Source organism: Gloeobacter kilaueensis JS1 (assembly GCF_000484535.1).
GTDB lineage: Bacteria > Cyanobacteriota > Cyanobacteriia > Gloeobacterales > Gloeobacteraceae > Gloeobacter > Gloeobacter kilaueensis.
The window spans coordinates 3002672-3060342 of sequence record NC_022600.1; the positions used below are offsets into that span (position 1 = coordinate 3002672).

The following is a 57671-nucleotide window of genomic DNA, read 5'->3' on the forward strand; positions in this document are numbered from 1 at the left end:
AAGAAGACCAGAGTAGCGACCAGCCTGCCTGTTCAATTTAGAGCGGATGCGCTTGCCCCGCTGGAGAAAGAGGTTCACCCGCGAACTTGCCTTGCTATCATCATGGACGAGCATTCCACAGAGCAACGATGGTCCAGTCGCGCCTGCCCACGGCTCACTAACTGCCTGACCAGCCACTGAGCGACGATCGAGGTGATAAGACTTGTTGTACTGGACGCATCAGCGGGGGATGGAACCGTCCTGCATGGCGGCGATCACCTGGGCAACCACAGCGGACCAGTCGCCGGGAGTCGGTTGGCGAAACAGGCGCGCCGCAGGGTACCAGGGGCTGTCGCTGCGGGCAGCAAGCCAGCGCCAGTCCGCCAGGTGGGGCAGCAAAATCCAGACGGGTTTACTCAGCGCCCCGGCCAGGTGGGCTACCGCTGTATCGACAGTGATCACCAGATCGAGTTTGTCAATCGCCCAGGCGGTGTCGCCGAAATCCTGAAAGTGCGAACCCAGATCCACGATGCGTTCGCGATAAGGTTCCAGTTCGCCCAGGCGCTCACCCTTGTAGAGCGAGAAGAACTGAATATTTGCCAGCGCCAGCAACGGCTCGAAGTGCTTGAGGGCGCAGTAGCGCTCGCTATTGTTGAGGGCGTTACCCAGTTCGCTGAAGTGCCGGGGAGTAAAGAGCTTGGGCGACCAGACCAGGCCCACCTTGAGGGCACCGCGTTTGGCAGTAAGTTGCTGCTGCAGTTGGGCGCTCAGCCCACAGGTTGCCGGAACCTCCAGGTACGGCCCTGGGGCTGGTATGGTCTTAAGCTCGGTTCGACATAAATAAGGTAAGCTCATCAGCGGCGCGTGCAGATCAAAAAGCGGCAGCGGACCCTGCGGATCGATCAAAGAAGCGATCTCCGGGCGACCCGCGAGCAGCGGATAGAGGGCAATCGGACCCCGAAACAGTACCCGCGCTCCCCTGGCCCTGAGCAGAGCGGCGTAGCGGATGAACTGGATCGTATCGCCCAGCCCCTGCTCCGCCCAGAGCAAGATCGTCCTGCCGCTCGGATCGCTGCCGTCCCAGCGCGGCTGAGCGAATCCTGGATCGACGCCGGCAAAACTTGCCAGACGCCAGCGCCATTCGTACTCTATCCAGCCGGGCTTGAACTGCCCCAACTGCAGGAGCACCAGGGCCAGATTGTAGTGGGCCTCAGCAAAATTCGGCTGCAGCGCCAGCGCCTGCCGGTAGTGGGCGGCGGCCTCCCACGCTTTTCCCCACCGCCGGTAGACCGCACCGAGGTTGTTATGGGCGGCAGGGAGATCGGGCCGGAGGAGCACCGCCTGCAGGCAACTGGCTTCCGCCTCCGCCAGTTTGCCCTCTTCCATCAGCAGATTGCCCAGATAACTGTGGGCCTCGGCATAAGCGGGAGCCCGCTGTATTGCCTGCCGGTAATGGGTAGCAGCCTCTTCCAGCTGCAGTTCGCCCGCCAGCAGATTCGCGAGGTTGCAATGGGCCTGGATCAGGGCGGGGTCGAGTTGCAAGGCCCGGCGGTAGCTCGCCATCGCCGCCTGGGTCTGGCCCCTTCCGGCAAGCAGGGCTCCCAGGTTGGAGTGGATAGCGGCATTGTCCGGCTGGATGAGCGCTGCCCGGCCCACAAGTTGCAGTGCCCCCTCGCTGTTGCCCGACTGGTGCAGGATGAGGCCCAGGGCGTGCAGCGCCTCCGGCTGATCGGGCCAGCGCTGGAGAATCTGCTGGTAAAGGTGAGCGGCAGGCTGAAACTGACTCTGCTGGGCCAGGGCGGCAGCCTGTTGCAACAGGGCGGCAAGGCCCGGTACGGGCTGGGACGACGGTCGCTTGTTGGAGGGGTGCCTGGATTTTTTGGCCATTGCCCTTTTTGCTCCGCCGTAGCCGCCAGCGAATTGTCTCCTCCGCAGGCGGCAACTGTCAAACCGGCTGATGTATCGCAGCCGTCTGGCGCGCTGGGAGCCCATAGGCTAGACTGCCTGAGCTTTTTGGGGCTGAAGCGGACAAGATGGGTGGAGCCAGGGGATTTGGTAAGCGGCCTGGTGAGAAGACCGGCAAGTACCCGGCCCCGGTGCGCCAGGCGCTTGCAGCGGCGGCCCGCGAACTGGCTGCCGGGCGATGGCTCGAAGCGGGCGATCACTATCACCGGATTCTGGAGTCGCTGCAACCGGATTGTCCGGAGGCGCTGGCGGGTCTGGGGGGCGTGCTGTTGCAACTAGAAAAATACGCGGCAGCGGCGCACCTGCTGGAGCGGGCTGTGGCGCTGCAACCCGGCGACGGTGAGACCCATCGCCAGTTGGGCACGGCGCTCATCAAACTGTCCCGACCGCAGGAGGCGGCTACGCACTTTGAGCAGGCGATCGCTCTTTCTCCCACTTCCGCTCCCGCCCACAACGGCCTCGCCCTGGCGCTGCAGGCTCTGGGCAACAGCGAGCAGGCGGCGGTGCATTTTCGAGAGGCCATGGCCCTCAACCCCGACTGGATCGAGCCGCCCTACCACCTGGGCTGGATCTTGCTCAACCAGGGACAGCTCGAAGCGGCGGGCCGCTGCTATGAAACGGTTCTCGCTGCCAGGCCGGATCTGGCCGGTGCCCATACCTGCCTGGGCATCGTCCGCCAGAACCAGGGAGAAGCAGAGTCGGCCCTGGTCCACTACCGCCGCGCCCTCGAACTGGCTCCCGACGCCGCCACCCACACCTGCCTGCTCCTCTCGCTGCAGTACCGGGACGATCTTGCCCCGGAGCAGTGGTGCGCTGCCCTCGCCGATTTTGCCCACTTCTGCCGGACGATCGAGCGGGAGGAAGCGCCTCCGAATGTGCCCGATCCCGATAGACGCCTGCGCATCGGCTATCTTGGCCCCGACTTTCGCACCCACTCCTGCGCCTGGTTTATCGAGCCGCTGCTCGCAGCCCACGACCGGCAAGCCTTCGAGATCTTCTGCTACGCGGACGTGCTCGTGCCCGACGCCGTTACGGCCCGCCTGCAAAAGCTGGTCCTCCACTGGCGGCCCACCGCCGGGGAGCCGGATGAAGCGGTCGCCCGGCAGATCCGCTCCGACCGGATCGATATTCTGGTGGACCTGGCGGGCCACACCTCCGGCAACCGCCTGACGCTCTTTGCCCGCAAAGTCGCTCCCCTGCAGGTGAGCTGGCTCGGTTTTCCCGGCAGCACGGGGCTTTCGGCGATCGACTATCGCCTCTCAGATCGCTGGCTCTCACCGCCCGAGACGCCGGAATTTTTTGCAGAAGCGCTCTGGAACCTGGAGCGGCCCGTCCACTGCTACCGGCCCCATCCCCAGGCACCGGTGGCGGGTGCCCTGCCGGCCCTCACCCTGGGCAGGATTACCTTCGGCTCGTTCAACAAGATCACAAAGATCGCCCCGGCCACCGTCGAGCTTTGGGCAGCGGTCCTCACTGCACTTCCCACCAGCCGCCTGATGCTAAAGACGCTGCAGGCGGGCGAACCGGCTGCCCGCCAGCGCCTGGAAGCCGCCTTTATTCGCCACGGCATCGAGCCTGGGCGGATTTTTTGGCTTGAGACGCTGCCGGACCCGCTCGATCACCTCGCCTGCTACCAACAGATCGACATCGCCCTCGACACCTACCCGTATAACGGTGCGACGACGACCCTCGAAGCGCTCTGGATGGGTGTACCGGTGATCTCGCTGGTAGGCGAGCGCACCGCTTCGCGCTACGGGCTTTCTTTGTTGAGTGCCCTCGGCCTGCAGTCCCTGGCGGCGGCGACGCCGGAAGAATTTGTCCAAGCTGCCCTTGGGCTTGCAACCGACCTGGAGAAATTGTGTAAACTGCGCAACGCGCTTAGAGGACGAATGCAGGCTTCTGTGCTGTGCGACGAAGCCAATTTTGCCCAGGCCGTCGAATCGGCTTTTCGCCAGATGTGGCGGCTCTGGTGCAAGCGCCGGTCCTAGTTTGCCTGTGCTTTGATCCAGGCGGCAAACTGCTGCCGCCGCAACTCGCGCCAGGCCAGGTAGTCTTTGCCCCGCTCGCTCAACCGATAGTAGCGGCGCAACTGGGGATTGTCCGGTGTGTCAGGATCGGCTGCCCACCAGGATTCGAGCAATTCTTTTTTTTCGAGGCGCTGCAGAGTGTTGTAGAGCGAGCCGGGCCGGACGACGATTTCACCGTTGGACGCCTCTTCGAGGGCGCGCTTGATCTGCAGACCAAACAGATCCTGGCCCTGCAGGATGAGCAGGTAGTCCTCTTCGAGGGCGGTCAGATTCGGAAAGGATGAGGAGAGAGCCATACTCGCATCGGAAGGCGGGTCTCCCTCAGCTTACCGTCTGCAGAAAGCCGTAAGCGCTGCGACTACCTGGGCAATTGCTCCCTGCCAGTTGCCGGGGACGGGCTGGCGAAAAAGACGCGCCGTGGGGTACCAGGGACTGTCGGTGCGGTCTAAAAGCCAGCGCCAGTCCGGCACATAAGAAAGCACGATCCAGACCGGTTTGCCCATCGCCCCGGCCAGGTGGGCGACGGACGTATCGACGGCAATGACCAGATCGAGTTTGTCGATGGCCCAGGCCGTATCGGCAAAGTCCGTAAAATGCGAGCCTAAGTCCGTCACCCGGTCCTGGTACGCTGCCAGTTCGCTTATCTGTTCGCCCTTGTAGAGCGAGAAGAAGCGCGCTTGCTCGCTATCGAGAAGTGGCTCGAAGAGTGCAAGCGCAAAGGAGCGCTTGCGCCGTCCGTGGGGACCGGCGGACCAGACCAGGCCAATCTTGCAACGGTTGTCGGTGGTCAGAAGCGGTGCGAAGCGATCGGCCTTGGGGGGGGGAGCTGTCGGCGGACCTATATAAGGAATGGCGGCGGGCACCGTTTCGCTGGTGGTGCCCAACCGGTAGGGCAGGCTCATCAGCGGCGCATGGACAGCAAAAGCCGGCAACACCTCGCCTTCGGCGTAAACTGCGTCGATGCCCGGAACCCGTGCCAGAAGGGATTTGAGGGGCGGCTGGCACTCGACGATCACCTTTGCCCCCTGTCTGTGCAACAGCGCCGCGTAGCGCACGAACTGCAGCGTATCCCCCAGTCCCGCCTCCGGGTAGAGCAAGATCGTCTGCCCCGCCAGGTCGCTGCCGTCCCAGGCTGGGGGCGGCGAGGGCCGGAGGGTCCGGTTGGGCAGCCGCCAGCGCCACTCGTGCTCGGCAAAGCCCGCCGCCAGATCGCCTTTAAGCAGGCGCAGGCAGGCGCGGTTGCAGTGGGCCTGGGCGTCATTCGGATCGAGGGCGAGGGCGTGCTCGTAGCATTCGAGCGCTTCGGCGAAGCGGCCCTGCTCGGCCAGGGCGTAGCCCAGATCGTTGTGGGCCTTGGCCAGTTTCGGATCGAGGGTAAGGGCGAGGCGGCAGGCCGCTTCGGCTTCGGCGAGCTGCCCCTGCCTGACGAGCACACTGCCCAGCCCCGTGTGGGCTCTGGCCAGATTGGGTCTGAGGGCAATGGCCCGGCGCATACACGCCCCGGCCTCGGCGTGCAGGTCCTCCGCCAGCAGGGGTTCTAATTCTGCCCAGCTAAGCAATACACCGGCAAGATTGTAGTGCCCCTCCGCCGCCTCGGGCCTGAGAGCGATGGTTTGCCTGAGACTCGCCGCCGCCTCGGCGAAGCGATTCTGTCCCATCAGTACAAGGCCCAGGTTGGAGTGGGCTTCGGCCAGGTCGGGCTTGAGAGCAATCGCCTGCCGAAAACTCGCCTCCGCCGGCACTGGCTGACGTTGCTGGACAAAGGCGTTAGCGAGCATGTAGTGGCCCTCGGCCCAATCCGGTTGCAGCGCCGTCACGCGGGCGAGCAACTGGCCTGCCAGGCCCGGCTGGTTTGAGCGGATCAGCACGACAGCGAAGTGAAAGAGTGCTTCTATCTCGTCTGGCTGGGCCTGCAGCACCTGCTGGTAGAGCGTGCCCGCCTGCTGCAACTGGCCTGATTGCATAAACTGCCGGGCCTGATCGAGGGTGCGGCGCAGGGAAGATGGCTGGGCGGAGCGGCCCCCTGCTTTCGAGCGCGACGGCTTGCCGAAGCCCTTGGATGTGCCCACAATTCGTCTCCGGTAAAATTCTTTTGTAAGATTTAGCTGAGATGTCTCAATGTCGGGGGTGGATAAGAAAGCTTGAGGATACGGGTCAGAATCGTAACATTCATTACTTATCAAAGCAACTTCGGTGGCAATCGCTTCGGAAAAATATCTTCATTTTAGGTCGCAATAATCGAGTCCTAACGCTCCGTTAAACGTCCGTTAATCATGCCGGGTTACTGTGGTTCGTGGTAACAATGCAGTCCGACGTAGGAGATGACCTTCAAGGGATTTAGATAGTTCCCCCATTCTCTAAAAGGCTTGCCCTGCAGGCTTTTTATCGAGCAAAGCGTCACTTCCTGAAGGTATCGATTCAGTCAGGAAGCCCGAGCGGCCTGGCTGTGCAATCGATTCACCAAGTTCTTGAGCGAAACTTCGCATCTCCCATTATTGGGTTACGGCGGATGTTTCTGCGCGTCATCTTTTGCCGGTGCGTCCGCGCTCCTGCAAAGTTGACCAGATGGTGCTGCAAATTCTCCAGCGTTTGGGTCTGCCCACGTGACTTCTATCCTCTGTTCATGCAATTGCATCGACACTACGGAGCCAAATGATGTTCGCCAACTTCTCAAAGCTGAGTCTGACATCCGGTCTGGCCCTCGCCGGTACCCTGATGATCATCCAGGCCGCTTCTGCCCAGACCCTCGTCTACGGCAGTGGCGCGAGCTTTCCCTCGCTGGTCTACCGGTCCTGGTTCGACTGCTACGGCACAGCGCTGAGCACCTCCACCAAGCCCGCCAGCTGTACCACCTCCGCTGCCTTCAAGTTCTACTACGCTGCTGTCGGCAGTGGCTCTGGCCGCAACAACTTCGCCTTCTTGACCTCCACCAACGGCACCCCCACGAGCCCGCCGCCTTTCACCGATAGCCAGACCACTGCCTATCCGTATCCGAACAACGACTTCAACGGCAGCGACGCGGTGCTTTCCTCGACCGACCTGAGCAACTACAACGGCACCAACGGTGCTCGCAGCAAGGGCACGGGCGCTCCGCTTCAGGTGCCGACTGTGGTGGGCACAATCAACCTCGCCTACAACCGTGGTCCTTCTACCCAGGCCCAACTGCCCTCGACACTGAACTTGTCGCGCAAGCAGTACTGTGACATCTGGGCGGGGCTTATCACCAACTGGAACCAGATCGTCACCAACGTCAACCAGCCGATTACACTGGTGGTCCGCTCTGATTCGAGCGGCACGACAGCGGACTTCTTCTTCCACCTCGACACCGTTTGCCCCGGCGCGGATTCGAGGATCTCTACTGACTTCTTCGTGCCGAACTTGACCAACGGCAGTGGCTCCTCGCCCTATCCTGCCTACATCAACCTCAAGAACACGACGATCCCGAGCCTCAACGTGGTTCAAGGCAATGGCAGTAATGGTGTTGCCACCGGCATCAGCAGCAACCCCTACGGAATCGGTTACATCTCGGCTTCGTTCGTCAGTCCTTATGCCGCAGCAGGTACGCCTGGCCGTAGTCTGCCGAGTGCTAGGCTGGCAAACTCGCTGGGTACGTTCACGGCCCCTTCGCCCACAGCTGCCTTCAACGCTGTCAAGAACTTTGTTCTTGCTGACACCAACGGCAACGGTGTGATCGGCGACCCGGCGGACTACGCTGCTCTGACGACCTATCTGGTCAATCCCTCCGGCAGCACTGCTTACCCGATTGTCTCGACGACGTTCCTGGATCTCTACTGCAAAGTGCCCAGAAGCACCAGTGTTGGCAACTCCTTCAAGGGCTTCATCAATGCCGCCCTGGCCACCTCGACCTTCCCGACTGCACCGAGTAAGTACGATAGCCTGGCCACATCGCTAGGTTTTGCTCCCCTCGGCACCAGCTTGAAGGCCAGCGTGAGAAGCACGGTAGGTCAGATCAACACCACGAACGGTGCCTGCAGCCTGTAGGCGTCACTAATAGCTTCACCTCACCGGCGGTCGGATGCTGCTTATCCGGCTGCCGGTACTTTTTGGGAGATATTGGCCAATGTGTTGTAGAAAACATGGTTATTTCAATTGCCCATGCTAGTCTCAGCCTCTGGCTGGTATCGGTCCAACAATGGCTGATTGTATTAGCGCTTTATGTTCCGTAGGAGGAGAGTGATGAGTAGCCTAAGAAGCGGTGTTGTAGCTGCGGGAGCCGTCTTGTTGATGCTTGCGACGGCTAGCAGTGCCCAGGCGATTACCTGGGCTGAGCAGGGAGATGCAGGTCAAGACCCGAGTACGACAGGAGCACAGGCTGCGCAGGCGACTCAAGGTGTAGGAGAGCTGACCTCGATTAGTGGCCTGATTGATGGTCCAGCAACCTCTCCTGATGCGCCAACATACGGCAATGAAGTGGATACCTATGCCATCTATCTCACTGCTGGTACCTCTTTCACAGCAGACGTGACTTTCACAACGAATAATAACGGTGACGATACAGCCTTATACTTGTTTGACTCAAGTGGTATTGGACAAGTCTGGAACGACAATATTAGCAATACCCCCCAAAATAGTCTATCTGCAATCAATAATTTCAGTGTTAAGCAATCAGGTACATATTATTTAGCAATTGAGGGGGTTAGCTCTTCTGGCAATTTTGTACCTCTAGATGCTTCGGGCAATCCGCTTTTTCTCAGTGCAGATCCCTCAACCAGCGGCCCGGTCACAGGCACCTCGCCCGCCCAGACGACCAATCCCTTTGCCCGTTGGGGGGTTGATCCGGCTTTTGATTTTAGTGGTACAGGCGTTCCTAACCCAGGTACTGTAGTCTTCAATTACACCGTTACCCTTCAAGGAGCACAAGCGGTTCCGGAACCGGCAGTAGGTGGCGGTCTTCTTGCCATCGGCGCTCTCGGGTTTCTCGCTGCCCGCAAAGGCAAGGCCAAGGTAAAACAGGCAGGCTAATAACTACTCTCCTTGCCAGCAGTCGGATAAGCAACATCTGGCTGCCGGTCCTTTTTGCGGTTGCTGGCCAATGTGTTGCAGCAAACACAGCCGCTTCAGTTGTCCATGCTAGCCTTATCCCAATTCGCTACTGTTACAGCCAGTGGGGCTTCGTAAGACTACAGGCTCGATGAGGAGGTAAAACGATGAGGAGTCCAAGAGGCAGTGTTGTAATAGCGGGAGTCGCTTTGTTAGTGCTGGGCATGGCGAGTACCGCTCAGGCTATCACCTACACTGAGCAGGGAGATGCAGGCGACATCTACAACGTCACTGGCACAACAGGAGCGCAGTTGACCACAGGTTCAGGAGAACTCACCTCGATCAGCGGCATCATCGATCCCAACGCTGTTTCACAGAACGCACCAACCTATGGCAATGATGTCGATATGTATGGCATCTTTCTCACTGCTGGTACCTCTTTTTCGGCTACCACGTCTGTTAACACGCCCGACAGTTCTGTAGAGACTGAACTGTACTTGTTTAATTCGAGTGGTGTGGGACAGGTATGGAACGACAATACCGGCACCGACCCCACGAATGCAGATACTTTGGCCTCGATCAGCAATTTCAGCGTTCAAGAATCAGGCATATACTATTTGGCAATTGGCTCGCCTGCGACTCTTGGCAACTATGTGCCGCTTGACACTGCAGGTAATCCGATTTTCTTAAGTGCTATAGATTCTGGTCCTAACTTTGGTTTTCAAATCATAGGTAATTCACCAGCGGTATCGGACACGCCCTTTGGTAGTTGGGGAGCTGATGAAGCATTCACAAGCCCGCCCCCTCAGCCGAGTATCGCTTTTTCCAACTACACCATTTCCCTACAAGGGGCGCAAGCGGCACCAGAACCAGCGGTGGGCAGCGGGCTTCTGGCCATCGGTGCTCTCGGGTTTTTCGCTGGCCGCAAGCGCAAGCTCAGAGCAAAACAGGCAGGCTGAGGCGGTGCGCTCCTGACAATGGTCTTTGCTGCACAGCCGCTCGATGTTCTGGAATTAGCGCGCCAGTATTTCCAGGCTGGAGACCTCGATAGAGCCGCCCTGCTTTTTGCGCAGGTGCTGCAGACGCATCCCGAGCAATTGGGAGCACTCAACGGACTGGGAGTGGTCGCTTTCCAGCGCCAGGAGTTTGCCACGGCAGCCGAGTGGTTTACACGAGCGTTGGCTGTCGAGCCGCACTCAGCCAAAGTGCAGACCAACCTGGGCAACGCTCTGATGGCTCTTGAGCAACTGGAAGAAGCGCTCGTCTGCTATCAGAAGGCCATTGCCCTCGATGCGGACTTTGCCCTTGCTCACTTTAATCTTGCGAATCTACTGGTAAGACAAGAGCAGTTTGCAGAGGCGATGGCAGAGTACCGGCACACAGTTGCCCTCAAGCCGGACTTTTTAGAGGCGCATCTGCGCCTGGCAGGCATCTTGCGGAATCTGGGGAAGATGGACGAGGAGGTCGCTGTCTATCGCGATGCCATCGCCCTCAATCCAGAAATGGCCGAGTTGCACAACGAGTTAGGCGACGCGCTGGAGTCACAGGGCGAGTGGGAGGCAGCAGCTTGCTGTTATCGGGAGGCCATTCGGCTGTGGCCTGACTGGGCAGAGGCCCACTGCAACTATGCCAGCCTGCTGATGCTGCGGGGCGATCTGAGAGCTGGACTGGCTGAGTCAGAGTGGCGCTGGCAAACACCGCTATTTCTCAAGAGTGAGCGCACCTTCGGCAAGCCCGCCTGGGATGGCAGCGATCTGGCGGGCAAGCGAATCCTGGTCCGCGCCGAGCAGGGCTTTGGCGACATGATTCAGTTCGTGCGCTTTGCTTCCCTTCTTAAAGCACGCGGGGCGACGGTTATCTTCGAGAGCTACGCGCCGCTGCTGTCGCTATTGTCGAGTTATTCGGGCATCGACGAGCTTGTGTTGTGCGGCGCACCACTGCCGCCCTACGACCTGCACGCGGCGATGATGAGCCTGCCGCTGTTGCTGGATGTGGGCACAACGCTTGAAACCATTCCAGCGCAAGTGCCTTACCTGTATTCTCCCGCCCGCTGCAAATTGCCTCTCGAACTGCAGGCAGCACTGAGCGCACCGGCACCTCTGAAAGTGGGCATCGTCTGGGCTCCGGCTCTGCGCTTTTCTATCGACTATCAGCGCTACTGTCCGCTTGAGCACTTCGAGTCACTTTTGAAAACGCCCGGTGTCGCCTTCTTCTCGCTCTATAAGGGCGAGCGGACGACAGAACTGGCACCTTACGGCGAGCGGATTGTCGATGTCGGTACGCACTGCACCGACTTCGCCGACACGGCCTGGGCGATTGACAGGCTGGATCTGGTGATCACGGTCGATACGGCAGCGGCGCATCTGGCCGGAGCGTTGGGCAAGCCGGTGTGGCTGTTGCTGTCCTTTGTGCCGGACTGGCGCTGGTTGTTGGAGCGCACGGACAGCCCCTGGTATCCTACAGCGTGCCTGTTTCGTCAACCGGCACCGGGAGACTGGGCGGCTGTGCTGGCAAGCGCTGCTGCCACCTTACGAATGGCCAGCAGCTAGAAACATTGCTAGAAGCGTCTTCCGGGGTGATTGAGGCGGGAGTACAATCGAGCCAGGAGCGCAACGAAGTGCTGGCTGTGACCGCTTTGCTCGCGTCGCTCAAAGACGTGAGGGTAGCGACAGCGTTTTTCAGGAGAAGGGCGATGCTGAATTTGTTGCAGGAGACACCACTGTTTCAGGAGCTGACACGGGACATCGTTGAGCAGGCGGAGCAACGCGGGGAGCAGCGTGGGGAGCAGCGTGGCCGGATTGTGGGCAGGTTGCAGCTTTTGCAGCGACTGTTTGAGCACAAGTTCGGTCCCCTGCCCGAAGAGTTGCAAGAGAGTCTGGAAGCAATTGCTGACGTGGCAGAACTGGACCGGCTGGCTCTGATCTTGATCGATGCCCCGGATGTCGAGACCTTCAAAAGCCAGGTTCAACCCATCGCGTAGCAGAGCAATGGCTATATCTCCCCCTCCTGACCGTCTGGACCGCATCGAGGCCATCATCGAGGTTCTCGCTCGTGAGACGTTGGAGAACACCCGCAGCACCGCCCGCAACGCAGAAGCTATCGCCCGCAACGCAGAAGCTATTGCTCGGCTTACAGAAGCAATCGACCAGCAGAAGCGAGCGATCGATTACCTGCTGAGCCGAGACGGCTGAATCTGCTCAAGAATGCGGGGGCGGCAACGGCGTTTTTCTTTTGTAGTGGGTATTCGAGCACAAGTTCGGTCCTTTGCCCAAAGATCTGCAGGCAATGCTGGAGGCGATTACGGATACGGAAGAGCTGAACCACTTGTACTTATGCCTGATCGACGCTGTGGATATCGAGACCCTCACAGGCCACCTCCGCTCCGATACAGCAAAGCAAAGCAATCTATGTATTGCTCCAAACATGCTGATTTCACCTGTGGCCGTTATAATTACTTGCAGTTTCCCAGAAGTGCTTTCAAACTTTCTTAATAACTGAACCATCGAGAACGTGATGGTTCGACTCTTGTTGCTTGCCGCTGAAAAATAACAGAACAGAAGCGGGTGGTTTTTTCGTGCGTTTTCGCCTCCAACTAAAGGAGTTACTTCAATGTTCATTCACTCTTCCAAGTCAAGTCTGGTATCCGGTCTGGCCCTTGCTGGTAGCCTGATGCTCATCGAAGCTGTCTCGCAGCCACTGCCTATCGCTGCTCAAACCCTCATCTACGGTAGTGGTGATAGCTTCCCTGCAGCACTTTACCGTACATGGTTTGACTGCTATGGCACACCGCTGAGCACTACCTCCAAGCCTGCTGGCTGCACTACCTCTCAGTCCTTCAAGTACTACTATGCTGCTACTAGTGCAGGTGGGCTGAGTCAGTCTGGTAGTTTGTAGGCAGGATTTCGGTAACCACTCATGCCTGGACCCAAACCACCCGCTCTGGTGCTTGCTGAAGATGTCCGCTCAGCTCTGCAGAAATTCTCAACCAAACACAGCACCCCCCAACAGCTAGCCTGGAGAGCCAAACTCATTCTTGGTTGCGCCGACGGCCTCAATAACTCCCAGGTGGCACACGCTCACGACACGGACCCCGATGCCGTGCGCTTTTGGCGCAGCCGCTGGCTGGCTGTTGCGGCCATCCCACTGCCAGATCTCAGCATTGAGGAGCGACTGGCCGATGCCCCCAGAGCAGGCAAGAAGTCTGCTATTAGCCCGGAGCAGTTTTGTCAGATTGTCGCTCTAGCGTGTGAAGCGCCAGAAAAATCAGGCCGCCCGATTACTCAGTGGTCTGGCAGCGAAATCGCCAAAGAAATCGTGGCCCGTGGCATCCTGCCTTCAATTTCGCCGCGTCATGCCTTGCGCCTACTCAAAAAGGGGATCTCCAACCCCACCGCGTCCGGGGCTGGCTCACCGCGCTAAAAGACGAGAACTTTGAACCTAAAGTGCAGCACATCTGCGCACTTTACCAACAGGCACCCGCCCTGCAAGCGGCGGGAGAAGTAGTTTTCAGCAGTGATGAAATGACCGCAGTGCAAGCACTGGAGCGTCTGCATCCAGACAAGCCAATGCGGCCAGGAGCGCCTGAGAAGCAGGAGTTTGAGTACATTCGTCACGGCACGCTGTCTCTGATTATTCATCGGGAGGTGGCCAGTGGCCAACTTGTCGCGCCGTTTGCCGCTCCCACCCGTGCAGAAGAAGACTTCGCTCTTTCTTTGGTGCTGGCGATGGGCACCCGTCCTGAGGCTGTGCGCTGGCACTTTGTGGTGGACAATCTCAACATTCATCAGTCTGAGTTGCTGGTGCGGTTAGTCGCTGCTGTGGAGGGTAGCTCTGAGAAGTTGGGGCGCAAAGGCAAAAGCGGCATCCTCAAGTCGATGGCCAGCCGACAGGCATACCTGAGCGATCCGAAGCACCGAGTTGTTTTGCACTACACACCCAAACATGCCTCCTGGCTCAATCAAGTCGAGATGTGGCTATCGATCTTGGCACGCAAAGTGCTCAGGCGTAGCTCGTTCCGCTCAGTTGAGGAGTTGCGCGAGCGGGTGTGGGCCTTTATTGAGTATTACAACCTGGAATGGGCGAAGCCGTTCAAGTGGACCCACCAGGGCAAGCCTTTACAGGTATGAACTACCAGCTCTTTTCAGCCCATCTGCACTAGTAATGGCTCTGGCCGCAACAACTTCGCCTTTTTGACCTCCACCTATGGCACACCCACGAGCCCACCACCTTTTACCGATAATCAGACGACAAGCTATCCGTATCCCTTCAATGACTTCAACTCCAGCTCTGTAGTTCTTTCCTCAACCGACAAGAGCAACTACAGTGCCAACGCTAAAAAAAAGGGAGCCGGTGATCCCATTCAGGTGCCCACAAGTGTCAGCACGATCAATCTAGCTTACAACCGAGGTCCAGCTGGACAGGCACAGTTGCCCTCGATCTTGAGCTTGTCTCGCAAGCAGTACTGCGACATCTGGGCGGGCCTCATCACCAACTGGAACCAGATCGTCAGCAACGTCAACCAGACGATCACGCTGGTGGTCCGCTCTGACACTAATGGCACGACGCAGGACTTTTTCTTCCACCTCGATACTATTTGCCCGAGTGCGGACTCCAGGCTCTCCCCTGACCTGTTCGTACCAGACATAACCAATGGTAGCGGTTCCTGGCCTATGATTCCCAACTTCGGCGGGTTTACTGCTACTGCTAGTAGCGCCAATGGCACTGCCAGCGCAATCAGTGCCATCCCCTACTCAATCGGTTACATTCCGGCCTCATTCGTCAGTCCCTATGCCGGGTCTGGCACACCCGGTCGTAACTTACCTAGCGCTAGACTGCAAAACAAGTCGGGCGGCTATGCTGTGCCGACATCCCTATATGCCTTCAACGCTGTCAAGAACTTTGTATTGACGGACATCAATGGCAATCTCGTTGTAGATGACCCAGACGACTATGGATATCTGAAGACCTATCTGGTCGATCCTTCCGGCAGCACCGCTTACCCGATCGTCTCGACGACGTTCCTGGACCTCTACTGCACAGTACCTAGAAGCGCCAGCATTGGCAACGCTATCAAGAGTTTTGTACAAACGGCACTGGCCGCCTCGACCTTCCCAACCACCCCGAGTCAGTATGAGGGTCTAGCCACTTCGCTAGGCTTTGGTCCCCTCGGTAGTAGCCTGAAGACCAGTGTGAGGAACACGGTGAATAACATTAATACCACTAGTGGTCCTTGCATTTTCTAGTACTCTAGTCTGACTAGCAGTCAGATGCTGCTTATCCGGTTGCCGCTATTTTTGAAACACTGTCAATGTGTTGTAGCGAACATAGTTGCTTCAGTTGTCCATGCTACCTTCATTCCATCTCGTCTCTAGCTTGAAACAGCCAAGGGCTGTGGCTTTCTGAGTGCCTGTCGAGTGCAAGGGGAAGTGCTGGGTGCTTCGAGAGGCACTTTCGAGCGGTGCGAGGTTCAAAGCGGTAATCCTGGTGCTCCATGAGACCTGTCCAGAAAACATCGATTGAGGAGTCTGTGTCAGATGATCAGCAAAACGACGCTTGCCGCCCTTGTCAGTGCTGGCCTACTGCTGCCGCTCCTGGGCAGTAGCGCTGGAGCTTATACCTATGTCGAGCAGGGAGGAGATGCGGGCGAGACGCCAACGACATTTCAAAATATTGCAATTGGCGCACCCGGTTTGACTGGTGGAGCAGGCAGTTTTGATATTCAAGGCAATATAAGCGAGATCGATCAGGTATCCACTGGATTTGCCGATGCGGACGTGTACGCAGTTGCTTTGACAGCAGGCCAGGCATTTACAGCAACAGTGACGGCTACGAGTACTACACAGCCTAATGGAGTTCCAACCGCCGATACTGATCTGGTTTTGCTTAACAGCCAGGGAAGCGGACTGGCTTTTAACGCCAATATATTTGTCGATCCCAACGATCCTTTCAACAACAATCTCAACTCCCAGCTGACGTTTACTCCTACTGTGTCCGGCACCTACTACTTGGGGATTTCCCTGGCTGGATACGACCCAATCAACTTTGCGTCAGGTTCAGGTGTTTTTGATCCAAGCTTAACTCCTGCTACAGGTACGTACCAGCCTCCTCAGCCAACACCCCTGTGGGACAGTTATTTTGAACTAGGAAGTATTGCCCCCGATACATTTGCATACAATATTGATTTGCAAGGGGCGACACCAACACCGGAACCGACAGTAGGCGGTGGGTTCATAGCAGTCGGTGCTCTCGGGCTTGTGGCTGGCCGCAGGCGCAAAGCCAGAGCGAAGCAGACAAGCTAGAACGCTGCCTCTTTGTCATGGTCTTCGCTGCACAGCCGCTCGATGCTCTGGAGTTAGCGCGCCAGTGCTTTCAAGCAGGAGACCTCGATAGAGCCGCCCTGCTTTTTGCACAGGTGCTACAAACGCAGCCCGAGCAGCCGGGCGCACTCAACGGACTGGGAGTGGTCGCTTTCCAGCGCCAGGAGTTTGCCACAGCAGCGGAGTGGTTTACAAGAGCACTGGCTGTCGAGCCAGCTTCAGCCAAGGTGCAGACCAATTTGGGCAATGCACTGTCGGCCCTTGAGCAACTGGAGGAAGCGCTCGTCTGCTATCAGAAGGCAATTGCCCTCGATGCGGAGTTTGTTCTTGCCCACTTCAACCTTGCGAATTTGCTGGTAAGACAAGAGCGATTTGCAGAGGCGACGGCAGAGTACCGGCGCACGATTATTCTGCAGCCGGGTTTTCTAGAGCCGCACCTGCGGCTGGCCAATGTCCTGCAAGATCTAGACAGGATACCGGAAGCTATCGCTGTCTATCGCGATGCCATCGCCCTCAACCCAGAAATGGCCGAGTTGCACAATGAGTTAGGCGACGCGCTGGAATCACAGGGCGAGTGGGAAGCGGCGGCCTCCTGCTATCGTGAGGCGCTCAGGCTGCAACCCGACTGGGCAGAAGTCCATAACAACCTGGGCAATGTACTCAAGGAGCAGCAACAACTGGCGGAGGCCACTGTCAGTTACCGCAGGGCGCTCGAGTGCAATCCGCAGTTGGTCGCGGCGCTTTACAACCTGGGGAATGTTCTACTCAATCAGCGCCAGTTCACAGAAGCAGCAGCCGTTCTGCGTCAGGCTCTTGCCCTCGATCCAAATTTGGCCGCCGCTCACGGCGATCTGGGCACGGCCCTGACAGAGTTGGGCCAGCTTGACGCTGCTCAAGAAGAGTACCAGCAGTCGCTGGTGCTCGACCCAGATTGTGCCCAGACCCACTGCAACCACGCCTGTCTGCGGATGCTCCACGGCGAGCTGCAGGCTGGACTGGCCGAGTCGGAGTGGCGCTGGCAGACGCCTTTGTTTCTTAAAAACCAGCGCGACTTTATCCAGCCTGCCTGGGATGGCACAGACCCAGTGGGCCAGCGAATTTTGATCCGCGCCGAGCAGGGCTTTGGTGACATGATTCAGTTCGTGCGCTTTGCTAGTGCCCTCAAAGCGCTCGGAGCAACAGTCATCTTCGAGGGCTACGCGCCGCTGCTGCCGCTGCTTTCTAGCTGTCCTGACATTGATGAACTTGTGCTGTTTGGTACAGCCCTGCCGCCCTACGACTTGCACGCAGCGATGATGAGCCTACCGCTTTTGCTGGGTACGACCGTCGAGACGATTCCAGCTCCGGTGCCGTACCTGCGCGCTCCCGTGCGCAGCAAGTTACCCGCTGAATTGCAGATTGCCCTTACCGGCGAGCAGCGGCTGAAAGTGGGCATCGTCTGGGCTCCAGGTCTGCGCTTCTTCCTCGATTACAAGCGCTACTGCCCCCTCGAACACTTCGCGCCGCTATTTGCTTTTGAGAACATCGCTTTTTTCTCCCTCTACAAGGGAGAACGAGCCGCAGAGCTGGCTGCTTATGGCGAGCGGATCACCGACGTTGGTTCTCATTGCACCGACTTTGCCGACACCGCCTGGGCAATCGACAAACTCGATCTGGTGATCACTGTGGACACGGCGGTCGCCCATCTAGCCGGGGCAATGGGCAAACCGGTCTGGATCTTGCTGCCCCGTGTGCCGGACTGGCGCTGGTTGCTGGAGCGCCCCGACAGCCCCTGGTATCCCACGGCTCGCCTTTTTCGTCAGCCCACACCGGAAGAATGGACGGCAGTGCTGGAAAATGTTGCCGCCGCCTTGCAGGAGCGGGCCAGCCAGTCCAGCCAGCTCGCTCTGCTGGATCGACAGGTGCAGGCCATGCTCGAAGAAGTTGCCGGGCACCTGGAGGCAGGGCGGCCCGAGCAGGCTGCCGCCCTCTGTCAGCGCGCCCTCGCCCTGCAACCTCAAAGAGCAGAAATTCATAACGACCTGGGCATCGCCTTGATGGACCAGGGAAAATACCAGCAAGCGGAGGCCGCCTGCAGGCGGGCGATTGCCCTGCAACCGAATTTTGCCCCAGCCCACAGCAATCTCAGCCAGGTGCTCAAAGAACTGGGCAGGCTCAACGAGGCAGTAGCCAGTTGCCGCCAGGCCGTCGCTCTCCAGCCCGGCTGGCCCGAGTTGCACTTTAACCTCGGTGAACTGCTCGAATGTCAGGCCAACTTCGAGGCGGCAGAAGCGAGCTACCGGGAGGGCGTTCGGCTTGCCCCCAATCTGGCAGATGGTTACACCAGCCTTGGCTTTGCGCTGCAGGAACAGGGCAAATTTGGCGAGGCGCTGGATTGTTATGCCCAGGCGCTCCAACTGGACCCCGAGGCCGCCCAGGCCCACTTCAACCGGGCGACGGTTCTGCTTTTGCTCGCAGAGTTCAAAGAAGGCTGGGCAGAGTTCGAGTGGCGGCGAGAATTGCCGCTCTACAGCGCCTTTGCTCGACACTTCAGCCAGCCGCGCTGGGACGGAGACTACCAGGCATTAAAAGGCAAGACGCTTTTTATCCAGGCAGAAGGGGGCTTTGGCGACGCGATTCAGTTCGTGCGCTACGCGGCGCAGTTGCAGGCGGCGGGGGCGCGGGTGATCGTCGAGTGCCTGCCTGCCCTCCAGCCGCTTCTTGCTACCTGTGCCGGTATCGACCAGCTCGCCACGCCCGGCGAAGCGCTGCCGCCCTTTGACGCCCACGCCCTGCTGCTCAGTCTGCCGGGAATCACTGAGGCGCGGATAGAGACGATCCCTCGCGATGTTCCTTACCTGCGGGCTCCCGAAACCTGCCGATTGCCTGAGCATCTACAGCAATCGCTGAACGGGAGCAAGTCGGCTCCACGGGTGGGCATCGTCTGGTCCGCCAAGCAGTTGTTCTACAGCGATCACAAGCGCTACTGCCCCCTCGAACACTTCGCGCCGCTAGTCGCTTTTGAGAACATCGCTTTTTTCTCCCTCTACAAGGGAGAACGAGCCGCAGAGCTGGCTGCTTACGGCGAGCGGATCACCGACGTTGGTTCTCATTGCGCCGACTTTGCCGACACCGCCTGGGCGATTGACAAACTCGATCTGGTGATCACAGTCGATACGGCAGTCGCCCATCTGGCCGGGGCAATGGGCAAACCGGTCTGGATCTTGCTGCCCCATGTGCCGGACTGGCGCTGGTTGCTGGAGCGCCCCGACAGCCCCTGGTATCCCACGGCCCGCCTGTTTCGTCAGCCCGCCCCCGGCGATTGGACTTCAGTACTGGCTCAAGTCAGCGGAGATTTGCAAGTGCATTTTTGAGCATTCGATGAGAAACCCGTACCCGGCTGAAGGGGTGCCTGGGGGGAACCTGTGCCTCCTCGGTCTGCAGGAGCGGCTGCAATAGCTCAAGCGCCCTGGCAAAATCGACCTTCGCCGCCGCCCTTTGCCTGGCTGCAAGATAGAAAAATCCTCGCGAACCATACAAAAACGGATCGTCCGGTTCGCGCTCGATCGCTCTGTTGTATTCATCGAGGGCACCGGGTATGTCTCCCAGGTGGTGTTTTCTTGCCGCTGTTTCGATGAGCAGTTGCAAATTGTCCTTTGTTTCCATCAAGAAGCTGTCCGGACAAACGACTGGTTAGGGAGCTGGTCTGGCTTTCTGTCACTCAAAATCCGCGTTTCTACACTCCTGCTGCGCACCGAACCGCAAGCAAGATTCGTCCTGAATGACATCAACAGCGGACGATCAGCGATATTCAATTTTTGCACACATTTCCTGTATTCTATAACACCTATATTTGGTTCAGCAGTGGAATGTACCAACCTTAAAACTCTTATTTCACAGGCGTTTGAGGCTTGTTAGCAGCGTAGCAGATGCACAATCTATGTTGCCCTCCGTACATGCCCCTATGGGCTTCTGCCCTTACAATGCTCTCGTTCCACTACTCGGTAGAGAAGCAACTATGATCACTCCCCCGGTCCTCCGAGCGACTCGGACACTGTGTTTGTCCCTCCTTCTGGCACCAGCTCTCGGTCTGACGGCACTTTCCAGCCGCGCTGAGGCAGGTACTTTTACTTCCCTTTATTCGTTCTGCGCCGATCTCACCATCTGCGTCGATGGGTCGTTCCCCAACGACCTGCTGCAGGGCAGCGACGGCAACTTCTACGGCACGACAGCGGGAGGCGGTAATTTTTCCGCCGGTACCGTCTTCAAAGTAACGCCGGACGGCAGCCTGAGCACCCTCTATACCTTCACCGGCGACATCGACGGTTCTACGCCCAACGCCCTTGCGAAGGGCAAGGGCAGCAAGTTCTTCTACGGCACCACCCAGGTTGGCGGCAACCCGGATGCCTCCAGCGGCACCGTCTTTAAGATCGATACCGCTGGCAATCTGAGTACTCTTTACACCTTCACAGGCGCTAGCGATGGCGGCAACCCCCTCGCTGCACCGACCCTCGGCAGCGGCTACGCTCTGTACGGCACGACCTCAGCTGGAGGCCAGTTCGGAGCCGGTACGATCTACAAGTTCCTGCCGAACAGCAGCGTGAGCGCTCTGGGCTCGTTTAACTTCAACAACGGCAGTGGTTCATCTGCCGAATTGCTCAGCACCGGGAAGAACAACTTTGTTGGCACCTCCACGATCGGTGGACAATTTGGCCTCGGCAATATCTACCAGGTCAATGCCAAGGGCAAAGTCACGAGCCTCTACTCGTTTACCGGTGGCAGCGACGGTGAGTTGCCCAACGCCGGTCTCATCCTCGGCGCTGACGGCAACTACTACGGCACCACCGAAGAGGGCGGGGATCTGGGCCTCGGCACGATCTTCCAGGTATCGCCGATCGGCACCCTGACGACGCTCTACACCTTCAGCGGCCCCGACGGAGCGAGCCCTACCAGCGCTCTGGTGCTGGGGAGTGACGGCAACTTCTATGGCACCACCAGCAGCGGCGGTGACTTTGGCTTCGGCACGATCTTCCAGCTCACGCCCGATGGCACCTTCACTGTCCTCTATTCATTCAACAGCACCGACGGTGCCGCGCCCAACACGCTGCTGCTGGCGAGCGACGGTGCCTTCTACAGCACGACGACGAGCGGTGGCCTCTACGGCCAGGGCACGATCTTCAAGTTCCAGCCTTGATCCACGTCGAACCTGACACCGAAATGGGGAGAGCTGGGTCTTTCCCCATTTTTTCTATCTTTAACGGCTCGACAACCTTCTATTAACCTTGCCGGTGCATTCTTACAGTACGGTGCATCCACACTGCCCTGTTCAAATCTTCACCCGTTCACCACGACCGGCTCCACCCAAAAATATTTCCCACGAAAGCTCACAAGATAACCAACCCTTAACCAACTCCTGGTACAGTACTTCACGAACGCTCGATTTAGCCATGACAATTAGGTAGCTCAGCCTGCTCGTCAGCAAACAAAGGACAGAGCTGACTTTTAGTTATGACTATGTTTTGCGTTCATTATCTGTTGGGGAGTGCGTGAAAGTCATGTATCAGTTGAGCCAAAAAAATAGTGCTGTTGATTTGAGAAAGCTCCGGCGCTACACGCCGCTGGTCTGCCTGGCGTGGCTGACCAGTTTGGCAGCACTGCCGGTCCAGGCCGAACAGCCGCCTGTCGTCGCTCGCGCCACTGTTAACGATACGACCGTCAGCAAAGTCAAAGACCTCGCCCACACCGCTTCTGTCAATGCCAAAGACCTTGTGCAGCAGCAGGAAGAGCAGGCGCTGTTCGCCCTTGCTCCTGAGCCTGTGCAGGCCCAACTGCTCGACCCGGCTTCGACTCCCTTAGAGCTTGCCCAACAGGCAAAGCCGTCCCAGGCTCCTGCCGCCGGCAGCACCGATGGAACGGATGAGACGGATCTGCTCGAAGATGTGACGGTGACCGGCACCCGCACCCGCAGGCCGGAGTTGGAGACGCCTACTACGGTTTACACGGTCGATAGAAAGGACATTGAGGCGACCGGGGCTTCGACCGTAAACGATGTGCTCAAGCTCATTCCCAACGTCACCGCCCTCGACTCACTCGGCGGTGTCAACTCCGAGACGAGCACCTATATCCGTGGCCTGGACACGCGCCGCATCCTGTTTTTGATCGACGGCGCGCCGATTATTCGTGCCGCCGACAACCGTGCGGCTGACATCGGTAGAACACCGGTGGTCAATGTCGAGCGCATCGAAGTCATCACCGGTGGTGCGACGCTCAAGTACAGCTCCGATGCAATTGCCGGGGTGATCAACGTGATCACTCAGGTACCGAGTGGGCCGCCCAAAGTCAGGGTGAACACCACCAACGGCAGCTTTGGTTACAGTCAGTACCGCATCGATCTTTCAGGCAGCAACGGCATTGGCAAAGATCAGGAAGGCTTCTTCGGCTACAACCTCGGTTACGAGCGTCGCAGTGCCCTTAACAACTTCAGTGGCAACTATTATCAGGATCCTGTCGGTGCAGGCATACAGGTAGCTAATTCTATTTCTTTCTTAGATCCTGATGGCTTCGCTAAAATATTTCCTGAATTCGACCCGAAGAAGGGTGCTCAAATTGGTAGTCTTCAGCTCTTTCAGAACCCTGTAAAAATTCCGAGTGTCACTTCAGGAGCCTATACCTTCAACGACTTTTACTACAGCAAGTTTGTCTACAAGCCTGCGGTAGATCACACGATCACCTTCAACTTTACTCAGCTAAATTCTCACCTGGGCGATCAGTTTGCTCTGCCCAATGCTGCCAATAAGTGCTACATTGTTCCGCCACCTCAAGTATTGGGCGGCAATCTCTACCGGATCCTTCCAATCGCTACCAATCCCTTCAGAAATCTCGTTCAAAAATTGAACGATTCTGGAAGCGGAGATCAAGCTCTGTATAATCTTCAGCAGCTGGCAGCTCAGGGTGACCAAAACGCACAGCAGATAGTCAAAGGTTATGCGCTATGCACCTACTTGCCTCAGTATACAGCTCCTGTATACAATGCTTCTTTTGGTGGTTTTGTCACTCCCGCCTCACAGTACTCAACTTTCGGTGGCCTCGGTGATCAGCGGGAAGATGACACGAGTGCCCGCTTTGCTTGGGACTGGAAGATCAACAAGACCGACACTCTCAGCGCTCAATTCTCTTACTATGGCTCGTTCTTCGACTATCCCTCGGCTCTGGGTACGCAGTTTGTCTCCAGTCGCTCAATGGATGGGCAGTTGCGCTACACAGCCCAACCCCTCGACGACTTCTCTTTGAATATGGGTGCAGAGTTTACGACTTTGCGCTACAACGCGGTACCCGAGCTTGGCGCAGGTCCTGATGGAGTTCCACGGAACGTGCCTGGGAACTCAGTTGGTTTCATTCTTTACTTTCCCTACGACCGTGAAATCAACCGCTGGTCTGTCTTTTTTACAGGTGAGCTAAAGAGCCCCGATAAAGCTTTCACCCTCGATTTCGGTGCCCGCATGACCAACGACAACTACTTCGGCACCTACACCACGCCCGGCGTTGCCATGCGGTACAACTTTAGCGGTTCTTCCGAGCCGGAGCCCGTGTCTTTGCGCGCCAATTGGACAGCGAGCGTCAAAACTCCCGGTCTGGCTCAACTATTTGGCTATGGAGCTTCCAATACCTCACTTCCCCAAGACTACTACGCTCCCAATCCATATCTTAAGCCAGAACTTGGGACAGTGTACGACATTGGCCTGGATATTAAACTCAGCCCTACTTCCTTGTTGCGTGCAACTTACTACCGGGTAGATATCAAGAACTATCTGCTCGACAACGTGTTTGTCAACCTCGACAATATTCCTGGCGCTCCTAATGATGTTGTAGCCCCCTTTATCACTATCAACACCCAGGCGTACCGCAGCTCGGGCTGGGAGTTTGCCTTCGATTGGCAGATCATTCCTGAACTCGGTTTCAAACTCGCCAGCGCGATCACCGACGCGCAACCGGTGGGCGACCAGCTCAGCGATACCTACACCGACCCGACCACTGGCAAGGTAAGACCGGTGCCGGATGCCGGAGTTCAAAGCGGCTACTACTACGGCTACAACGCCCTGGACGTGCCCTTCAACAGCACTACCGTCAGCCTGCGCTACGGCACACCCAGCGGCTTTAACGTTGCCCTCACCGGTCAGTTGATTGGCAGACGACCCCGCCTCTATGGCAACAACTACTATCCGGACTACGCCAAGTGGGATCTCACTTTCAAGGCTCCGATCAGCCGCAATGTCGCCCTCACTGGCGGTGTGTTCAACATCTTCAACGACCAGAGTCCGCTTGCTGATTCTTCCTTCAAACTGGGCACGCTGCTCTCGCCGCCGACGAGCTTTCGCATCGGCGTAGAGGCGACGTTTGATGTTGCCAGCAGCTTCGGAAAAGAAGGTAGCAGCGAGGGCAAATAAAAGCGCAGGGCAAGGAAGCTGCGGTGAACCACTTTTGGTTTACTTCTGGAGTAGACTGTCAGTAGACTACGATGTTGCGCTTCCAGACTCTGCACTCCAGCTGTGAGCGCGAGGGGGTTTACTCGCCACTTCCAGCCCCTGTAGGTAGCCTGGAAACAGAGAAAGTAGCAAACAAAAGCCCGCCAGGAGAAAGCCCAGTGGAAGAACGGATGGATCGCGCCGAGCAACGCCTCGATCAGCACGGCGAGTTGCTAGCCGAGTTGAGAGCTTCCCAGTTGGCGACCAATCAGAACGTGGACCGCCTGACGAGTATCAGCGAGAGGTTCATTGGCGTGACCGCTGATGCCCTTGTCCGGCTAGAGCAAGCCGTCGAGGAGTCGCGGGCCTCAAACCTCCGGCTCGATCAGGTCGTTGAGGAGTTACGGGCCTCAAATCGTCGCCAGGAAGTAATCAACGATTATTTGATCCGGCGCGATCAAGAGCGCAGCAATGGCAGTCAGGGCTAAAGCTCTTGTATCCTGGTTCCAGAAAATCTTCACAAAGCTGAGCTGGACCCGGAAAACTGGACAGCCCGCTAAGTTCTGTGCCTGCTCCGCTACGCTAATGGCAGATGGACTGCAACAGCCTTCGACACCTTGGCAAGGGTGGGATCCTCGAACAGCCACCTCCCTGCCGCTGATGGAGCGAGAATGGAAGGCCCCCGGCCCACACTGGATCAGTACCGAGTCTGTTATCACCTCTGCCGGATGATTACCGGCTACTATCAGCCCATCGTTCTAGTCTCTTATGACCAGCGCATCGACCGGCTTTACATCCTTGCGGGCCAAGATCTGCAAGTACTTATCTATCCCAATGGCGATTGGAGGATAATCCGATGAACCGACGTACCTTTCAGCAGATGGACGACAGTGAATTGCGCGCCTATGTGCTGGCTCATCGTTCGGACGAGCAAGCCCTGCACGCCCTTATCCAGCGCCTAGATGCCCGGCCCGGTGAGGTCTATCCCGCTGATGACTTTTCGGCTTTGGAGAAAATACTCAAGGACGAGCAGCCAGGTTCCGAAAAGAAGTAGGCTCTGGCCAAAACCATGTCAAGCCCTCACCCTGAGCAAGCCTATGCTTACCAAATCTAAAGAACCCTACTTTTCAGCCGATGAGTATCTGCAGATCGAAGAGCAGAGCCCGATAAAACACGAGTACGTCGATGGTCAACTCTACGCTCTGGTTGGAGCCAGCCAGAACCATAACACACTGGCGGCCAACCTCCTCTCTGCTTTGATGCAACATCTGCGGGGTTCTGGGTGTCGCGTCTTTATGTCCGACATAAAAGTCCGCATCGAGCAGCGCAATCGCTTCTTTTATCCAGATGTGGTCGTCACCTGTGACCAACGCGAGCGCGAGACGCCCTTGTACCTGCGCTATCCTAAGCTTGTGGTAGAAGTCCTGTCTGATTCCTCAGAAGCCTACGACCGTGGGGCAAAGTTTCTAGATTACCAGACGCTTGAAAGCCTTCAAGAGTACGTTTTGATCAGCACAAAAGAGCAACTCGTTCAATGCTTCAGGCGCAGTGAACCGGGTTTGTGGGTGTTGCAATCTTATACCCAGGAAGACAAGGTATACCAGATTGGTAGCCTCCACTTTTCTAAAACGCTCGAAGAACTGTACGAAAACGTATCTTTTTAACCCGTTTGGTACTGCTTATCCAGCGTCTTCATCGGGGTTGGCGAGGACCGCTAACAGCCCGCTCATAAAAGTTCTCCGGAGCGACTACGCACTCGCGGTCGTCGAAGAGTCGATCCAGGCGCTCGAGGATGGCCTGCCGCAGGTAAGCCCGCCAATCTTTATCCAGCCAAGTTTTACGGCGAGGGCAACGTATTCGGCCTCGTCCGCTGCAACCAGCGCCTCGATGCCCAACACGCGCAATATGCCGTAATGCACTGCCGCCAGGTTGGGCTGCCGGCGCAACACCTGACGGAACTGGCGAATTGCCGCGCTCGTCTGGCCTGTGGCAAACAGGATGTTGCCCAGGTTGTTGAGCGCTCCGATCTGTCCCGGTTCGAGGGAGAGTACCCGGCGGTAGCAGCGGGCCGCTTCCTCCAGCCGACCGAGAGCCTGCAGCAGCATCCCGAGGTTGTAGTGGGCCTCAGTCCAGTTGGGGCGCAAGGTTGTTGCCCGCGTCAGACACTGCAGCGCACCGTCGGGGTGACCACTTTGTTGCAAGATTAAACCCATTCCGTGCAGGGCTTCTGGCTGTTCAGGCTGGGTTCGCAAAATCTTGTCGTAGATGTCGCCTCCCTCTAATAGACGACCAGCCTGCTACAGCGAAGCTGCCTGGGCCAGGGCGGCACGAAGAGCGTTCGTCGGCATCGCCGGATGCCCGGCTGACTTTGCGGAATGTTTGGATTTTGCCATCGCCGCCTGCGGTGCTCGCAACTCCCGTATTTTAGGCTTCCGGACCCGCCCGCGCCGGTATTGTCCCAGACTTTCAGCTGGGAGAATCGTAAGCTTCCGGAAGGGAGCTTGCTCAACAGCCCAAAAAGCCTGTGATACATTACTGAATGTTGTCTGGAACACCCGCCATGCCCGGACGTGTTGCCGCTATCGCCCTGAGCCTGCTTATCGCGCTGCCGGTCGCCGCTCAAACGCCGCCACCGTCACCTTCTGCCCAACCTGTCCCCCCATCGTCCGCCTCGGCTCCTGCTGCTCAACCGGCTCCGGTGGCCCCGGCTGCGGCCACTCAGTTGCCTCCGGTCTCGTCCTCCTCCCCATCTCCAGGTACTCAACCTGCCTCCCAGCCGGCGGTGCTGAGTGTTGGAGCCGAAGCCACTACCAGCGAGGTAAGCCGCCGCCTGTCGGGCCGGGAACTGCTCAAAAAGCTGCGCCTGAACCTGGATGTGCAGACGCCCCTGGGCAAATATTTGGTCAACATCGCCGACGATGCGGATGTCGAGCGGGCCAAGAACCAGTTCGCCGGGATAGTGGCGCTTATCGTCGGTCAGCAGCAGCGCCTGCCGATGATCAGTCAGGTCGTCCATCGCGGCCTCGACAAGGTAAATGGTGTCGATCCGGACCTCGATAAGCTCCTGGCCGCCCTTGCTGCCGGTTATCCCGACCTCAACTTTCAAGATCCGCAGGTGCTCAAGGTCTTGCGCCGCAACAGTGCCCTTCTGGTCAACACGACGGCGGGTGTACTGGCCGAACCCAATTCGCTGGGACTGTTTGCCCTGATCGAGCCTGAGCTGGCGGCGCGCTTCTACCTTGTAAGCCTCCAGGACCGCCTGGCTGCCCGTGGCGACTGGGATCCGCTGGGCAACGCCCGCCTCAAAGACCAGATCGACCAGCTGGACAGGGCTCTTTCTGTCAGCGATCCCGATTCTGGCCAGCGGCTGGTCCGCCTGCAAAATTTACTCAAGGACATGGGCATCCTGGTGCCGAACACCGCCGAGGGCGGGCGCATCCTAGTCGATAAAGTCTTTAACCGCTTTCAAGAAATTCTCGACGGCAAAAACCTGCCTGCCACAGTCGATGTCGTCTCCCGCAGTCAGCAGACACTCCTGGGCAAATTCTTCGACAAACTCGACGCCCGCATCGCCCAACTGCAAGCTCCTGCTCCCACCACCGGGCAGACAGCTCCAGCCGCGACGACAGCAAATCCGATCGCTCGTTGAGATTTGCCTTGCTTTTTAACGACTAAGGAGACGAAGCGAAAAAAGCATTGGGTTTTGGGCTGGAGTAGGGGAAGTAGATTCTTTGGAGGGGAGCGTTCTTTTGTTTTTGGGTGCTTGCTAAAACGGTCCCCACCCCTCCACACCCCCCCTGCCCCCCCTCTCCTCCTCCTGCCCCCCGAATGGGGGGCTGCCCCCGCCGGGCAGAGGAGGAGAGGGGGGGCAGGGGGGGTGTGGAGGGGTGGGGAATCGGTACGCGCAATCTCACGGATCGCTCTGGCTGAATTGGTATCCGGACAGGCTGTGATCACTGGTTTTGGTCGGCCTGCCATTCTCGCTACCTTCTTGTTGCGCTTATAAAAATCATAAAAGAGTGTTTGCCCTGTAGTTCTTCGACCGAAAGGTACTGCGGCGAGGACAGCGCGAGGGCGATGCGGCAGCGATGCAGTACATTGGGCTGCAGCGCTCGGCTCTGTGAACTTGCACACCGCTTCTTAAGCTGATTTGCGACAGCGGGGACGAAGCTATCATGCGGGGTAGAACTCTGGATACTTAAGCAGATGGGCCAGAATGTCCGGCTTCGGATCGTAGCTGGGGCGGTGCTGCTGTTGCTGGCAGCGGTGTTGCTGCCGTTCGTCCTCTTTGCGCTCGTAGCAAGGCGCGATTTTCAATCGGCCTTCGTCTTCTGGATCGTCGCTTTCCCGGCGGGGACAATCGGGTTTTATCTGCTTACAAAAGCCCTGGCAGAGCGGCGGACAGGACTATCCTACAGCGAGTTGGATCTTACCTTTGCCCGGCTCCTCAAAGAAAACAACTGGCAGATTACCGCCTCGCGCCTGGCGGAGGGAGCCGGTATCTCGATCGAGGAGGCCCGCCGCTACCTCGATGAAAAGACCCTCGTCATGGATGGCCGCTTCAGCGCCGACGAGCAAAGCGGCGAGCAGATCTACCGGCTGCAGCCAAAGCCGGGGGCGGGTAGAACCTGAAGGTTGGTTTTGGCGTCAGGATAAGCGTGCGGATTCAACAATTCAATGATTCAACTGGAAAACATCGTCAAGAACTACCAGCTCGGCGAAGTGAGCGTCCCGGTTCTGCGCGGCATCGACCTTACAATTGCGACGGGCGAGTACACGGCGATCATGGGCGTCTCCGGCTCCGGCAAGTCCACCTTGATGAATATCATTGGCTGCCTGGACCGGCCCGGCTCGGGGCGCTACCGGCTCGCCGGTCAGGATGTCACCGAACTGGACGACGACGAGCTGGCCGAGGTGCGCAACCGGCGCATCGGCTTCGTCTTTCAGCAGTTCAACTTGCTGCCGCGCCTGAGCGCTCTCGAAAATGTCATGCTTCCTATGATCTACGCCGGTTACTCCAAGGCAGAGCGGCGCGAGCAGGCGGAACTGGCTCTCGTGCAGGTGGGGCTCGCCGAGCGGCTTGCCAACCGGCCCAGTCAGCTCTCGGGCGGTCAGCAACAGCGGGTAGCGATCGCCCGTGCCCTCGTCAACCAGCCAGCTTTGTTGCTGGCGGACGAACCCACCGGTGCCCTCGACACCCGCACCAGCGACGAGGTGATGGCGCTGCTCACGGGCCTCAACGACCAGGGAATCACGATCGTAATCGTCACCCACGAACACGAGGTCGCCGAGCGCACCCGCCGGATCATCCGGGTGCAGGACGGGGCGATCGTAGGCGACGAGCGGTAGACAGGCCCGTTTGACCGCTCGATCTGGGGCGAAACACCGAAAGGCATAAATTTTAGTTCCTGTTTGTCCTGGCGCTGTAGGCTGAACGCTATAGCGCTTGGGGCAATGCCGATGAAAGCTCTGCTGCTCTGGCCTTCGATGCCCAATTCTTTCTGGTCTTACCGTGAAACCCTTGCCCTGGCTGGGCTGCGCTCTACCAACCCGCCGCTGGGGCTCATCACCGTCGCCGCTTTGCTGCCTGCCGACTGGCAGATCCGCTTCGCGGATCGCAATATCCGAGCTGAGAGCGAGGCAGACTGGCAGTGGTGCGATCTGGTCTTGATTTCGGCGATGATCGTCCAGCAGGAGGACTTTGCCTGCTTGATTGAAAAAGGCGTTGCCCTCGGCAAGAAAGTGGCCGTGGGCGGTCCTTTTGCGACCTCGGTGCCCGAATTTGCCCTGAAAGCCGGTGCCCACTACCTGATTCTCGACGAGGGCGAGTGTACGGTGCCGCTATTTCTGGAGGCGCTGGCGCGGGGCGAGGAGCGGGGCATCTTTCGAGCCACCAGCAAGCCGGATGTCACCCAGACGCCGCCGCCCCGCTTCGACCTGCTGGATCTAGACGCCTACATGGCGATCACCGTCCAGTTCTCGCGCGGTTGCCCGTTTCAGTGCGAATTTTGTGACATCATCAACCTCTTCGGTCGCAAACCGCGCACCAAGAGCCCCGAGCAGATGCTCGCCGAACTGGAAATGCTCTACCGGATGGGCTGGAACCGCTACGTCTTTCTGGTAGACGACAACTTTATCGGCAACACCCGCAACGCCAAGATCTTCTTGCGCGCCCTGATTCCCTGGATGGAGGAGCGCCACTATCCGTTCATCCTGCTCACCGAAGCTTCCCTCAACCTGGCGGAGGATATGGAACTGGTGGAGCTGATGGTCAAAGCGGGCTTCACCACGGTGTTCATGGGCATCGAGACGCCGGACACCGACAGCCTGTTCGGCATCCACAAACTGCAGAACACCCGCCATCCCCTCGTCGAATCGTGCCACAGGATCACAGCGGCGGGCCTGCAGATCATGGCCGGATTCATCATGGGCTTCGACGGCGAAAAAGCCGGAGCTGGAGAGCGCATCCGGGCCTTCATCGAACAGACAAATATCCCCCAGTGCCAGTTCAGCCTGCTGCAGGCGCTGCAGAACACGGCCCTCTGGCAGCGGCTGGAGGGTGAACATCGCCTGGTCGATGGCCTGGGCACCTTTCACCAGGGGGCATTGATGAACTTTGTGCCCACCCGGCCCGTCGAGCAGATCGTCGAAGAATATATCGCCGCCTTCTGGCAGATCTACGACCCGCCCGCCTACCTGCGGCGGACCTTTCAGCATTTTCTTTTGATGAACGGCTGGCGCGGCAAAAGCCGCAGACCCACAGGCCGGGCAGAATGGCGGCTATTTTTTGCCCTCCTCTGGCGGCAGGGGGTGATGCGCTCGACGCGCTGGCGCTTCTGGTGGCAGTTGCTGGTTATCGCCGCTCGCAAACCGCGCCTGCTCTTTGACTACTTGATCGCCCTCGGGGCAGGCGAGCACTTTTTTAGCTACCGCCATCAGGTGCGCGCCCAACTGCGCGCCCAACTGGAGGAGGTGCGCCGCTCAAAGCAGATGGCCGGAGTATCAGCTTGAAGCGAGCGCAAAGTCCGGGTTCGGACCCTCTCTATCTCTCGTCCTTGTATTTATGGGACTATCCTGCAAGAGCATAGCGTGCGCCAGAGAGCCGCGAGGCGCTCCTCCAGATCCCCCGGCAACTCGGCGACGAAGACGCCTTCCTCCGCTTCGGCGGCCCCGGCAAGCCAGATCCCGCTGAAGCTCACTTCGATCGACTGGTCGTCGGCCCGGCTTACAGCGATCCCCGGCTGAGCCGCGAGAGCCGCCACACCGGGAAGGTGACCCACTAAAAGCGAAGCCCAGCCCGATTCGACGGCAAGCTGTGCCCCAACGGAATTTTCGATCGCGAGCCGATCGCGCACGAAGGCGGCGATCGGCTGATCGACGATCTCGACGTGCAGGCCAGTTTCGGTATAGATAATCTTTAACATGATTGTCAGGGTCTCCTGGGTCCGTCGATAGGTCTTCCTGGGCCGCTCGCCTGGGCTGATAAGCAAAAACCCCCGCTTCGTCTTTTTTGGAAGCGGGGGTGAAAGTCAAGGTAAAGAGCCGTTGCCTTTTAACTTTCTGCAGGTAGATCGTCCCTGCGTCGCCCACTTCGCCTGTGCTCGGGTCGATCAGCGATCAGCAAATTCAGAAGATAGGTGCTGAAATCGACTGGCTGCCACGAGCGACCAACCTGTACGCCAGGACCGGCCATCTGTCCTTGAAGCGGGCAGAGGGTGGTCGTGGTTACAAAATGGCGGTGGGCGAGGCGCATGGGCGGAGTAAAATCCAATCTGTACTACGCTAATACTACGGGCTTGCCGGTGCGCTGGTCAAGCCTGCTGGCCCAGAAAATTCCTGCCTGTCCCAGGCCGCCTCGTTAGGATAGGGCTGGCAAGGGAGAAGGTGATGAGCAGAGGCGAGCGAGGGGCTGGGCGGCGAGCGGAGTTGCTCGCCCCGGCGGGGGATTGGGAGTGCCTGCGGGCAGCGGTCGAGAACGGTGCCGACGCTGTGTACTTTGGGCTGGAGCGCTTCAACGCCCGGATGCGTGCCCAGAACTTTACCGCCGCCGATCTGCCGGAACTGGTTGCCTTTTTGCACCGCCGGGGCGTCAAAGGCTACGTCACCTTCAATACCCTGGTCTTTGCCGACGAACTCGCCGAGGCCGAGCAGTACCTGCGCACGGTGATCGCGGCGGGGGTGGATGGGGCGATCGTCCAGGACATCGGCATCTGCCGGCTGATCCGGGGGATCTCACCGGATTTTCCGATCCACGCTTCGACCCAGATGACGATCACGAGCGCGGCGGGGGTGGCCTTTGCCCGCGATCTAGGCTGCGATCAGGTCGTGCTCGCCCGCGAGTGCTCCCTCGCTGAGATAGCAAAAATTCAGCAAACTGCCGCTTCGGCTGGCCTGCCCCTCGAAGTGTTCGTCCACGGCGCGCTCTGCGTCGCCTACTCCGGGCAGTGTCTGACCTCGGAGGCGCTCGGTGGCCGCTCGGCCAACCGGGGCGAGTGCGCCCAGGCGTGCCGGATGCCCTACGAGCTGATTGCCGACGGTGAAGTCGTAGATCTGGGGGGCAGAGCCTATCTTTTAAGCCCCCAGGATCTCTGTGGAATTGCGCTTTTGCCGGAGCTGGTGCGCTCTGGGGTCGCCTCGCTCAAGATCGAGGGCCGCCTCAAGTCGCCGGAGTACGTGGCCAACATCACCCGCGCCTACCGCCAGGCGCTCGATCGAATAGAGGTTGCCGACGATCTTGCTTCCCCGAGCGCCGAGGTGCGCTACGAACTGGAGATGGCCTTTTCGCGGGGACTTTCGACCGGCTGGCTGGAGGGCACCGACAACCAGAAACTTGTTCACGCCCGCTTTGGCAAAAAGCGCGGCGTCCGGCTCGGGGAGGTACTGCAGATCGAGGGCAGCCAGGTTGGCCTGCTGCCGGATGCGCCCGTCAAACCCGGCGATGGGGTCGTCTTTGACAGTGGCCGTCCGGAGCAAGCGGAGGAGGGGGGACGGATCTGGACGGTGGAGCACAGACAGGACCGGCTCTGGCTGGGGTTTGCCCGAGGCGAGATCGACTGGCGGCGGGTGCGGGTGGGGGACATCCTCTGGAAGACCAGCGACCCCCAACTCGATCGCCAGTTGCGCCAGAGCTTTGCTGGCGATGCGCCCCGGTTTCAGCGGCCTCTGGGTCTGAGGGTCTGGGGCCGGGCGGGAGAGCTTCTGGCGATCGAGGGGCGCGACGAGGCGGGCCAGACCACGCGCGTCCTTTCGACCCTGCCGCTGGTCGCCGCTCAAAAGCAGGCTCTCACGGACGAGCGGCTGGCTGAGCAGCTCGGGCGGCTGGGCGGGACGCCCTTTTATCTGGGTGCGCTCGTCAACCAGCTCGAAGGGGCGCTCTACCTGCCTGTGAGCGAACTCAACCGATTGCGCCGCGAACTGGTCGAGCAACTTCTTGCCCTGCGCAGCCGGCCCCGGCGCTGGCAGATGCTTCCAGCGACTCCCGCCTGTGCCCCACCGCCCGCTGCTGTGCCTGCCGGTGCTCCAGAACTGATCGTCCTGGTGCGCTCACAGGAGCAGTTGGATGCCGTTCTCACAGGCGACATTCGGACTATCTACTGCGAGCTGGAAGATGGACGGCAGTACCGCCGGGCTGTCCAGCGCGCCCACGCAGGCGGCGCTGCCCTCTGGGTCGCTCCGCCGCGCATCTACAAGCCGGGCGAAGACTGGCTCTTGGACCAGGTACGCTCCAGCGGCGCTGACGGTTATCTGGTGCGCAACTACGATCACCTGCGCTACTTTGCAAGTGATCCCTGTGTGGGCGATTTTTCGCTCAATATTGCCAATCCCCTCGCCGCCGCCCACTGGATGGAGAGCTATGGGCTGCGGCGGCTCACCGCCTCCTACGATCTCAATATCCAGCAGCTGACAGCCCTGCTCAAGACGGCACCGCCCGAGTGGTTCGAGATCACCATCCACCAGCACATGCCCCTGTTTCACATGGAGCACTGCGTCTTCTGTGGGTTTTTGTCCGAAGGCTCCGACTACACCAACTGCGGTCGGCCCTGTGAGCGGTTGGCCGTCCGGCTGCGCGACCGGGTGGGCGACGAACATCCCCTCAAAGCCGACGCCGGTTGCCGCAACACCGTCTTCAATGCCCGAGCCCAGAGCGGGGCGGAGGCCGTTCACCACCTCCGCGCCGCCGGAGCGCGCTACTTGCGCCTTGAATTTCTCGACGAATCGCCCGAACAGGTGGTCCGGACCATCGCCTGCTACCGACAGCTGCTCAATGGCACCTTGAGCGGCACTGCCCTGTGGCGCGAGTTGCAACTGCTCAACCAGTTGGGCGTCACCCGTGGCCAGCTCCCCGGCTGAGGTGCGGCGCGTTGAATATTGGTCGGCAGTCGGTTATAAAATTTGCATACATCTTCCAGGACAGTTCTTTCTGTACCGAATCGGCAAATTTGATTCCCTCTTAAAAGCACCTGCATAACACCGGAGCAAGCGGTAGTGTCCTTCGCCGACTCCGCGCTCGTCTGTTCTATCCGTCGAAGCGGGAGAGCCGAATTCGTGCGCGCCTATCTGCTACATCAAAGGAGCAAAAATAACGATGAATCCTCAGACGATACAGACTGTTACAGACCTGCTTATCAATGCTGGCCTCAAGATTATTGCGGCCCTGCTCATCTTTGCGATTGGCCGGGTGCTCATCGAATTTGCCGTCAGCCTGACGCGGCGCGCCCTCGACAAGCAGCGCATCGAGCCTACGCTTGTCCGCTACCTGGCTTCGGTGATCTCGGTGCTCGCCAATATTGCGCTCATCATCGCCATCTTGGGCTTCTTTGGCGTCGAGACCACCAGCTTTGCCGCCCTGTTCGCCGCTGCCGGTATCGCGATCGGGGCGGCCTGGGCAGGGCTGCTCGCCAACTTTGCTGCCGGAGCCTTCATCATTGTCCTGCGGCCCTACAAGGTCGGCGATTTTATCACCGCCGGCGGGGTGACCGGTACCGTCAAAGAACTCGGCCTCTTCGTCACCGCGATCGACACGCCGGACAACGTTCTGGTCTTTGTCGGCAACAACAAAATTTTCTCAGACAACATCCAGAACTTCTCCGTCAACCCCTACCGCCGCGTCGAACTGGCCGCCCAGCTCAACCACAGCGTCGATCACAACGACGCCATCGCTCGGCTCAAGCAGGGACTGGCCAATATCCCGAATGTCTTGAATTCACCGGCCCCCGATGTCGAGATTCTTGAATTCAACCTCTCAGGACCGGTACTGGCCGTGCGGCCCTACACCAACAACATCCACTACTGGCAGGTGTACTTCGACACCAATCGCCTGATCCGCGAAAGCTTTGGCCAGGCGGGCTATCCCACCCCGGCCCAACACTTCGTTATCCGCAACGCCACCGGTTGAGGCCGCAAAAAAATCCAGGGTGCGCCGGGCAGAATTTGTGCTACGTTTACTTTGCCCCCTACCAAGGCCATCTACCAATGTCGATAGCTCGGCGCATTCTCGTTCCGCTCCTTGGCGGCTGTCTTTTTTTGCTGGTAGCCAACTGTTCCCTCATGGCTGCCACCCAGATGCGGCAGTTCTACAGCGACGATTTTCCGGTCAAAGTCTACATCAGTCCTTATCTTGCCGGTTCGACGGAGACCGACGAGACGAAGCGCCCGCGCGTACCTGAGGCGGCCTACAACGCTTTGCGCCAGGCGGTGCTCGATTGGGATCTCCTGATGATCAATTCGCCCGACAAGCCGCTGGATCGGACCTATACGATCGTTCTCAAACAAAAGCTCGATGTCTCCGATGCTACTCGCTTCGCTAAATTTGGTTTTTTGGTCCTCACTGACCAACCCGGCGAGGCGGACCTGTTCGTCGAAGCTAGCGACCTCAAGACGTTCGATCTCAAAGACGGCAAGGAGGCTCTTGGCTACTTCTCTGCGGTCAGAAGCTACCGGCTCGGCAAGATCGCTATGGCCATCCACCAACACCTCTCCTCGGAGTTGCGGGTGGTACTGCTGCACGAAATTGGTCACGCCCTCGGATTGGATCATGTCGCCGACGACGGCAACGAAAGTTCCTGCAACCTGATGTCACCGACCAAATATACCTGCTCGATTGCCCTGCCCGCCTGTCGGGGCAACAGCGAGCTGTGTATCGGTATCCTCGATTCTCAAATTCGCCAGATCGAAAAAGCACTGACGAGCGAAAGACCGATTAATTCTGAACCGGTGGCAGCAAAACCGCAGGGCACCCAAACGAGCGAGTCCCAAGCAGCGACGAAGCAGCAGGAGACAACCACGACTGCGGTTGCGATCAAAACAAAAGTAGAATCGCCCCGGCCAATCGCCACTATTCAAGATTGGATAGCCGAATTTCAGCGCAAGATCAAAGCGGTTTGGGATCCGCCGGAGGTCGAGAAGGATGCGCGGACGGTGCTGACAGTTGTGGTTGATCGCGCTGGCCACGTCGGTGAAGTTGCCGTCAAAGAAAGCGCCGGTCTCAAGTCGATCGATGAAGCCGCCATCGCTGCCGTCCACAAGGCTGGGCCTTTCGTCGCCTTGCCAGGCAGCTATAAGGAACCCGAGGTGTACATGGACTTCACTCTCGACGTTCATGCCGGGGACGACAAACAACCGGGCCAGTAACACGGGCCAAAACATTTCTTTTTGCCGTTCTTCTGCGGTTCGAGCGCAGGTGGATGCGCCCGTTGTGGCATTCTAGAAAAACTGCCCCACAGGTTCGTCGGAGAAGTTGGTGATGTCCCGCCTCAGTAGTCGCGTCCGCTCCTTGACCCCCTCGCTCACCCTGGCGATTGCCGCCCGGACAAAAGCCCTCAAGGCAGGTGGCGTCGATATCTGCAATCTGAGTGCGGGTGAACCCGACTTCGACACGCCCGCGCCCATCCGCGAGGCGGCAAAGGCAGCCCTCGACCGGGGCGAGACCCGCTACGGCCCGGTGGCAGGCCAGCCGCTGCTGCGGGAGCTGATCGCCCAGAAGCTTGAGCGCGACAACGGGCTGGTCTACTCCCCCGAGCAGATCCTGGTGACCAACGGCGGCAAGCAGGCGATCTTCAACGCGGTCATGGCCCTCGTCGAGCCGGGGGACGCCGTACTCATCCCCAGCCCCTACTGGCTGAGCTATCCAGAAATCGTCGCCCTGGCGGGCGGTACCTCCCTGTTCTTGCCCACCACCGAAGGGGCAGACTTCAAGATCACAGCCGACCAGCTCGAAGCGGCGATTACACCGCGCACCCGGCTGCTTGTCCTCAATTCGCCCTCCAACCCGACCGGCATGGTCTACAGCCGCGCCGAACTGGAGGCGCTCGCAGCGGTGATCCTCCGCCACGACCTGCTGGTGCTCTCCGACGAGATCTACGAAAAGCTCGTCTACGACGGCACCACCCACCACAGCATCGGCAGCTTCGGCCCTGAGATTGCAGCCAGAACGATCACCGTCGGCGGCTTCAGTAAGGCTTTTGCGATGACCGGCTGGCGGCTGGGTTATCTCGCCGCACCCCCCGAGATTGTCAAAGCCGCCGCTGCGATCCAGAGCCACAGCACCTCGAACGTCGCCCTCTACTCCCAGGCCGGGGCGATCGCGGCGCTGCAGGATGAGCGGGTAGCCGGTGAGGTCCAACGGATGGTGGCCACCTTCGCCGAGCGGCGCACCGCCATGTACCGGGCGCTGAGCCGCGTCCCAGATATCACCTGCGCCGCCGCCCAGGGTGCGTTTTATCTGTTTGCCGACATCGCCGAGAGTGGCCTCGATTCGACCCGCTTCTGCGAAAAATTGCTCGAGGAAGGGCACGTCGCCGCCGTGCCGGGCATCGCCTTCGGTTCGGACGCCCATATCCGACTCTCCTACGCTGCCGACCGCACGACTATCCTGAAAGGCATCGAGCGACTGGGACAGTTCATGGCGCAACGGCGGGCGGTGCGCCTGTAGACGTAGCACGTTGTCCTGCTAAAGACTGTATATCTATCCCCAGGCGCAGGCCAGACACCGTATAAGTCAGCCTAAAGTCGATGCGCCGCTCTGGCCAAACCTGCTATAAATCGAGTAAGTAATTATCCTTATTGCCCTGGCACACTGATTCGCTTTTATTTGCTGTGGTTGCACTTGATCTCGATCGCCCGATCGTTTGAGAGCTTTAGAACAATCCCATGGATAATACAAGTAAGACAAAGGAACAGTTGCTCAGCGAGCTACAGAAGCTCCAGTTGCACGGAACATTTCTCACCGAGGCAAGCCGGGTGCTCGCCTCCTCCCTCGATTACCGCACCACCCTGGCATCGGTTGGCCGTCTGGCTCTAAGCGGTCTGGCAGATTACTGCCTCATCGACTTGCTGGAGGGACAGAGCGTGCATCGGCTGGTGATTGCCCGCGCCAATCCGGAGCGGGGGGAGGGAGCCTGGCAGGTAGAGCGGTATTATCCCTTCGATTTGCAGGCGTCCTACGGTCCGAGCTACGCCGTGCGCACCGGCAAAGGTGAGCTGGTAAGTGAGGTCGGCCCCGACGCGCCGGACCTGCTCGCGATGGCCGGGCTGCATTCTTACATCTGCGTGCCGCTGGTAGCCAGGGAGCGCCCCCTCGGCGCTCTGACGTTCGGCCTGGCGCAAAAAAACGGTGATCGCCACTACGACGAGTCGGATTTTAATCTGGCGGAGGAATTGGCCCGGCGGGCGGCAGTAGCGATCGACAACGCCCGGTTGTTCGCAGCGGAGGCGGAGGCACGCTCCCAGGCGGAGGTGGCCAATCGCACCAAGGACGATTTTCTGGCCACCCTCAGCCACGAGTTGCGCACCCCCCTCAACTCGATCATCGGCTACACCCAGTTGCTCAGGCGCGGCCAGCTCGATTCGGCGGCAGCCAGACGGGCTCTGGAGGCGATCGAGCGCAACGGCTGGTTGCAGACCCAGCTCATCGACGATCTGCTCGATGCTTCGCAGATCTTGCAGGGCAGCCTCGAACTCAATCTGCGTCCGGTGCATCTGCTGCCCATCGTCCAGGAGGCGGTCGAGTCGCTCCGCTCCGCAGCCCAGCTCAAGCACATCCAGCTCGATGTGCAGCTGGAGGACGAAACCGGCCTGATTTTAGGTGAAGCGGTGCGTCTGCGCCAGGTAGTCCTCAACTTGCTCTCGAATGCGATTAAATTCACGTCGGAGGGGGGCCGCATCCAGGTCCGACTGGGGCGCGAGAACGGGAGCTGGCAACTGGTGGTGCGCGACAGTGGCATCGGCATCGATGGGCGATTCCTGCCCTACGTCTTCGAGGTTTTCCGGCAGGCGGACAGTTCGCGGCGGCGCGAGCACGGCGGGCTCGGCCTCGGCCTCGCCATCGCCCGCTACCTCGTCGAGCAGCACGGCGGCCAGATCGAGGCAGAGAGTGCCGGTCAGGGCCGGGGAGCAACTTTTACCGTCCATCTGCCGGTGATGGCCGAACCGGCACTGGTGGTGCAGCCCAGCCGCTCCACTCCCGACAACCCCGGCCACCAGCCGCTTTCAAGGCTGCGGGTGCTGGTGATGCCCTCGATCGAGAGTGGCGACGGCGAGGCGGCCCTCTCACTGGGGTCGATGGTCCGTCAGTTGGGAGCTGAGGTGGCGACGGCGGTGACGGCGGCTGAGGCGCTCTCGCTGCTCGAACAGTTCGATCCTGACGTGCTGATTAGTCCCGTCGGCTATGCCAGGAATGACCTTTGTACGGTGATCCACAAAGTTGGTGAGCAGCGGCCTCCCCGCTGCGACCTGCAGGCTGGCGACGGCGAACAGCTGGTGCAGGCAGGCTTTGAGATTCGCACCGCTCCCGCCACACCCGAAAAGCTGGCAACGGCGATGGCAAGTCTTGCCTCCCGCCGCGCTTGAGCTACCATCGAGACCGCCGGTTCGGCAGGCTGTAGCTGGAGAACAAAAATCGATGATCTTAGCGGGTGACATTGGCGGCACGAATGTGCGGCTTGCCCTTTTTGAGGACAGGGGGGATCACCTTGAGACCCTGGCGGAGCAGAGCTTTCTCACCCATGCTTACGCTGGCCTCGAAGAGATCGTCGCTCTATTTTTAGACAGGCAGGGCCACAAAAAAGTGGACCAGGCCAGCTTTGGGGTGGCAGGACCGGTGATCGACGGTCAGGTACACGCGACAAACCTGCCCTGGCTCATCGAGGCGAGCACACTCCAGAGCGCTCTGGACTTGATGGACGTGGGCCTGATCAACGATCTGGAGGCGAACGCCTACGGCATCGCCCTCCTGCGGCCATCGGATCTGGTGGTCGTCAACGCCGGTGTGCCCGGTGCCACCGGCAACGCGGCGATTATCTCAGCGGGCACCGGACTCGGCGAGGCAGGGCTCTACTGGGACGGCCATAGGCACCGGCCCTTCGCCACCGAGGGCGGCCACACCGACTTTGCTCCAGCGGGCGAGCTGCAGGTCGAACTGTTGCAGTACCTCACCGCCGAGTATGGCCGGGTGAGCTGGGAGCGGGTGCTCTCCGGGCCGGGGCTTTACAACCTCTATCGCTTCTTGCGCGACACGGGCCGGGGCAAAGAATCCGCTGCTACCCAGCAGCAACTGCGGCAGGCCGAAGACCTGCCCTCGGTGATTGGCCGCTCGGCGCTGAGCGGCAACGACCCGCTCTCCGAGCAGGCGCTGGATCTGTTCGTCGCCCTCTACGGGGCGGAGGCGGGCAACCTCGCCCTCAAGATCATGGCAAGGGGCGGCCTGTACGTGGGGGGCGGCATCGCCCCCAAGATCGTCGCAAAACTCCGCACCCCCGCCTTCCTGCAGGCGTTCGTCGCCAAAGGCCGCCTGCAACCGCTGCTGGAAGCGATGCCGCTTTCGATCATCCTCAACGACCGGACGGCCCTTCTGGGCGCAGCCCGCTACGCTCTGCTGGCCGGAGAGCAGCCGTAGGGCAGCCGGGTGTTTAGCCCGGCTGCCTATCAGACCGCTGCCGTCTGAATCGCCTGCTGGAGAATCGCCGCCTTGTCGGTCCGCTCCCAGGGCAGATCGAGGTCCGGGCGGCCCAGGTGGCCGTAGGCTGCGACTTCCTGATAAAAGCGACCGCCGCGCCGGGCGGGGAGCTGGCACAGCTCAAAGTCGCGGATGATCGCTGCGGGCCGCAGGTCGAAGTGCTCGCGCACCAGCAGCATCAGCGCTTCGTCGGAGACCCGGCCAGTCCCAAAAGTCTCGACCAGCACGCTCAGGGGCCGGGCGACACCGATGGCGTAGGCGACCTGCACCTCGCACCGGTCGGCCAACTCCGCCGCCACGATGTTCTTGGCGACGTAGCGGGCGGCGTAAGCGGCGGAGCGGTCTACCTTGGTGGGGTCCTTGCCCGAAAAAGCACCGCCGCCGTGGCGGGCGTAGCCGCCGTAGGTATCGACGATGATCTTGCGGCCCGTAAGACCGGCGTCGCCCTGGGGACCGCCGATCACGAACTTGCCGGTGGGATTGACCAGTAGCCGCGTCTGGGCGTCGGGCTGGATGGCGATGTCGCCAAAAGCCGGACCGACGACGTGGGTCCAGAGATCTTCGCGGATGCGCGCCTGCACCGCCTCGTTGTCGGCGATCTCGCCGATCGTGGCGGTGTGCTGGGTCGAGATGAGAATCGTGTGAATGCGCACGGGCCGGTCGATGCCGCCCGTCCGCTCGTATTCGACCGTCACCTGGGCTTTGCCGTCCGGTTTGAGGTAGGACAGAGTGCCATTTTTGCGCACCAGGGCGAGCTGGCGCGTCAACCGGTGGGCGAGGCTGATCGGCAGCGGCATCAACTCCGGCGTCTCCGTGCAGGCAAAGCCAAACATCAACCCCTGATCGCCCGCACCGACCCGATCAAAAAGATCGTCTTCGTTCTGGCGGGCCTCCTGGGCCAGGCTCACGCCCTGGGAGATGTCGGGGGACTGCTCGTCGAGGGCGAGAAACACCGAGCAGGAGTCGGCGCTAAAGCCGTTGTCGGCGTCGGTATAGCCGATTTCGCGGATCTTCTCGCGCACGAGGCGGGTAAAGTTGACCTGCGCCTTGGTGGTGATTTCGCCGGTGACGATAACCATGCCGGTGTTGACCACGACCTCGGCGGCAACGCGCGAACTGGCATCCTGGGTGAGCAGGGCGTCGAGGATCGCATCGGAGATCTGATCGCAGATCTTGTCGGGATGCCCCTCGGTCACGGATTCAGAAGAAAAAAGATAGCGAGACAAACAACTCCCTCCAGTGGATAGGTAGATGCGTCTCTTGGCTTGCAATCTTCGCAGTATCAGGGTGATTGACTTATCTTCCGGTTCTGGTCGGAACCGCAGGAATTGGCACCTCTTCCCTCCCTTGAGGACGGTTGCCGTGGCGTCACCGGGCCTGTTCCCTACGCCTGCTCTGGATAAGTCAAGAGACTTGACTCAAGGTATCATCGCCGTTCGCCGACTGTCAATTGCCCACTTTCGGCCATACTGTTCCGGCTGACATCGGCGGGCAAAATGCGTGTTTCTTCACAGCCAAAGTAGTAAGATTGGGCGGCCAGGGCGAACCCGGCGATACACCAGCGCAGCCACTCTCCCAGCGCGTGCATTCAAACTTCTCCACTCGTCTACGGGCATCATCGATCGCAGCCTGAGCCCGTAGGGACGAGGGTGTGCCAGATCGCCGGGCGGCACAAAAAAGCGGGGGTATCGCTCCCCCGCCCTGGATTTTGGTAGCAGTCAGATTCAGGAACTGAGAGCCGGTACGGTCTGCTCCTTCATCGGAATTTCGACCACTTCGCTCACCAACCGGCGCAACTCGTCGCCGTCGATCGTCTCCTTTTCGAGCAGCAGATCGACGATCCGGTCCATCAGTGAGCGGTAGCGGGTGAGCAACTCGACCGTCTCGGTGTGGCAGCGCTTGACGATGTTGCGCACCTGCTCGTCTACGAGGGCTGAAACATCTTCGGACATATCCGAGCGCTGCATCAGGTCGCGGCCCAAAAAGACCTCGCCGCCGCCGGTGAGGGAGAGCAGGCCCAGATCGGACATGCCAAAGCGCGTCACCATCTGGCGGGCCAGATTGGAGATCTGCATCAAGTCCGAGGAAGCGCCCGTGGTCACCTCGTCGTCGCCAAAGACCACCTCCTCGGCGGCCCGACCGCCGAGAGCGCCCTTGATCCGGGCGAGAAGCTGGTTGCGGGTGATGAGCATCTGCTCCTCGGAGGGCGTGAACCAGGTGAGGCCACCGGCCCGTCCTCGGGGGATGATCGTCACCTTCTGCACGGGATCGTGGTCGGGCAGCAGCGTGCCCACCAGGGCGTGGCCGACTTCGTGGTAGGCGATGAGCCGCTTCTTCTTGCTATCGACGAGGGGTTGCTTTTCGAGGCCGGCGATCACCCGGTCGGTGGCGTCGTCGATGTCGCGCATCGTGATTTCGTTCTGGCGACGGCGGGCGGCGAGGATGGCGGCCTCGTTGAGCAGGTTCGCCAGGTCCGCACCGGCAAAGCCGGGGGTGCGGCGGGCAATGACATCAAGGTCGATGTCGGCTGCTAATTTTTTGTTGCGGGCGTGGACTTTGAGTACCTCCAGCCGACCTGCCATGTCGGGCCGATCGACGGTGATCTGCCGATCAAAGCGGCCAGGACGCAGGATCGCCGCATCGAGCACGTCGGGGCGGTTGGTGGCGGCGATGATGATGATGCCGGTGTTGCCCTCGAAGCCGTCCATCTCGACCAGTAACTGGTTGAGGGTCTGCTCGCGCTCGTCGTTGCCGCCGCCAATACCGGCACCGCGCTGGCGGCCTACGGCGTCGATTTCGTCGATAAATACGATGCAGGGAGCGTTTTCTTTGGCTTTTTTGAACAGGTCGCGCACGCGGCTGGCACCGACGCCCACGAACATCTCGACAAATTCAGAACCAGAGATCGAGAAGAAGGGCACCCCCGCCTCACCGGCGATCGCCTTGGCGAGCAGCGTCTTGCCGGTGCCGGGAGGACCGACGAGAAGCACGCCCTTGGGAATCTTGGCCCCGACCGCCGTGAAGCGCTCGGGACGCTTGAGGAACTGGACCACTTCCTGCAGTTCTTCTTTGGCTTCGTCGATACCGGCTACATCGTCGAATTTGACGCCGGTCTTGGCCTCCATCTGGAAGCGGGCCTTGGACTTACCGAAGTTCATCGCCTGACCGGGGCCGCTGCTGTTACTGGAGCGGCGCAGCAGCAAAAACAGTCCGCCCAACAGCAAGATCGGGAAGAACAGGTTGCCCAGGATGCCCAAAAAAGCGCCGTTGTTGCTCGGCGGCTGGGCAGCAAAGTCTACGTTCTTGCTGCGCAGGGTGGCGTAGAGATCGTTGAGGTCCGAAAGGGGCAGATTCACCCGGAAGCGCTGCGGAGCCGTATCCGGAATGCTCGGATCGGGCAGCGTCGCAATCGCCACCCGGCCACCGTCGAGAATATCGACTTTTTCGACCTTGCCCTGCTCGATGGCGCTGAGAAAATCGGTGTAGGCCATGGCGGCGGTCGCCGTGTTCGCTGTCTCGCCGCGCGGCGAACCGCTCGGCAGGCTCTGCCACAACAGCACCCCGATCAAAATGAGCGGGATCGCCCCCAGCAAAAGGGTCTTCCAGGAAAATTTCATCTGCTGCTTCCCTTAGAGTGGGTAGGATGAGTTTCTTAATCTAACTTAACTCGTTGTTCAGCATTGTTCAAGGCGCAGAAAATGGGCCGAATGAACCATTTTGAGGGGGTTGTGTCCCTTGATAGCTGAAGCGATCCCCGGCTTGCGCTACGCTTGGAAATGGTGGCGCGCAGTGGGTGCGTCGGCATTGGGATCAAGGACATGAATGTTTCAACCTCTGCTTCGGTGACAGTTTTTTTGTGCGGACACGGCAGTTCCGACCAGCGATCCCAGCGCGCCTTCGCTTCGTTAGTCGAGCGCTTTCGACGCTACTCTCATTTTCGCATCGTCTCAGGGACGCTGGAGTACGCCGAGCGGCTGCTCGACGAGCAGATCGCCATCGAGGCGGTGCCGGGAGAGCGCTTTGTGCTGCTGCCGCTGTTTCTCGCACCAGGAATGCACGTCGAGGAAGACCTCGGCGAGGCGCTGGAGCGTGCCCGCCGCAGTCATCCCCAGGTGCGTTTTTTGCGCACGCCGTCGCTGGGCGAGCACGAGTGGATGGAGACGCTTTTAAGCGAGCGCGCCCGCCAGTGGCCGGGCAAGATCGACGAGCACACGGCGGTGGTGATCCTCGCCCACGGTAGCCGGCGCGAGGAGGCGAACCGCCTGGTGCAGGATATGGCCGACGGCGTCTGGGAAAATCTGGGTGGCCCCCTCGTCACCGCCGCCTTCTGGAAAGTCCAGCCCGACCTGCGCTCGACCCTGCGCGAACTCAGCCACTCCTCGATCCGCCGCGTGTTGCTTCTGCCGTACTTCTTATTTGAAGGCAGTCTCACCGACCGGGTTGCCTGGGAAGTCGAGCGGCTCGCAGGCGAATTCACCAAACTCGACCTGCAACTGGATACAGTATTGGGACCAGACAATCGGCTGCTGCCCCTGATGCAGGATCTGGTGGAATCGTCCCTTGCTTCCGTCCTCGCCCCCGTCTAGCGCCAAAGTCTATCTCGTCGGTGCCGGTCCGGGCGATCCGGGCCTGCTCACGGTGCGGGCCAAAGCGCTCATCGAGCACTGCGACGCGGTGGTCTACGACGCGCTGGTGAGCCCGGAAGTGCTGGCACTTTTGCCTGAGCGCGCCGAGCAGCTCTACGCGGGCAAGCGCACCGGTCGCCACTCGCTCTCGCAAGAGCAGATCATCGACGCCCTCATCGATCTCAGCCACCGCCACGCAGCGGTGGTCCGCCTCAAAGGCGGCGACCCGTTCATCTTTGGCCGGGGCGGCGAGGAGATGGCGGCCCTCCAAAAAGCGGGGATCGCCGTCGAAGTCGTCCCCGGCATCACCGCCGGGATCGCCGCTCCCGCCTTCGCTGGTATTCCGCTTACCCACCGCGACTACAGCGCTTCGGTGGCCTTTGTCACAGGCCACGAAGCGATCGAGACCTACCGGCCTGAGATCCGCTGGGGGGAACTGGCCGGGGCCGCCGAGACGCTGGTTATCTATATGGGTGTGCTTCAGATCGAAGCGATTGCCCAGAAAGTCCTCGCCTCGGGGCGCTCTCCATCTACCCCGGTCGCCCTCATCCGCTGGGGCACCACTCCCCGCCAGCAGGTGCTCACCGCCACCCTGGCCACCGTCGTCGAGCGGGTGCGGGGCACCCACTTCGAGCCGCCCGCCGTGATCGTGATTGGCGAAGTCGCCCGCTGGGCAAAACCAGATTAGACACAGCCGACCATTTGTAGTCCCCTGCCCTAGCGTCCGCCCAGATTGCGGCGCAGCTCCCGCCTGAGCCAGGGGGAGCTGCCTGGCATCAAGTAGCGCGGTCCTTTGCGCACAAGCAGGGCAAGATAGACCGACCAGGCAAATAAAAAGCTCCAGAGGTACGTCTGTTGATCCGTCAAAGACAAATTCATGGCGACTATGCACTCCACCTGCAGACCAAAAAATTGAACAAGCGCAAAAGACTCCAACCCCCCGCCGCTAACTGACAACGGCAAACCAGCGGCAGAACAATTTGCCGTTCTCCTCGAACCAGCGCGCCCGCAGCGTCGATTTGGGTGTGGGAACTTGTAAGACGCTATTGCTGGTTGTGAGCCGCTCGATCGTAGTGGTCTTCATGGTGCCTCTCCTTGCTGAGTTGGGGGTAAACTGGCTGGGGAATCGGCCATGCAACGATTGCGGCCTGTGCCTTCCCCTACACCTTCGAGCCTACGGAGCAATCGGGAGAAACTGGGGAAGGAAAAAGTTGCTGTCGTTTTTCGTTTAAATCGTCATGCGCATCCTACTTATCGAGGACGACGACGTACTGGCGAAGGTGCTCTCCCAGGCTCTCGCTGCCCAGCACTGGGTCGTCGATCTGGCGACGGACGGCCATTCTGGCGGCGATTACGCCCTGGGTGCTCCCTACGACTTGATCTTGATGGATGTGGGGCTGCCTGGGCTCGACGGGATTCGCCTCTGCCGCAAGCTGCGCGAGGCAGGCTGCGGAACGCCGATTTTACTGATGACAGCGCGGGATGCCCCGAGCGAGCGCATCCGGGGGCTGGACGCCGGGGCGGACGATTATGTGAGCAAGCCCCTCGACATCGAGGAGCTGCGCGCCCGGATCCGAGCCCTGTTGCGGCGCAGCGAGGCACAGCGCTCGCCCATCCTGCAGGTAGAAAAACTGCGGCTGGACCCGCGCAGCTGTGAAGTCCATTACGGCGAGAAGGGGCTCTGTCTTACCCCCAAGGAATACAGCCTGCTGGAACTGTTGATGCGCCACCCGGAGCGCGTCTTCAGCCGGGGGGAGATCGTCGAGCACCTGTGGAGCTTCGACGACCCACCTCTAGAAGAAAGCGTCAAAGCCCACGTCAAGGGACTGCGCCAAAAATTAAAGGCAGCGGGGGCGGTGGACTGGATCGAGAACATCTACGCTCTGGGCTACCGGTTGCATCCCCACATCCAGGCGGCAGCCGCCACCGCCGCCACAGCCCAGGAGCGCTATCGCCAGGAGATGGCCGGGCTGTGGGAACGTTATCGGGATTTGATGGCTGAGCGCCAGGCGGTGCTCCAGGAAGCAGCCACTGTCCTTGTCGAGCAGGGGCAGATTCCCGAGGCTCTCCGCCAACAGGCCGCTCAGGCCGCCCACAAACTGGCGGGCACCCTCGGAATGTTCGAGCGGGACGCGGGGAGCGACCTGGCGCGGCAGGTCGAGCAGATGCTCGAAGCCAAAAAATTGGAACCCCAACTCGCTCAGCTCGTCGAGCAGTTAGGAACTTGTATTACAGGCGATGCAGCGGCGCTTGCCCTGCCCCGTCCGGCTGCCCGGCCCAGGGGAGCTGCCGAAATTGGCGTGCTCGTCGTAGACGACGACCCGATTTTTCTGGCCGCCCTGCCGCCGATGCTCGCCCCCTGGGGCATTTGCACGAGTACCCTTGCCGATGCGCGTCAGTTTTGGGAAGTGCTGGGCACCGTTGCGCCAGATCTGGTGATTCTCGATGTCGAGATGCCGCATCAAGATGGCATCAGCCTCTGCCGGGCGATCCGAGAAAACCCCGACTGGCAGAGCCTGCCGGTGCTGTTTTTGACCGCTCACCGCGACTGGCAGACGATTCAGCGCCTGTTCGCGGTTGGGGCGGACGATTATGTGAGTAAACCTGTGGTCGGGGCAGAACTGCTGAGCCGAATCACAAGCCGCCTGGAACGGTTGCGGCTGCTCGCCGCCTTGAGCGCAAAAGATCCGCTCAGCGGGCTTGCCAACCAGCTCCACTCCAGCCGCATCCTCGAAGCGCAGATCCACAAGGCCAGGGCAGGGCAGCCTTTCTGCCTGGCAATCCTTGCTATCGCTGGCCTGCGCCGGGTGCATCTGGCCCATGGCCACGCCGCCGGTCGTCAGATCCTCCAGCGCTGGGGCAGGCTGCTGCCTTCTACCCTGAGCGGCGATGACATTTTGGGCTACTGGGGCGAAGGGGAGTTTGTCGTCGGTCTGGCGATGCAGCGAGCCCAGGCCGAAGCACACCTGGCCCTTGCCATCAAAGCGCTGCAGTTGCAGGTGTACACCGGCGCGGATGGCGGCACTTTCCAGGTACACTTTAGCTGCAGTATTGCCGAGTACCCCGGCGACGGCCTGAGCGTACAATCTCTATATCGCTCCGCCGCTACCAGTGTGCAGCGATCGTGAGCCATCCTCCTGCGATGACGATCCTCGAGCAGATCAAACAGCGAACCGACGTGCCGGTGGTGGTTACCGACCAGCAGGGCTTTGTGACCTACGTCAACGAACGCTTCTGCGCCGTTTTTGGCTGGAGCGCAGCGGAGATTAGAGGCCAGCTCATCACCGCAATCATCCCCGACAGCTTCCATGCCTCCCACCACCTGGGCTTTTCACGCTTTCTCACGACCCAAAAATCGACCATTCTCAACCACCCGATGCGCCTCAAAGGCGTTACCCGAGACGGCAGGCAGATCGAAGCGGAGCACCTGATTGCCGCCGAAGAGCACCAGGGCGAGTGGGTCTTTATGGCGACGCTGCGGCCCCTGCTGCCCCTCGATGGATAGGAGCAGGCGGTGGGTACGGATCTGATGGGCCTGATCGACCAGTTGCGCTCGACCCTGGGCAAGATGGAGGTCGCCCTCGGAGCGATTGCCGACGCTATCGTCTGGACCGACAAAGACTGCCACATCCAGTGGTGCAACGCCGCCTTCGACCGGCTGGTCAACTGCGAGCACATCCTGGTCTTAGGCGAAAAGCTCAATCACCTGCTGCCGCTATGGCAGGCTGGTCAGGCGGTTGCCTGTTCGGCCTATCCGGATGCGCGCATCCTCGCAGGCCGCTACGAAGGGGGCGAGTACGAACTGCAGCGCGGCGGCTGCGCCCTGGCCCTGGAGATTTCCGGCAGTTGTGTCGAGATGGCGAACGGTGAGCGCTCCGCTGTCCTGGTGATTCGGGACATGACGCCGGCAAGGCGGTTGGAGGCAGAGCGGCGGCGGCTTGAAAACGAACTGATCTCGCTGGTGAGTCACGAATTGCGCACGCCGCTCACCTCGCTTCTCGGGGCGCTGGACCTGCTCGGGACCGGGCAATTGGGAAGCCTCACTCCCCGAGGCCGACAGGTGCTCGCCATCGCCGTCACCAACACCGAACGCCTCGCCCGCCTGGTCAACGACATCCTCGATCTTGAGCGGCTGCAGGCCAACCAGTTCACGATCCAGAAGGTGCGCTGCAGCGCCGCCCGCCTGCTCGTCCAGGCCGCCGAAGCACTGCAGGCGCAAGCTGAGCAAAACGAAATTGCCCTGGTGGTCGAGTCTTGCGAGGCGGAGGTGCTCGCCGACCCGGATCGGATCTTGCAGGCGCTGATCAACCTGCTCAACAACGCGATCAAATTTTCACCGCCCAAAGGCACGATCCGGCTTGCGGCCCACGTCCAGTCGGACCATCTGCAGATCCAGGTCCAGGATCAAGGCCGGGGCATCCCGGCTGAGAAGCTCCGGCTCATCTTCGAGCGCTTTCAGCAGGTCGATGCCTCCGACTCGCGCCAAAAAGGCGGCAGTGGCCTGGGGCTTGCCATCTGCCGCGATATCGTCGAGCGCCACGGTGGCCGGATCTGGGTCGAGAGTGTCCCCGGCGCGGGCAGCACCTTCTACCTCACCCTGCCGCTTTTGCACTACGGCTGAGCTTACAGACGAGGAGGAATCGATGAGCAGGTGCGTGTTGATCGTCGATGACGAGGAGGACATCCGGGCCGTCGCCCAGCTTGGCCTGGATCTGGCTGCCGGCTGGCAGGTTCTCACCGCCGCCTCCGGCAGCGAGGCGATAGCGGTTGCTAGCCGGCAGCAACCGGATGTGATCTTGCTCGATGTGATGATGCCCGACCTCGATGGGCAGGCGACCCTCGCACGGCTGAAGGCCGACCCGGCCACCCGGACGATTCCGGTGATCTTGATGACCGCCAAAGTCCAATCGACCGATCAGCAAAATTTTGCCGCCCTCGAAGTTGCCGCCGTCTTTACCAAGCCTTTTCGCCCGATGCAACTGGCCGCTCAGATTTGCTCCGCCCTGGGCTGGTCGTCCCCAGAAGAGATGTCCCCTTCCCCCGAGAGACCCCCGCCAGCCTGTTAAGCTGTGAAAGCGCGGGATGTGGCTCAGCTTGGTAGAGCGCGGAGTTTGGGACTCTGAGGTCGCAGGTTCGAATCCTGTCATCCCGACTGATCAAGATCAATACTCTACCAGCGCTTCGCTGCCAAACAGCGCCGATAACTGCTCCCTGTCGATAAAACCGAGGCTCCAGGCGATGATGTGCAGTTGATTGGCATCGTGCCGGTGAACGGCCAGGGTCGTGACCGTCTGGTACTGCTGGTCGCTTAAGAGATTTTGCAATTTTAAGGCGACTGGATCCGGTGGCAACGGGGCTTTAAGGGGAGACATTCTACCTTCCTGCGGAGCGCGTCCTGCGTATGCTGTGAACCAGAGTAGACCGCTTTGGGCCCGCCGTCAGCCGAACAAAAGTTATAGATTTTGTCGCGTCTCCTCGACCGAAGGACAGGCAAAAGGTAGAGATAGACCGGCCCAGTGTGAAGCTGGCTTAACTCGCCAGGGAGCGCGCCTACAGAGGCGGGACTTACACCCCCGGCAACTCCGATGCTTCCCAGACCCCGCCTGCTTCTCGGATTTTCTTTGACGGCGTTTTTTGTGCTGCTGGCGGGTCTCAGCCCGCTTTTTGCCCATAAACCAGCCGCCGGTGCCGCCTGCAATGGCCCGCAGCCCCTCACCCCCGGCAGCGGCTGCCTGTTTACCCTTGGCCTCAAAGGTGACAGGGCGTTCGTGCTTCGCCACACCGATGTCAAGGCCCAGATAAGCGGCAACATTGCCCGCGTCGAAGTGCGACAGACCTTTGAAAATCCCTTCAGCGATCCCCTCGAAGCGATCTACGTCTTTCCGCTGCCGGATGAATCGGCGGTCGATGAGATGGAAATTCGCATCGGTGAACGGGTGATCAAAGGCGACATCAAAAAGCGCGAGGAGGCCCAGAAGATCTATCAGCAGGCAAAGAACCAGGGCCGCACCGCCGGACTGTTGGAGCAGCAGCGCGACAACATCTTTACCCAGTCCCTCGCCAACATTCGCCCCGGCGAGCAAATCGAGGTCCGGATCCGCTACAGCGAGAGCGTCAAATTTGAGAAGGGCGACTACGAATTCGTCTTCCCGATGGTGGTCGGCCCGCGCTACATCCCCGGCAAAGCGATCGACGGCAGCGGTGACACCGATCGCGTACCGGACGCCTCGACGATCCGGCCTCCGTACCTGAGATCCGAGGAGCGTTCCGGCCATGACATTGCGGTGGCCGTCACCATCGACGCCGGGGTGCCGGTGGAGACGGTGCAATCCACCTCCCATACCATCCGCGTGCAGCGCCAGGGCCGCCTGCTCGCGGTAAAACTGGCGGCGGCGGACACGATCCCCAACAAGGACTTGATCTTGCGCTACCGGGTGAGCGGGGAACGGACCCGACCGACCGTCCTTACCCAATCTGGCGATAGGGGCGGGCACTTTGCCGCCTACTTGATCCCAGCCATCCGCTATCAGCCAAACGAGATCGTGCCCAAAGATGTCGTCTTTTTGATGGACACCAGCGGTTCCCAGAGCGGCGATCCGATCGTCAAGTCACAGGAGTTGATGCGCCGCTTTATCGCCGGTCTGCACCCGCAGGACACTTTTTCGATCGTCAACTTCTCCGACACGACTGACGAGCTGGCTGCCGCTCCCCTCGCCAACACCGCCGCCAACCGCAAGCTGGCCCTCGCCTACATCGCCCGCCTGAACGCCAACGGCGGCACCGAACTGTTAAACGGCATCCGCAAGGTGCTCTCCTTTGCGGCGGCAAAGGACGGCGGGCTGCGCAGCATCGTGCTGCTCACCGACGGCTACATCGGCGACGACAAGCGGGTGATTGCCGAGGTGCAGCGCCATCTTGCCCCCGGCAACCGGCTCTACACCTTCGGTGTCGGCAGCTCCGTCAACCGCTACTTGATCGACAGGCTGGCGGAGGTGGGCCGGGGCACTGCCCGCGTCGTGCGCCAGGACGAACCGACGGCTGCCGTCGCCCAGCACTTCTTTGAGCAGATCAACAGCCCCGTCCTCACCGACGTCCAGGTGAGTTGGCAGGGCGAGGGCGCACCGCCTGAAATCTATCCCCACGCCCTGCCGGATCTGTTTGCCAACCAGCCGCTGGTGCTCTTTGGCCGCAAAGCCGACAGCCGTCCCGGTACCCTGCGGATCACCGGCACCGCTGCCGGAGGGGTTCCCTTCAGCCAGAGCGTCGCTGTCCCCTTCCACTCCGAGCCAAACAACCCGGCCATCGCCCAACTCTGGGGCCGGGCCCGGCTCAAAGACCTCACCAATCAGATGGTCGCCGGTGACACCAAAAGCGGCGTCGAAGCTGTCACCCGCACCGCCCTCGCCTACCACCTGCTCTCGGAGTACACCGCCTTCGTCGCCGTCAGCGAAGAGGTGCGCGTCGATCCTACCGGCGAGCGCCGCACCGTCCAGGTACCGGTTCCCACCCCCGAGGGCGTCGATTACGAGCGCTCCGGCGCAGCCGACGCAGCGGGCGGATACGCCAGGGCGCGCTTCACGCCGATAGGCTCCTTTGCCGCTCCCCCTCCCCTTGCCCGTCCCCGCACCGAGGCGGTTACCAAAGAGGCTGCTCCCCAGCCGCAGCAACCGGCAGCGGCGATCCAGGTGACGGGGGCGATCGGTCTGGACGAAGCGGCGCGTCGGGATCTCGAGGATCACTTGAAGAGCTTGAAACTGCCGGCAGGTCTGGGTAGCAAGCTTGTCTTCGAGCTGGTCGTCCAGAAGGGCCGCATCAAGCGCCTTTTACTCATCGAGCAGAACCCGGTTCTGATAGACCCCTCAGTCCTCGACAGCATCCGTGAGCAACTGACCACCTGGCTTGTCCCCAGCTCCCCTTCCCTCACTGCCCGCGTCACCCTGCAGCTCCACAGCTGAGTTCTCCTGCCGAGTCACAGCGCACCGCCCCTTCCGGGGCGGTTTTTTATTTTCTCGAAGGGGCTGCGGCCTCCCCGGCTCAGCATGGCTGCTGTACTTTCTGGCGGGATCCCATTGCCAGGGGTCAGGCATCTTCATCCTCGACCTCGGGCAGGGTGCGCACGGCGATCCGCTGGCCATCCGGCAACAGTTCCAGCTCGAAACCCTCGACCTCGACGCGCTCGCCTTCCTTGGGGGCGCGCTCGATTGCCATCTCCATCAGCCCGCGCAGGGTCAGGGCAGTGTCGCGCGGCAGCTCGACGTCGAGGACGTTGTTGACCGTGGCGATGCTGCTGAGGGCCAGAAAGATGCCGGAACCGTCCGCGAGTTTTTCGTACTCCAACTCCTCCTCGGCGTCGTACTCGTCGCGGATTTCGCCGACGATCTCTTCGAGGAGATCTTCGAGGGTGACGACCCCCGCCGTACCGCCGTACTCATCGACGACGACCACCAGATGGGTGCGCTGCTGCTGCATCTCTCGAAGCAGACTGCCCGCCGGCTTGGTATCCGGCACAAACTGCACTGGCCGGGCGATCTCGCGCACCTGCAGGCTCGCTTCCTGTTGTGGGTTGAGCGCGAGCAGATCCTTGGCGTGCAAAACCCCGATAATCGAATCGATCGTCTCGTTAAAGACCGGCAGTCGGGTGTGGCCCGAGTGGGCAACGGCGGCGCGCGCCTCCTGCACGGACGCCTCCGCTGCAATACTCACAAGCTGGACGCGGGGCACCATCAGCGTGCGCACCGGGCGGGCGTTGAGCTGCACTGCCCCGTAGATCATCCGCCGCTCCTGCTCGCCTACGGTGCCCGACTCCTCCGCCAGGTCGATCGTGCTTTTGATCTCCGCCAGGGTGATCCCCGCTTCGGATGGGAGTTTGCGGAAGCCCAAAAGGCGAACGATGAGGTCGGTAAGCCAGCTTAAAAACTGGATGAGCGGCGCGCTCAGGCGAGCGAGCAGGTCGATCGGATAGGCGACGGCGAGGGCGACTGGCTCCGCCGCCACCAGGGCAGCGCGCTTTGGCACCAGTTCCCCCAGGACCAGGCTGATGAGCGAGACGGCAATGGTGACGACAAAAAAAGCCAGATTTTCACCCCAGGGACCGACGCGGGCCACCAGAGTGCGGGCGAGGGGAGCCGACAGCTGCACCGCCGCCGCCGCCGAGGTAAAAAAACCGGCGAAGGTGACCCCGACTTGAATGGTCGCCAGAAAGCGGGTGCTGTCGTTGCTGAGTTTTTCGACCAGCCGGGCGCGCCGGTCACCGCTATCGACGAGAATCTGCAGCCGAGCCCGGTTAATCGAGACCAGGGCAATCTCCGCTGCAGCGAAGAAGGCGTTGAGCACAATCAGCAAAAAGATGAGGCCAAGCTCGAAGGCCAGCGAGTCCATCGAACACTGAGAAACGGGCTTGTCTTGATGATATCGCCCGCCGCCTGCTCCTATTCGGCGGTCTTTTGCAACAGTACTGGACAACTGGCGTTGGTGCGCACGTAGTCCGAGACGGAGTTGCCCAACAGCCGATCGAGATCCGGCAGGTTGCGGGCGATGGTCGGTCGCCGGTCCTGGCAGCCCAGCACGAGCAGGTCAGCGCCGTTCTCCTCCGCCAGACGGCAGATCTCAGGACCGGGGCTGCCGACGCCGTAGAGGGTGCGGTAGTTGACGCCCTGCTGCCGGGCCACCTCGGCGGCGGTGGCGAGCAGCAGACTTTCTTCTTCGGGCTTATCGACTTTGAGCGTCTCGCCCGGATCGAGCTGGCGGGTGCGCACCCGGATGAGCAGGAGCTGGCCCCCCTCGATCTGGCGGGCCAGATCGACGGCGGTCTTGAGGGCAAACTTGGAGGCCATCGTGTCGCTGACGGCCACGGCGATCCGGCGCAGGCGGTTGACGTAAAAGCCGTCGCGCAACAGCAGCATCGGGCAGGAGGCACGCTGGAAGACGTACTGGCTGACCGAATTTTTGAGGATGGCGACGATCGCATTCAAACCCCGCGACCCCATGAGCAGCAACGAGGCATTGGTCTCCTCGGCGACCAGGCAGACGACGTCTTTGGGATCGCCGGTGCGCAGCACCGTGCGCAGCTCATACTCGGGCGGCAGAGCCAGTTGGGCAATCGTCTTCTCAAGAATCTCCCGCCCGCGCAGCAGGCTCTCGTCGTACTTTTGAGCCGAGGGGGTGGCTTTGACGACGTGCAGGGCGGTGATGCGTGCTCCCCGGCTACCAGAAAGATCGAGCAGCGCCTTGAGCATCTGCACCGGGGCAGATGAATCCTCGACAGCCAGAAGAATATTTTTGAGTAATAACATAGGACGCCTCGAACTGCTTGATCATGCAGTGTATAGGGGCAGGGGCGTCTGCCTTTCAGCCCAGCAACAAATTATTGCAAGCGCAACAAAAAACCGCCGGTGAGACCACCAGCGGCAGAGGCACTCTCCGGCGATCGCTGAATTAGCGCTGATCGCGCAGCATCAATAGCTGTACCAGCTGCAACAGCGCGTAGAGCGTCGTCGCAATGTAGGTCCAGGCAGCGGCAGTGAGAACTTCGCGCGCTCCCTGGCGCTCGTCGCCCTGCAGGATGCCCAGGTGATCGACGATGGCGAGGGCGCGCTTCGAGGCGTCGAACTCGACCGGCAGCGTCACGAGATGAAACAGCAGGGCAGCGGCGAACAGGACGATACCCAGGTTGACAAGCCAACCGCCCAGATTGAAGACCAGACCGCCCAGCACTAGCCAGGGACCGAGACTTGCCCCAATATTGGCCACCGGCACCAGACTGGCGCGCACAAACATCGGCGCGTAACCGCCTGCATCCTGCAGGGCGTGGCCGACTTCGTGCGCCGCCACCGCCGCCGCCGCAATCGAGCCGGAGTAGTAGTTCGACTCGCTGAGGCGGACCACCTTGGCCTGGGGGTCGTAGTGATCGCTCAGCTCGCCTGGGACCGCCTCGACTGCGACGTGGCCCAGCCCCTTGCGATCGAGGATGGCTCGGGCAACCTGGGCACCGTTCATCCCCAGCTGCGAGCGAAATTGCGACCACTTGCGGTAGGTACCCTGCACCCGCGACTGGGCCCAGAGCATCAGCACGATTCCCGGAATCAAAAGCCACCAACCGGGAGCAAGAAACATCGCCAGGCTCCTTTTTGCTAATCAGGGGGTGAATCTGGAAGCCCCAGGCAATCGCCAGCCTGCGTCCGGCTGCCGTTGGCGTAGTCCCAGGCGGATTGTGCTTTTTTACCTGCCGGCTGCACCTTCGTAATCAAAAGCGCACCGTCGCCGGTCTGCACCTCCAGCCCCTGTCCTTTTATTATATTAATTATTGTTCCAGGCAACAATTCTTTTGAGCCGTTATGTGTCAATCTGCTTTCGAGAATGCGTAGACG

51 protein-coding genes, 1 tRNA gene and 1 riboswitch (1 of these 53 cut by a window edge) are annotated in these 57671 nt (G+C 60.2%); of the genes, 36 read left to right on the top strand and 16 right to left on the bottom strand.

Features of this window, described 5'->3' with window-relative positions; all coding sequences use genetic code 11:
• Positions 1-219: 219 nt before the first annotated feature.
• The gene (locus GKIL_RS13920) at positions 220-1866 is read right to left on the bottom strand and encodes a tetratricopeptide repeat protein (protein WP_023174308.1); all 1647 of its coding nucleotides are present in this window, start codon (positions 1864-1866) and stop codon (positions 220-222) included.
• Positions 1867-2012: 146 nt separating this feature from the next.
• Between GKIL_RS13920 and GKIL_RS13925 the strand changes: the two genes are divergently transcribed.
• Positions 2013-3932 carry an O-linked N-acetylglucosamine transferase, SPINDLY family protein gene (locus GKIL_RS13925; protein ID WP_023174309.1) on the top strand — a complete coding sequence of 640 codons (1920 nt, stop codon included), beginning with the start codon at positions 2013-2015 and terminating at the stop codon, positions 3930-3932.
• On the opposite strand, the gene GKIL_RS13930 is transcribed toward GKIL_RS13925, so the two are convergent.
• Both GKIL_RS13930 and GKIL_RS13935 read right to left on the bottom strand, forming a co-directional pair.
• Positions 3929-4267 (bottom strand): PadR family transcriptional regulator, encoded by a 339-nt coding sequence (locus GKIL_RS13930; protein ID WP_023174310.1) that lies wholly within the window; start codon positions 4265-4267, stop codon positions 3929-3931. The genes GKIL_RS13925 and GKIL_RS13930 overlap by 4 nt on opposite strands.
• A 30-nt stretch (positions 4268-4297) precedes the next feature.
• Entirely contained in the window at positions 4298-6040 is a 1743-nt protein-coding gene (locus GKIL_RS13935) for a tetratricopeptide repeat protein (protein ID WP_023174311.1), read from the bottom strand.
• Between the two features lie 583 nt (positions 6041-6623).
• Here GKIL_RS13935 and GKIL_RS13940 point away from each other — a divergent pair.
• The 11 genes from GKIL_RS13940 (at position 6624) to GKIL_RS13985 (ending at position 19641) form a co-directional block, all read left to right on the top strand.
• Positions 6624-7973, top strand: coding sequence for a substrate-binding domain-containing protein (locus GKIL_RS13940; protein WP_041243955.1), 1350 nt, complete (start codon positions 6624-6626; stop codon positions 7971-7973).
• Between the two features lie 243 nt (positions 7974-8216).
• Complete coding sequence (locus GKIL_RS23675; protein WP_245595940.1) at positions 8217-8954, top strand: PPC domain-containing protein; 738 nt, start codon at positions 8217-8219, stop codon at positions 8952-8954.
• A 242-nt stretch (positions 8955-9196) separates the two neighbouring features.
• The gene (locus GKIL_RS13945) at positions 9197-9931 is read left to right on the top strand and encodes a hypothetical protein (protein ID WP_041243956.1); all 735 of its coding nucleotides are present in this window, start codon (positions 9197-9199) and stop codon (positions 9929-9931) included.
• 18 nt (positions 9932-9949) lie between these two features.
• Complete coding sequence (locus GKIL_RS13950; protein ID WP_023174315.1) at positions 9950-11521, top strand: tetratricopeptide repeat protein; 1572 nt, start codon at positions 9950-9952, stop codon at positions 11519-11521.
• 143 nt (positions 11522-11664) lie between these two features.
• Entirely contained in the window at positions 11665-11952 is a 288-nt protein-coding gene (locus tag GKIL_RS13955; protein ID WP_144080398.1) for an RpnC/YadD family protein, read from the top strand.
• Between the two features lie 7 nt (positions 11953-11959).
• Positions 11960-12163 carry a hypothetical protein gene (locus GKIL_RS13960; RefSeq protein WP_023174317.1) on the top strand — a complete coding sequence of 68 codons (204 nt, stop codon included), beginning with the start codon at positions 11960-11962 and terminating at the stop codon, positions 12161-12163.
• Positions 12164-12887: 724 nt separating this feature from the next.
• Positions 12888-13391, top strand: a complete 504-nt coding sequence (locus tag GKIL_RS13970) for a helix-turn-helix domain-containing protein (RefSeq protein WP_023173029.1) — start codon at positions 12888-12890, stop codon at positions 13389-13391.
• Positions 13392-13414: 23 nt separating this feature from the next.
• The gene (locus GKIL_RS13975; protein WP_223173771.1) at positions 13415-14098 is read left to right on the top strand and encodes a transposase; all 684 of its coding nucleotides are present in this window, start codon (positions 13415-13417) and stop codon (positions 14096-14098) included.
• Between the two features lie 63 nt (positions 14099-14161).
• Complete coding sequence (locus tag GKIL_RS13980; RefSeq protein ID WP_023174321.1) at positions 14162-15214, top strand: substrate-binding domain-containing protein; 1053 nt, start codon at positions 14162-14164, stop codon at positions 15212-15214.
• Between the two features lie 291 nt (positions 15215-15505).
• Positions 15506-16270: a pre-peptidase C-terminal domain-containing protein gene (locus GKIL_RS23680; RefSeq protein WP_023174322.1), complete on the top strand. Its 765-nt coding sequence runs from the start codon at positions 15506-15508 to the stop codon at positions 16268-16270.
• Between the two features lie 17 nt (positions 16271-16287).
• Complete coding sequence (locus GKIL_RS13985; RefSeq protein WP_023174323.1) at positions 16288-19641, top strand: tetratricopeptide repeat protein; 3354 nt, start codon at positions 16288-16290, stop codon at positions 19639-19641.
• Here the strand turns inward: GKIL_RS13985 and GKIL_RS24845 are convergent.
• Positions 19613-19933, bottom strand: coding sequence for a tetratricopeptide repeat protein (locus GKIL_RS24845; protein ID WP_023174325.1), 321 nt, complete (start codon positions 19931-19933; stop codon positions 19613-19615). The two genes, GKIL_RS13985 and GKIL_RS24845, sit on opposite strands and share 29 nt — an antisense overlap.
• A gap of 394 nt (positions 19934-20327) precedes the next feature.
• Between GKIL_RS24845 and GKIL_RS13990 the strand changes: the two genes are divergently transcribed.
• From GKIL_RS13990 to GKIL_RS14015, 6 genes are all read left to right on the top strand, one after another.
• Positions 20328-21461 (top strand): choice-of-anchor tandem repeat GloVer-containing protein, encoded by a 1134-nt coding sequence (locus tag GKIL_RS13990; RefSeq protein WP_187293816.1) that lies wholly within the window; start codon positions 20328-20330, stop codon positions 21459-21461.
• Between the two features lie 325 nt (positions 21462-21786).
• Positions 21787-24711 (top strand): TonB-dependent receptor plug domain-containing protein, encoded by a 2925-nt coding sequence (locus GKIL_RS13995; protein WP_144080399.1) that lies wholly within the window; start codon positions 21787-21789, stop codon positions 24709-24711.
• Positions 24712-24908: 197 nt separating this feature from the next.
• On the top strand, positions 24909-25217 hold the full coding sequence (locus GKIL_RS14000; protein ID WP_023174328.1) for a hypothetical protein: 309 nt from the start codon (positions 24909-24911) through the stop codon (positions 25215-25217).
• Between the two features lie 240 nt (positions 25218-25457).
• Positions 25458-25589: a DUF6888 family protein gene (locus GKIL_RS25930; protein WP_420841404.1), complete on the top strand. Its 132-nt coding sequence runs from the start codon at positions 25458-25460 to the stop codon at positions 25587-25589.
• Positions 25586-25783 carry a DUF6887 family protein gene (locus GKIL_RS14010; protein WP_023174331.1) on the top strand — a complete coding sequence of 66 codons (198 nt, stop codon included), beginning with the start codon at positions 25586-25588 and terminating at the stop codon, positions 25781-25783. The genes GKIL_RS25930 and GKIL_RS14010 overlap by 4 nt, the downstream gene beginning before the upstream one ends.
• Positions 25784-25826: 43 nt before the next feature.
• Positions 25827-26393, top strand: a complete 567-nt coding sequence (locus GKIL_RS14015; RefSeq protein WP_023174333.1) for a Uma2 family endonuclease — start codon at positions 25827-25829, stop codon at positions 26391-26393.
• Between the two features lie 84 nt (positions 26394-26477).
• Here GKIL_RS14015 and GKIL_RS14020 read toward each other — a convergent pair whose 3' ends face one another.
• Positions 26478-26942 (bottom strand): tetratricopeptide repeat protein, encoded by a 465-nt coding sequence (locus GKIL_RS14020; RefSeq protein ID WP_023174334.1) that lies wholly within the window; start codon positions 26940-26942, stop codon positions 26478-26480.
• A 347-nt stretch (positions 26943-27289) separates the two neighbouring features.
• Here GKIL_RS14020 and GKIL_RS14025 point away from each other — a divergent pair, with 347 nt between their 5' ends.
• The 4 genes from GKIL_RS14025 (at position 27290) to GKIL_RS14040 (ending at position 31740) form a co-directional block, all read left to right on the top strand.
• Positions 27290-28378, top strand: coding sequence for a hypothetical protein (locus GKIL_RS14025; RefSeq protein WP_023174336.1), 1089 nt, complete (start codon positions 27290-27292; stop codon positions 28376-28378).
• Positions 28379-28935: 557 nt separating this feature from the next.
• Complete coding sequence (locus tag GKIL_RS14030) at positions 28936-29361, top strand: hypothetical protein (RefSeq protein WP_023174337.1); 426 nt, start codon at positions 28936-28938, stop codon at positions 29359-29361.
• A 45-nt stretch (positions 29362-29406) separates the two neighbouring features.
• On the top strand, positions 29407-30078 hold the full coding sequence (locus tag GKIL_RS14035; RefSeq protein ID WP_023174339.1) for an ABC transporter ATP-binding protein: 672 nt from the start codon (positions 29407-29409) through the stop codon (positions 30076-30078).
• Positions 30079-30189: 111 nt separating this feature from the next.
• The gene (locus GKIL_RS14040) at positions 30190-31740 is read left to right on the top strand and encodes a B12-binding domain-containing radical SAM protein (protein ID WP_041243963.1); all 1551 of its coding nucleotides are present in this window, start codon (positions 30190-30192) and stop codon (positions 31738-31740) included.
• Between the two features lie 50 nt (positions 31741-31790).
• Here the strand turns inward: GKIL_RS14040 and GKIL_RS14045 are convergent, their stop codons facing one another.
• Positions 31791-32153: an alr0857 family protein gene (locus GKIL_RS14045; protein WP_023174341.1), complete on the bottom strand. Its 363-nt coding sequence runs from the start codon at positions 32151-32153 to the stop codon at positions 31791-31793.
• Between the two features lie 463 nt (positions 32154-32616).
• Between GKIL_RS14045 and GKIL_RS14055 the strand changes: the two genes are divergently transcribed.
• From GKIL_RS14055 to glk, 6 genes are all read left to right on the top strand, one after another.
• Positions 32617-35079 (top strand): U32 family peptidase, encoded by a 2463-nt coding sequence (locus tag GKIL_RS14055; protein ID WP_023174342.1) that lies wholly within the window; start codon positions 32617-32619, stop codon positions 35077-35079.
• Positions 35080-35314: 235 nt separating this feature from the next.
• A complete protein-coding gene (locus GKIL_RS14060; protein WP_023174343.1) occupies positions 35315-36124 on the top strand; it encodes a mechanosensitive ion channel family protein in 810 nt (269 codons plus the stop codon).
• Positions 36125-36201: 77 nt separating this feature from the next.
• Positions 36202-37359, top strand: a complete 1158-nt coding sequence (locus tag GKIL_RS14065; protein WP_023174344.1) for a TonB C-terminal domain-containing protein — start codon at positions 36202-36204, stop codon at positions 37357-37359.
• A gap of 112 nt (positions 37360-37471) precedes the next feature.
• The gene (locus GKIL_RS14070) at positions 37472-38659 is read left to right on the top strand and encodes a pyridoxal phosphate-dependent aminotransferase (protein WP_023174345.1); all 1188 of its coding nucleotides are present in this window, start codon (positions 37472-37474) and stop codon (positions 38657-38659) included.
• A gap of 218 nt (positions 38660-38877) precedes the next feature.
• Positions 38878-40575 (top strand): GAF domain-containing sensor histidine kinase, encoded by a 1698-nt coding sequence (locus GKIL_RS14075; RefSeq protein WP_023174346.1) that lies wholly within the window; start codon positions 38878-38880, stop codon positions 40573-40575.
• Positions 40576-40627: 52 nt separating this feature from the next.
• On the top strand, positions 40628-41620 hold the full coding sequence (gene glk / locus GKIL_RS14080; protein ID WP_023174347.1) for a glucokinase: 993 nt from the start codon (positions 40628-40630) through the stop codon (positions 41618-41620).
• A gap of 29 nt (positions 41621-41649) precedes the next feature.
• Here the strand turns inward: glk and metK are convergent, their stop codons facing one another.
• From metK to ftsH, 3 genes are all read right to left on the bottom strand, one after another.
• A complete protein-coding gene (gene metK, locus GKIL_RS14085; RefSeq protein WP_023174348.1) occupies positions 41650-42906 on the bottom strand; it encodes a methionine adenosyltransferase in 1257 nt (418 codons plus the stop codon).
• A 67-nt stretch (positions 42907-42973) separates the two neighbouring features.
• Positions 42974-43086, bottom strand: a riboswitch (SAM riboswitch).
• 20 nt (positions 43087-43106) lie between these two features.
• Positions 43107-43268, bottom strand: coding sequence for a hypothetical protein (locus tag GKIL_RS25320; protein WP_023174350.1), 162 nt, complete (start codon positions 43266-43268; stop codon positions 43107-43109).
• Positions 43269-43404: 136 nt separating this feature from the next.
• Complete coding sequence (gene ftsH, locus GKIL_RS14090) at positions 43405-45297, bottom strand: ATP-dependent zinc metalloprotease FtsH (protein WP_023174351.1); 1893 nt, start codon at positions 45295-45297, stop codon at positions 43405-43407.
• Between the two features lie 201 nt (positions 45298-45498).
• Here ftsH and GKIL_RS14095 point away from each other — a divergent pair, with 201 nt between their 5' ends.
• Together GKIL_RS14095 and cobA are read left to right on the top strand one after the other, a co-directional pair.
• On the top strand, positions 45499-46266 hold the full coding sequence (locus GKIL_RS14095; protein WP_041243965.1) for a sirohydrochlorin chelatase: 768 nt from the start codon (positions 45499-45501) through the stop codon (positions 46264-46266).
• Positions 46241-46993: a uroporphyrinogen-III C-methyltransferase gene (gene cobA / locus GKIL_RS14100; RefSeq protein ID WP_023174354.1), complete on the top strand. Its 753-nt coding sequence runs from the start codon at positions 46241-46243 to the stop codon at positions 46991-46993. Before GKIL_RS14095 ends, cobA begins: the two co-directional genes overlap by 26 nt.
• 29 nt (positions 46994-47022) lie before the next feature.
• On the opposite strand, the gene GKIL_RS25325 is transcribed toward cobA, so the two are convergent.
• The gene (locus GKIL_RS25325; protein ID WP_023174355.1) at positions 47023-47184 is read right to left on the bottom strand and encodes a hypothetical protein; all 162 of its coding nucleotides are present in this window, start codon (positions 47182-47184) and stop codon (positions 47023-47025) included.
• Positions 47185-47251: 67 nt separating this feature from the next.
• Positions 47252-47389, bottom strand: coding sequence for a hypothetical protein (locus GKIL_RS25330; RefSeq protein WP_023174356.1), 138 nt, complete (start codon positions 47387-47389; stop codon positions 47252-47254).
• Between the two features lie 154 nt (positions 47390-47543).
• Between GKIL_RS25330 and GKIL_RS14105 the strand changes: the two genes are divergently transcribed.
• From GKIL_RS14105 to GKIL_RS14125, 5 genes are all read left to right on the top strand, one after another.
• A complete protein-coding gene (locus GKIL_RS14105) occupies positions 47544-49433 on the top strand; it encodes a response regulator (RefSeq protein WP_023174358.1) in 1890 nt (629 codons plus the stop codon).
• On the top strand, positions 49430-49810 hold the full coding sequence (locus GKIL_RS14110) for a PAS domain S-box protein (protein WP_223173772.1): 381 nt from the start codon (positions 49430-49432) through the stop codon (positions 49808-49810). Before GKIL_RS14105 ends, GKIL_RS14110 begins: the two co-directional genes overlap by 4 nt.
• A 9-nt stretch (positions 49811-49819) precedes the next feature.
• Positions 49820-50926, top strand: coding sequence for a PAS domain-containing sensor histidine kinase (locus tag GKIL_RS14115; RefSeq protein ID WP_023174360.1), 1107 nt, complete (start codon positions 49820-49822; stop codon positions 50924-50926).
• A 22-nt stretch (positions 50927-50948) separates the two neighbouring features.
• A complete protein-coding gene (locus tag GKIL_RS14120) occupies positions 50949-51371 on the top strand; it encodes a response regulator (protein ID WP_023174362.1) in 423 nt (140 codons plus the stop codon).
• Between the two features lie 12 nt (positions 51372-51383).
• Positions 51384-51457: transfer RNA gene (locus tag GKIL_RS14125), tRNA-Pro, on the top strand.
• Between the two features lie 10 nt (positions 51458-51467).
• Here GKIL_RS14125 and GKIL_RS14130 read toward each other — a convergent pair.
• On the bottom strand, positions 51468-51677 hold the full coding sequence (locus tag GKIL_RS14130; protein WP_023174363.1) for a hypothetical protein: 210 nt from the start codon (positions 51675-51677) through the stop codon (positions 51468-51470).
• Between the two features lie 213 nt (positions 51678-51890).
• On the opposite strand from GKIL_RS14130, the gene GKIL_RS14135 reads away from it, so the two are divergent.
• Positions 51891-54260, top strand: a complete 2370-nt coding sequence (locus tag GKIL_RS14135) for a VIT domain-containing protein (RefSeq protein ID WP_023174364.1) — start codon at positions 51891-51893, stop codon at positions 54258-54260.
• A gap of 124 nt (positions 54261-54384) precedes the next feature.
• Here the strand turns inward: GKIL_RS14135 and GKIL_RS14140 are convergent, their stop codons facing one another.
• From GKIL_RS14140 to fmt, 4 genes are all read right to left on the bottom strand, one after another.
• Positions 54385-55683, bottom strand: coding sequence for a hemolysin family protein (locus GKIL_RS14140; RefSeq protein WP_023174365.1), 1299 nt, complete (start codon positions 55681-55683; stop codon positions 54385-54387).
• A gap of 50 nt (positions 55684-55733) precedes the next feature.
• Positions 55734-56597 carry a universal stress protein gene (locus GKIL_RS14145; protein ID WP_023174366.1) on the bottom strand — a complete coding sequence of 288 codons (864 nt, stop codon included), beginning with the start codon at positions 56595-56597 and terminating at the stop codon, positions 55734-55736.
• Between the two features lie 142 nt (positions 56598-56739).
• A complete protein-coding gene (locus GKIL_RS14150) occupies positions 56740-57417 on the bottom strand; it encodes a zinc metallopeptidase (RefSeq protein WP_023174367.1) in 678 nt (225 codons plus the stop codon).
• 17 nt (positions 57418-57434) lie between these two features.
• On the bottom strand, positions 57435-57671 hold the end of the coding sequence (fmt, locus tag GKIL_RS14155) for a methionyl-tRNA formyltransferase (protein WP_023174368.1). Its footprint extends 714 nt past the window's final position; the window shows 237 of its 951 coding nt (coding positions 715-951); the start codon falls outside the window, past its right edge — the gene reads right to left on this strand; the stop codon is at positions 57435-57437.

Coding starts and splice junctions, on each gene's coding strand:
- glk (WP_023174347.1), top strand. CDS start 40,628: ATGATCTTAGCGGGTGACATTGGCGGCACGAATGTGCGGCTTGCCCTT.
- GKIL_RS14095 (WP_041243965.1), top strand. CDS start 45,499: ATGAATGTTTCAACCTCTGCTTCGGTGACAGTTTTTTTGTGCGGACAC.
- GKIL_RS13970 (WP_023173029.1), top strand. CDS start 12,888: ATGCCTGGACCCAAACCACCCGCTCTGGTGCTTGCTGAAGATGTCCGC.
- GKIL_RS13985 (WP_023174323.1), top strand. CDS start 16,288: ATGGTCTTCGCTGCACAGCCGCTCGATGCTCTGGAGTTAGCGCGCCAG.
- GKIL_RS23675 (WP_245595940.1), top strand. CDS start 8,217: ATGCTTGCGACGGCTAGCAGTGCCCAGGCGATTACCTGGGCTGAGCAG.
- GKIL_RS14035 (WP_023174339.1), top strand. CDS start 29,407: ATGATTCAACTGGAAAACATCGTCAAGAACTACCAGCTCGGCGAAGTG.
- GKIL_RS14060 (WP_023174343.1), top strand. CDS start 35,315: ATGAATCCTCAGACGATACAGACTGTTACAGACCTGCTTATCAATGCT.
- GKIL_RS13940 (WP_041243955.1), top strand. CDS start 6,624: ATGATGTTCGCCAACTTCTCAAAGCTGAGTCTGACATCCGGTCTGGCC.
- GKIL_RS13960 (WP_023174317.1), top strand. CDS start 11,960: ATGGCTATATCTCCCCCTCCTGACCGTCTGGACCGCATCGAGGCCATC.
- GKIL_RS14025 (WP_023174336.1), top strand. CDS start 27,290: ATGCCCGGACGTGTTGCCGCTATCGCCCTGAGCCTGCTTATCGCGCTG.
- GKIL_RS14135 (WP_023174364.1), top strand. CDS start 51,891: ATGCTTCCCAGACCCCGCCTGCTTCTCGGATTTTCTTTGACGGCGTTT.
- ftsH (WP_023174351.1), bottom strand. CDS start 45,297: ATGAAATTTTCCTGGAAGACCCTTTTGCTGGGGGCGATCCCGCTCATT.
- GKIL_RS14105 (WP_023174358.1), top strand. CDS start 47,544: ATGCGCATCCTACTTATCGAGGACGACGACGTACTGGCGAAGGTGCTC.
- GKIL_RS14150 (WP_023174367.1), bottom strand. CDS start 57,417: ATGTTTCTTGCTCCCGGTTGGTGGCTTTTGATTCCGGGAATCGTGCTG.
- GKIL_RS14070 (WP_023174345.1), top strand. CDS start 37,472: ATGTCCCGCCTCAGTAGTCGCGTCCGCTCCTTGACCCCCTCGCTCACC.
- GKIL_RS13955 (WP_144080398.1), top strand. CDS start 11,665: ATGCTGAATTTGTTGCAGGAGACACCACTGTTTCAGGAGCTGACACGG.
- GKIL_RS25325 (WP_023174355.1), bottom strand. CDS start 47,184: ATGAATTTGTCTTTGACGGATCAACAGACGTACCTCTGGAGCTTTTTA.
- GKIL_RS13930 (WP_023174310.1), bottom strand. CDS start 4,267: ATGGCTCTCTCCTCATCCTTTCCGAATCTGACCGCCCTCGAAGAGGAC.
- GKIL_RS14015 (WP_023174333.1), top strand. CDS start 25,827: ATGCTTACCAAATCTAAAGAACCCTACTTTTCAGCCGATGAGTATCTG.
- GKIL_RS13920 (WP_023174308.1), bottom strand. CDS start 1,866: ATGGCCAAAAAATCCAGGCACCCCTCCAACAAGCGACCGTCGTCCCAG.
- GKIL_RS14065 (WP_023174344.1), top strand. CDS start 36,202: ATGTCGATAGCTCGGCGCATTCTCGTTCCGCTCCTTGGCGGCTGTCTT.
- GKIL_RS24845 (WP_023174325.1), bottom strand. CDS start 19,933: ATGGAAACAAAGGACAATTTGCAACTGCTCATCGAAACAGCGGCAAGA.
- GKIL_RS23680 (WP_023174322.1), top strand. CDS start 15,506: ATGATCAGCAAAACGACGCTTGCCGCCCTTGTCAGTGCTGGCCTACTG.
- GKIL_RS13950 (WP_023174315.1), top strand. CDS start 9,950: ATGGTCTTTGCTGCACAGCCGCTCGATGTTCTGGAATTAGCGCGCCAG.
- GKIL_RS14145 (WP_023174366.1), bottom strand. CDS start 56,597: ATGTTATTACTCAAAAATATTCTTCTGGCTGTCGAGGATTCATCTGCC.
- GKIL_RS25330 (WP_023174356.1), bottom strand. CDS start 47,389: ATGAAGACCACTACGATCGAGCGGCTCACAACCAGCAATAGCGTCTTA.
- GKIL_RS14130 (WP_023174363.1), bottom strand. CDS start 51,677: ATGTCTCCCCTTAAAGCCCCGTTGCCACCGGATCCAGTCGCCTTAAAA.
- GKIL_RS14045 (WP_023174341.1), bottom strand. CDS start 32,153: ATGTTAAAGATTATCTATACCGAAACTGGCCTGCACGTCGAGATCGTC.
- GKIL_RS25930 (WP_420841404.1), top strand. CDS start 25,458: ATGATTACCGGCTACTATCAGCCCATCGTTCTAGTCTCTTATGACCAG.
- GKIL_RS14140 (WP_023174365.1), bottom strand. CDS start 55,683: ATGGACTCGCTGGCCTTCGAGCTTGGCCTCATCTTTTTGCTGATTGTG.
- GKIL_RS14020 (WP_023174334.1), bottom strand. CDS start 26,942: ATGGGTTTAATCTTGCAACAAAGTGGTCACCCCGACGGTGCGCTGCAG.
- GKIL_RS13925 (WP_023174309.1), top strand. CDS start 2,013: ATGGGTGGAGCCAGGGGATTTGGTAAGCGGCCTGGTGAGAAGACCGGC.
- GKIL_RS14030 (WP_023174337.1), top strand. CDS start 28,936: ATGGGCCAGAATGTCCGGCTTCGGATCGTAGCTGGGGCGGTGCTGCTG.
- GKIL_RS25320 (WP_023174350.1), bottom strand. CDS start 43,268: ATGCACGCGCTGGGAGAGTGGCTGCGCTGGTGTATCGCCGGGTTCGCC.
- GKIL_RS14055 (WP_023174342.1), top strand. CDS start 32,617: ATGAGCAGAGGCGAGCGAGGGGCTGGGCGGCGAGCGGAGTTGCTCGCC.
- GKIL_RS14120 (WP_023174362.1), top strand. CDS start 50,949: ATGAGCAGGTGCGTGTTGATCGTCGATGACGAGGAGGACATCCGGGCC.
- GKIL_RS13945 (WP_041243956.1), top strand. CDS start 9,197: ATGGCGAGTACCGCTCAGGCTATCACCTACACTGAGCAGGGAGATGCA.
- GKIL_RS14010 (WP_023174331.1), top strand. CDS start 25,586: ATGAACCGACGTACCTTTCAGCAGATGGACGACAGTGAATTGCGCGCC.
- GKIL_RS14040 (WP_041243963.1), top strand. CDS start 30,190: ATGAAAGCTCTGCTGCTCTGGCCTTCGATGCCCAATTCTTTCTGGTCT.
- GKIL_RS14075 (WP_023174346.1), top strand. CDS start 38,878: ATGGATAATACAAGTAAGACAAAGGAACAGTTGCTCAGCGAGCTACAG.